The organism is Dokdonia sp. (assembly GCF_039945015.1).
In the GTDB taxonomy this organism is placed as follows: Bacteria; Bacteroidota; Bacteroidia; order Flavobacteriales; family Flavobacteriaceae; genus Dokdonia.
In genome coordinates, this window is the sequence record NZ_JBDUXP010000018.1 from 576714 (window position 1) to 634384 (window position 57671).

The window sequence follows — 57671 nt, forward strand, 5'->3', positions numbered from 1 at the left end:
CGCTTTCGCTTCACAATCGCCACCTTCCCCTCATAGGGGAAGGAGCTTTTTATAGTATATATTCTTATCTCTTCTAATTTATTCTAAATCAAAAAAACTATCTACTTCTTATTAACCTCTTTTAAAACTCCCCTCCTTGAAAGGGAGGAGTGGCATTCGCTCAAAGCGAATGACGAGGTGGGTCTTTCGGTAGGAACACTATTTCTGAATGGTTACCCAATTTCCTTTATTACGAGCATAATAGGTATTATCATACATAGCTTCTACTTGAGTTCCTGGCAGGTAATATCTTCCCAGATATGAAGCATTAAGACGTACCTTAAATGTGCGTGTACTTGTCTTATTCATTTCAAAATAGAAGTTCACACGATCATCTCGTATGTCTGTATATCTGGCGGCTCCTTCAGTACCACCGTTGTCATCTGTAAAACGTGTGTTTACAATTTCCCAACCACTTGGAAAAATCTGAGTAAGCGCAACATTATCTACAAAATCACGACTATCATTACTCACTGTGATTTGAGCAGTAAACTCTTCTCCTTGTCGTAAATTAGATACATCAATTTGCTGTCCGCTTGCTCCTAAGAAAGTCGTCGTCACTTTAAGTTTACTACTTCCTACAAGTTCTTGACCTAATGGTAACTTACCGCTTTGAACAAGGCGTACAAATACCACATTGTCTTTTGCGTTTTGCACCGTAATTGTATTTGCTCCATCAGACGTTACTAGATCTCGTAAAGCGATTGCTTGTTGTGAATCAATCGTTGCTTGTTTACCTCCTTGTGTGTAATTAAGTTTAATTGATTTTCCACCATTTTTGAGCACCATTTTTGCCATTGCAAGTAATGAATAACTTGTTTCTTGCGTACTTAACCAACGCTCTGAAGACAAGGTTTTAGCTATAGAAACGGCAAGGTCTTTTTGTTTGCTATCTCCCATTACAACCATCGTTTCTAACGCCATGGCTCTATTACGGAATACAGAGCCATAGGTATGATAATTACTTCTAGTTGATGTAAAATCAATAGTAGCATTTGCAATTAAGCCTTCGGCTACTTTCTCTTGTCCAACTAAGGCATATGCTCCCGCTAGACGCCATTTACTATCATTACTTAGGTTTCTATTTTCGCGCAAGCGGTTCATAGCAGCAAGATCTGCTTGTCCAGCAAGGGCTAGTGTGTACAAACGATATGCTTGTACCATCGTTGTATTATAAGCATGTTGTCCAGATCGCCATTCACGTGCTGCTTTCTTCTGGTAACGTAACCAATTACTCATAAAAGTTAATGGTAATGCATATCCTTTCTTTTTTGCTTCGATCATAAAATGACCTGCATAATTAGTCCCCCAATTATCGGCAGTGGTTTCTCCTTGCCAATAGCCTAGACCTCCATCTCCATTCTGGAATCTACCTAAACGTGCAATTCCTTTTTTGATATTTTCTTGAGATTCTCGCTTTTGTTCATATGTCAGATCAAAAATATCATCCATAAATAATTGTGGAAATACACTAGATGTTGTTTGCTCAACACATCCATGCGGGTATCGTATTAAATACTGCATACGCTTTGTAAAATCCATAGGTGGTAATGTAGAAAACTCTATAGCAGCGTCATTGGATCCATCAACACCAAACGTATTATAATTAATGGTTAGATTTCCTGATCCAGATAATTCATAATCGGTTGCTCTTTGTGTGATTGGATTTGGATTTTCTACATCGATCTCTACTTTATAGGTAGCGCGTTCTCCATTTCCTTCGGCAATAATTTCTATCGTTTGGATATCATTTACCGCAGTTACATCAAATTCAAAAGGAACAATTTTTTCTCCTATTGCATTAAATGTAACTGTCTTTGTGGTTCCATCAGTTGCTTTAAATGCTCCTGATGCTTTTACGGTAATTTTTGCTTGTTTTATTTTAGACTCCATCGCAAAGACGGTTACCGGTAAGGTCACGTGTTCTCCTGGAGACAATTTTCGCGGAAGCGAACCTAACACCATCAATGGTTTACGTACTGGTGTTGCTTTTTCTGAAGCTCCATAGGCAGATACCGAAGGATCTCCGGCTACAACCATCGTACGTACAGATCCTACATAATTAGGCATGTGTAACGTATGTGTTTTTGTTTCATTTTTGCTTAAAGCGAAAGGGCCTAAATATGTAACCACTGGCTTAAATCGTTCTGCTTTTCTATTTTTCCCCGCAGCAGCGGCATCACCTCCTCCTATTGCATATACATTATCTATACTTCCAGAATATGCACCAATGACATAATCAAACATATCAAAACTCTTTACTCCTAAAGCTTCTCTACTATAAAAATGTTTATGAATTGCTGGTGTTCTATAACGTGTTAAATCTAGTAATCCTTCATCTACTACAGCAATGGTATAGGTCATTGCATTTGCATTTGCCTCACTTACTTTTACCGTATACGACTCTTCAGGCTTGAGCACATCTGGCATCGTTATTTTTGGAGTAAGGATGGTATTTTGATCTTCTACCAAGATAGGAATGACTCCATATAATCGAATAGGCAAATCATTCTTGGTTTGCTCATGTGCTTGTAAAAGCGAGATATTCACATACACATTAGGCGCCATCTCTTTTGTAATAGGAATTTTAAATTGTGTCTCTCCTTTTTGAGCATCTACCCACCAGCTATCTAATACTTGTGTACCATTTTCTATGCTTACCAACGCTCTTGCTCCATTACCTGATGGGAAGCTTATCGTAGCATCATCTCCTACTTGATACTTTTCTTTATCTGCTGAAAAAATGAGCATTTTTGCGCTTTCAGAATCACTTTGCAAACCACTCCAATTACGGTAGAAATAAGCAATACGGCCGGTTGCATGTCCACTTTTTGGATCGATAACTCTAATCAAATAACGACCACTATTCCTTTCAGGAATGTTTACTTTAATACTTGTTTTTCCATGACTACCTGTGGTTACTTTAAAATCTTGCACAGGTGTATGTACAGTTCCGACTTCATAATTAGAATAGTTGTCACGTCCTCTATTCCACCACCAACGCCAGCTCATCTTAAACACTTTTACTTCTAAAGTTCTATTTCCTTGTGGTTTTCCTTGAGCATCTGTTGTAACGAGATCAAACTCTGTGTCGTCATCTGTAAAATAACTACCATACGCACGTCCTTTTGGTGATTGTAATCCTACAAAATGATCAAACGGCGCTACTTCTTTGGTCACAACATCTAATGAAAAATCACCGCCACCTTCATATGCTTTTGTTACAAATACTGCCTTAAGCATTCCTGGAGCACGTTTACTCAAATTTAATTTTTCATTAATTTGAACAACGCCTTCTTCATTTAATTGTCCATCGAGTACAGGAAGTTCTACCTCATCAAAACTACGTATAGGGTCAAAGAAATTATAATTAGGGTAGTCTTTAAAGCCACTATTTGATCTTCTAATAGTCGCGTCTGTTTTTATTTTTAAGTTACGAGCTGGTGCTCCATGCAACCAAGTAACCGTCGCCGTTCCTTCTAAGTTTCCGCTTGCATTTAGAATGTCATCTTTAAATGTTAAGTTGACTTTTAATCGATTTGGTTTTATCGTTTCTACTTTTAGCGTTTTAGAAAAACTAGCACCACCTACATGTACAGTTGCGTTCCAGTTTCCTGTAGGATCTGTAGGACTCGTAGCTATCGGAAAGTAAAAAGCGTTATTAAGTGATTTGCCATGATCTGACGAAGAGGCATGATTACTACTTAATACTTTACGATACGTAAGTTTACCTCTAGCATCGGTCACTTCTAATTTTACAGGATGATCTTTAGGTAATGGGTTATTTGCATCATTAAGTACAAACGTAAGATGAATACTATCGCCAGGACGATGCACACCGCGCTCTGCATATAAAAACCCTTTTAACCCTTTTTGTAATTCTTTTCCTGAGATATCAAACTTACTCATGGAGAGTGCATTCCCATCTTCTATTTTTAAATAAGCATAGTTTGCCCCTTTTTGAGCTACAGCAAATGCAGCATGTCCTTTTGGGGTCACTTTTGCAAGTCCTGATGCATCTGTAGTTACAGATCCTATAGGTTGTTTTTGATAATTATAAAGAGTCACCTTTGTATTTGCTTCTGGAGTTGTAGAAACAATATCTGTTGTTGCAAAATGATAGCTATTATCTTTTCCCTTCTTAACAATAAGTGCTAGATCAGAGCCTAGAATATTACTATTGATAAATTTACTTTCTTGATAATAGGCCTGATGACAAGGGTTGTCTTCTTGTCTCCAATTATATGTTTGATTACGCCAGCGATAGATTCTATTATCCCAATACTGTTCTTCGCGTTCGTCTTCATTTTGGCTTTCTGCCTCTGTGTAGTTTTCATCATAATACTCTTCATCATAATATTCATCATAATCATCTTCATCTACCTGAGTCGTATCATCGGTGCATTCATAGGCGACATATCCTTTTTTAAAGCTTATCTCAATACGATATAATGCCCCCGGATCTGCTGTAAATAAATTTGAAAGATCTATTCCATGAACTCGCCACTGACTGTCTGATCCTCCAAAACCATTTTCGTTCAGATTAATTGTTTGCTTTGTAACACGTCTTCCTACTCGTTTTAAGTTATACGTATTATTACTATTGAGATTACTTTCTTGTAAATACTCTAACACATTATCTTCAAATATCTTGATAATACGTACATCGACATGACTTAGGTTAACAGCTTCAAAGTAGAAAGGCGTACTTCCTGAATTGGGTAAAATCACACCATTTGTAATCGCTCGTACACCAGGCTTGAGTTGTTCAAAAGAAACGGTTTCTGAAAACTGATTTTTGAGTTTATACCCATCGGTACTCTTTATTCCTTGGAAAACCTCAACAAGAGAGTTTCCTACAATTCGGTTTTCTGGATATACGTGTAATACATTTCCGTCTACCTCAAAACGAAGACTTCCTCCTCGTTGTATCGTCACCAACCCTTTAAAGTTTTGATTATCTTCTAATGGATCAGAAAAATTAATAGATAACGAAGCATTTGCTCCTAATGTTTGATTTATATCTACAATTTTAAAATTATTACGTCCAGGAATAAGAACTTCATTTTCGCCTTTGGTTTCTTTGGCTCCTATCGCTTTTCCATCCCATTGTACTTGTATGTTTGTATCTTCTACATCGCGATAAATACTATCTATTTTAAAGGCATGATAGCGTGCCGCTTTTTGATCACTTACCCATGTAATAGATAGGGGCTTTCCATTTTGAGTTGCAGTTATTAATTGTTTCGCTTTCGCGAAAGCGATCACATCAGACCCTTCTATCTGACCTTCTAAGTATTGATAGCTCTTATCATAGGATTGCAATGCGCGTAAGTCTACTTTAAAATCGGCAGTAATGGTTTTAAAGCTAAATGCGAAAGAGCGTTTGTCTTTAGGAAGATCATCATAGAGTTGATCTAGACGTACGACCACCTCATACTCTGTATTTGATTCTAACGGCTCATTAGGCACAAATTTTAATACGCGTTGCCCAGAAACAGTCAAGGTTCCTGATGTTTTGGGTGTGATTTTTAAGATATCTGATGGAATTTCTTGATCGACTTCAAATTGCGTCAATGCTTTTGCCATTTGGATTGTAATAGGGTTTACCACAGACTGCCTACCACTTGTTGCATACGAGATATACTCTTTGTATTTGAACAGATTATCTGTAGGTTGATCATTACTTTTTTTATCACAAGTAATGAGAAATAGAGCTAAGATTGCGGTGAGAAAAACATGAATGTTACGCATAATGATGGTGTTAGGTCCCTTCATATAATCCTAGATAAATCTATGGAATACAGTTAAAAGGGTATTCAAAAATATGTTACTAAAGATAACAGATTTTGAACTGATTGTTACTAAATAAATTGTTGTGTTTTACAGGTTGAGATTGGTCAATCCAACATGCAAAAGAGTATAGAAATTTGTGTGTGGTTATAGTGGTAACGTATATGTTAAAATTTGTAGTATGTGAATTTTAACATTTGGGATGGATTTAACATTTTTCCTCACCTAATCTCTCTCAAAGGGAGAAGAATTATTTCTTATCAAGTTTAGAAAAAGAATATTCTCGTTCTACTTTACAAATACGAATGGTATAGTTCTGATACCAATCTGAAATTCCTTTTTGTTGTGCTACCAAGTGATCCTTTTGAGCTTTCCATCGTGCGATATCTTCTAGTGTTTTCCAATACGAAATTGTAATTCCCATCTCACTACGTGCGTGATCTATGCCTAGATATCCTGGCTGCTTACTTGCAAGTGTTTCCATATGATCTGCCGTTTCTGAGTAGCCTTCTGTTATCTCTGTTTGAGTCGAAGTAAAGATGACGGCATAATAGGGAGTTTGTCGTTCTAAAGATATTTGAGAAGTTGTATCTGATACCATATAAAATTCATTTATTTTACAAAATTACTCTTTTGTAGATGAATGAAATAAACATGATATTGATTTAATTTTTGATAAATCGTTTTGTCGTGATCGCACCAGATGCATTTTCTATTTTAACCAGATATATGCCTGCACGCCAATCTTGAATTGTTATTGGGTTTATACCAAGTGTTTCTCTTGACCTTCTTATAAGCACTCTTCCTTGCATATCAAATATAGTCATGGTGTAATCTCTTATAGATTGGTTTGTAGTTATATGCAATTGATCTTGAACAGGATTTGGGTAGATAGAAAAAGAAATTTCTGTAATATCATTTACAGAAAGTGTTAGATTATTATAAATAGCAATATCTCCATTCGGAGAAAACACTTCTAAAGACAGAGCATCATCACCTGAAAAAGTAATTTGATATTCATAGGGATCTTCTAAAAAGTTAACATAAAAGGAAAAATACGTTCCCTGAAAATTTAGGTTTTCTGAAATATCACAACCGCCTAATGTTTCTACATAGTCAAAACCCATTCTTAATGTTTCAATTGTATTTTCATGCTCAAAAATCACACTCGAAAAAAAAGTATCACATACATTTCCTGTTATTGAATATGGGGTATTTGGATTATCATTGGGAGTTTCATCAAATAAAATTCTAACGGATTCAACTTCTTCGTTAATAGGAGGGAAAATCTCTTCGTCATCTATAATTAAATGATCTAATTCCCATTCATGTATAAAAAGTTCTGGAATTTGAGCAAATATGTTTTGTGAAGTTATAAAACATATAAACAAAATTAAAAATCGATACTTTTTCATAGTCAGTTATTTAACATGCAAATTACTGTATATTCTACAGACCTTCAAGAATATATTAATTTATCGTTTCCTTCTCTGGAATATCAAATCGATACGTAATCCCTGCTTTTATAAAGAGGTTTCCGCTCATTTTTGGATTGAGTCGAGTACGACTATCTCCAAACTCAAATGCAGCTAGTCTAAAAGGAAGTTCATCTCCCACAGCATATACTTGATAATCTACACTGGAATATCCAGTTTGTAATCTGAGTAAAATATTTTTTGCGATGGCATGCTGAAAATAAGGGCCAATTTCTAAGGAATTGGTTTGGACATATAATTCTTGAGGCGCATCTGTATCCAGAACAAAAGAACTACCAGCAGCTTCAAAAGCAGCTCCTATTTTAAATCGATCATTCACTTCATAATTGACATCTCCATTAACAGGTAGATTTAATGTTGTTTCCCAATGCATTGTTTCGCTTTTATAATAACCCCCTATAATCGGTGTAACGATGGTTCCAAAAGCTTCTTCACTAACATACACGCCAAAACGGTATTGTATATGTTCATTTTTTTGAAACTTTAAAAGTGCAATTCCGCCTATAAAGAAAGCATCACCTTCTATTGCAAAATCTTCACTCGCAATTTTGGGAAGTAATACATACGTACCCGACCAACGATCACTATGTGTGAGAGACACTCCTGCTTTAAAAGTAATTCCTCCAAGTGTACGAGAAAATTGATTTGGAAAAAGATCAAGTCCTTGATGTGCAAAATCTACACCTGTAATAAAAGCTGTTTTCTCCGTAATAGGAATCGGGATTGTAAGTGATGCATTAAAAAGAGAAAGGTTCGTCTCTGCATTGCTATCTTCAAAACTCGCATTGATCACATTGCTATAGCTCACCTTTACAACATCTACATACGATTGTGCACATATTGTCGAGGCAATACTCATAAAAAGCAAGAAGAAAAGATTTCTTTGGTTCGTCATTTCCATAAATATAACTCATTTATTTGGTATACATTTCTTAATCTTAAAAGTGTCGTACTTAATACTATAGTAATATTCGTATCTTAGATTTTCAGGAACTTTGTATAAAACACTTCTTTATGAAACCACTATTCCCTACGTTGTTTTTTGTTTTTCTTTCTGTAACCCTTTTTGCGCAAGCAAACCTATTACAGTCAGGACCTATGGTAGGATATTCTGATTATAGAGAAGCCTTGATTTGGGTACAAACCAAAACTCCCGCCGATGTGAAAATTGGGTATTTCGCTCAAGGCGAAAAAGAACGATTTACAGAAACCGTTACCACTTCAAAAGAAGGAGATCATATTGCAAAATTGTTTCCTAACGAGGTGACTTATGGAACGACATATACCTATAAATTATATATCAATAATCAATATGTTCCTAGAGACTACCCTTTAGAATTCCAGACACAAACATTATGGGAGTATCGTACAGAGCCGCCAGCATTTACTTTTGCTATTGGGTCTTGTTATTATGCTAATGAAGCAAAAGATGATCGGCCTGGTAAATATGGAGGCGGTTATGAGATTTTTGAAAATATCGCACAGAAAAAACCAGATTTTATGGTCTGGCTTGGAGACAATATTTACTTACGCACACCAGATTTCCAAACAGAACGAGGGATCCGTCATCGCAACAGACAAGCTCGTGCACTTCCTGAATTACAATCTTTATTAGGAAGTGTACATCATTATGCGATCTGGGATGATCACGATTTTGGGCCTAATGATTCTGATCGCAGTTATGTACATAAACGTATTGCCGAAAAAGCATTTAATGAATACTGGGGAAACCCTGCAACCAATGCTACAGGAGAAGGCGGTATTACGAGTCAGTTTTTATGGAATGATGTGGAGTTTTTCTTGATGGATGATCGGTATCATCGCGCACCCAACCGAAGCCTTGACCCTAACAAAGACTATCTTGGAGACACACAGCTCGATTGGCTTATAGATGCCCTTACCGCGAGTAGAGCACCTTTTAAGATTGTGTGTATAGGAGGGCAAACGGTGAGTGATGCTGTTGTTTATGAAAACTACGCTACCTATCCTGGAGCCCGCAAACGTCTTTTGGATCGGCTTGCTGCCGAAAAAATAGAAGGTGTTGTTTTTATGAGTGGTGACCGTCATCATACCGAAATCTCACGTATGGAGCGACCAGATGCATACCCTCTTATTGATATTACCTGTTCTCCGCTTACTTCTGGAACGCATAATCCTCGTGACGAAGGAAACACGCATCAGGTAAAAGGCAAAACCTATTACGAGCACAATTTTGGAATTGTTAACGTCTCAGGCCCTCGTACAGATCGCACATTATTGCTCACCATTTATGATCAGAAGGGAGAGAAAGTTTGGGATTACAGTATCCAAGCAAAAGAGTTACGCTATAAAGAATAATTTTGTGGGTCCGCTTTCGCGAAAGCGTATAAAACACCTTACTCCTTTACCAAGAAATTACGTCTTGTATCTGTAACATCTAGTATCGCAGTAAACACTTTTCCTTCTCGTAAATACTGTATGTTTATTTTATTTTCATCTACGTGAGCGCCTTTAGAATTTTCTAGACAATCTGCATGGCAGGTCACTTGATTTCCAATCTGCAAGATAATATCTCCTCCAAACAAGATCTCTCTTCCAGCCACATTTGCAGAGATATATCCTCCTCTAAGTCCTGCTTTTGCCGCAGGGCTATTAACCGCCACATTCTGGATAAGCACACCTCCTGTAGGGATGTTAAGGTTAAATAATTTTGCATATTCTTCTTGAGTAAGGAAGACACTCTCTATCCCGATCCAAGGACGATCTTCAAAAGCAAGAAGGTCTTTTGCTGTATTTATGGCAACTACCATTCCTATTCCTTGGAAGCCTCCAGAAACCGTCAAAATACTTGACGCAATTCCCACGACTTCTCCTTGTGAGTTAAATAATGGACCTCCGCTATTTCCAGAGTTTATAGCTGCATCAGTTTGAATAAATTCTACATTTACAGTACCATCATACAGCATATTAAAACCTCTAAATGCAGAAATAATTCCTGATGAAAACGAATTTTCTAATCCATATGGACTTCCGATAGCATATACATTTTGACCTACTACTAGATTATCAGAATTCCCCAATTTTGCATGCGCAAGTGATGGGTCTAATACCTTTAATTGTAACAAGGCTATATCTGCTGTTTTCTCACTAAAAAGGATCGTTGCTTTACGCATTTTCCCATCTTGTGTCTTTACCAAAATCTCAGAAGCACCATCTACCACGTGAGCTGCAGTAAGGATATAACAATCGTGAGAAATCAATACTCCCGAACCTTGTCCTTGGCTTTTAATTGCCCCTTTTTCTGTAAAGTTATTTGAGGTTGTAAAAATAGTTACAACGGCTGGTAATACTTTTTTATAGATATCAGAAACCGTCGCTTCTTCTGTACTGAGATAGGTAGGTGTTGTTCTTTGTTTTGAAGTTGTTTGATGCTTTGGCGTTTGCGCTGTTAAAGTACTTGACACACTAAAAAGACTTATCAATAAAAGAAGATACGTTCTCATGACACTATTGGCTTTGGTTTACAGAATATGTTGTGAGCAAGCATAAAACAACTTGCAGCCGATTGGTCGAAAAAAATAATCAAACCTTTATTTTTTGTCTTTTTTTCCTTTAAAAAAATTGAACAATGTTTTTTCCGTAATGCAAAATAAGTATGTAAATAGAGGGTTCGGTACTATTTTCGCGAAAGCGAAACTCTTAAAAAAAATTTTGAAATAGTTCCATAAATAGCCCTTCTAAAATGACCGATCTCTTTTACCTTATTCTACTACTTCAAAAGCTTGAATCGCAGCATTAGGTTCCATAATGCTATAGCCTTGCCAGAAGTTAGGATCGTATTTTGATAAATAGGTTGCTTTTACATTTTTGTTTTCTTTGACCGCATCGTATGCTGAATCTGAGATATCTTCTGAGTTAAAAACAACCATCTCATATTTAGACAGTGAGGTTCCTTGTAAATTTAAGTCTAGTGAGAGTTCATTTTGTTTGCGACGTCCTTTGACGTGCTTATTTTTTTCAATCACTTTTAGAGGGCGATCTAATCCAAAATAATTGCCGTTTTCTAACTCCAAATAGCGCGGACTATAACTTCCGCTGGCATTCTTCTCAAACAACATTTTTCCTTTGTATACATTCTCTCTATACGTGATTCCTAATAATCCAAACTTAAATAACGGGCGCACATTTACAAATTCTAAACGTACAATCGCAAAGTCATTCGTATTGATATAAGCTGTTCCCTTAAAGTCTTTTTTCCCTTTTGGCGAAAAATTAATAATATACACAGGCTCTTCATCTATGAATGTATAGTCTTGAATATCAAATTTGTACCTGTTTGATTTTGTGAGAATATCAATTTTCGAGTCTTCATTAAAAAAGAGTTGTTCGTATAATTCGGAAATACGGTTTTTAATACTTTCCTGAAAATGGCCTTCCTCTTCGTCATTTCCTTCAACCTCAACCTGTACTTTCTTTGCATCTTCATTGTTTGCCGTGACAGAGTCCAATTGTACTTTGGTTCCAAAAAGACCTGACTTAATTTTAAGATAGGAATCTGGTTTTACATTTTCCTTAAAGATGGTTTCTAAGCGTTCACTCAATCCATCTACAGAGACATCTTTAGATTTATCATACAGCTCGGCAGCTTTATCTACATAAAACTTATGCTTATTATAATTGCCATAAAAATCTCCTACAACTTCGCGGTAATACGAAGATTCACGAGGGACTAATGTCGCAATACTATCAATCAGCTCTTTGTTAAGTTCTTCTATCGTCGATTTTTTAAATCCAAAATCAACCTTCTTCATATTATTAAAATCTGACTGTCTAAAGAAGATTTTCTTTTTTGACACATCCTGAACATCATAGTTTTTGGTCATGTTATCCTTTACCTTTTCTATCACTTCTTTTGCAGATAAGGGGTTACTGGTTAAGAACACACCTTTAAGTTCGAATGATTTTGGGGCAAGTTTCACGATACTATCTGTAAATGTAGCTATCCAGATTCCTTTGCGCTCATATCCCATAGAAGAAATGAATACAGAGTCTTGCACATATTTCATTTGATCTGGAGTAATCGTAAAAATTCCATCTTCATTACTTACTACACCTCTATTTTTTGACAACTCTATGGTCGCAAATGGAATAGATTCTTGGGACTTAGCATCGATCAATTTTGCCGAAAATGATTGAGCGCTCATTCCAGAAACTATAAGTCCCGTAAGGATGGTAATGATATATTTTATAAGTGTCGTCATGATTGTTTGTTTATATACTAGACGACTCATTTTTACAAATGGTTGTCTGTACTTCTGCTTTTATGACGATTTTAAGAGAGTTGTGTTACTGGGTTTCTAAATTTTGTGTGATTTTAACGTTTGCTAGAAGTACATATAAAAACTGCGTTTGTCTTCATATACAGGAAGATCAAAGCTCCGACATATATTACTCTACCACTTTAAAAGCCTGAATAGCCGCATTAGGTTCCATGATACTGTACCCTTGCCAGAAATTAGGATTGTAGCTTGATAAGTACGTTGCTTCTACATTTTTATTTTCCTTTACAGCATTATACATTGAATTTGAGATGTCTTCTGAGTTAAAAACAACCATCTCATATTTAGATAGTGATGTTCCTTGTAAGTTTAGACCTAGTGAGAGTTCGTTTTGTTTGCGACGTCCTTTAACGTATTTGTTTTTTTCAATCACTTTTAGAGGGCGGTCCAATCCAAAATAATTACCACTTTCTAATTCTAAATAGCGCGGACTATAACTCCCACTCGCATTCTTCTCAAACAACATTTTTCCTCTGTATACATTCTCTCTATAGGTAACTCCTAATAATCCAAACTTGAATAACGGACGTACATTTGCAAATTCTAAACGTACAATGGCAAAGTCATTCGTATTGATATAAGCTGTTCCTTTAAAGTCTTTTTTGCCTTTCGGCGAAAAATTAATAATATACACAGGCTCATCATCAATAAACGTATAATCTTCGATTTCAAACTCATATCTATTAGATTTTATGAGAATATCAATTTTTGAATCTTCATTAAAAAAGAGTTGCTCGTATAATTCTGAGATCCGTTTTTTGATTTGCTCTTGAAAACCTAGATCATCTGTATCTCCCGCCTCCATCTTTACTTTCTTAGCCTTTTCATTTGCTGCTTCAAAAGAGTCTACTTGAACCTTGGTACCAAAGAGTCCTGATTTAATTTTAAGATATGAATCTGGCTTTACGTTTTCCTTAAAAATAGCGTCCAGACGTTCACTCAATCCACCTATAGAAGCGTTTTTAGATTTGTCATACAACTCGGCTGCCTTGTTTACATAAAGCTTATATTTTTTATAGTTCCCATAAAAGTCACCTACTACTTCGCGGTAATAAGAAGATTTACGAGGCACCAATGCAGAGATACTGTCTATGAATTCTTTATTAAGCTCTTCTATCGTCGATTTTTTAAATTTAAAATCGACCTTCTTCATTGTATTAAAATTAGATTGTCTAAAGAAGACTTTCTTTTTTGATACATCCTGAACATCATAGTTTTTGGTCAAGTTATCTTTTACCTTTTCTATAACTTCTTTTGCAGATAATGGATTGCTGGTTAAGAACACCCCTTTAAGCTCAAAGGATTTTGGCACTAATCTTACAAGACTATCCGTAAATGTAGCTACCCAAATTCCTTTACGTTCATACCCCATAGAAGAAATAAACACAGAATCTTTTACATCCTTCATCTGATCTTCATTAATGGTAAAAACACCATTTTCATTACTTACGATTCCTCGATTCTTTGACAACTCAATCGTTGCAAAAGGAATAGATTCTTGAGATATATCATCGATTAGTTTTGCCGAAAATGTTTGGGCACTCATTCCAGAAACTATAAGTCCTGTAAGAATCGTAATGATGCATTTTATATGTATTGTCATGGATATCTATTCTTATAGTAGATGACTCATTTTACAAATGGTTGTCTGGCATGCTATTTCTATAACGGATTTACGAGCATTGTGTTACTTTAGACTTTGATACAATTTAATGATTATCAAAAAGGTAGTCGTAAAATCACTCTATTACCTTGCATTATAATTTTGAGACAGAGATTTTGGCACATTTACCTACAACAAAAACACTCAGTTTCCTTAGATTATGGTGCATCAGTATACAAAATGCTGACCTCTATTTTATCCTTCTCCCTTTTGAGCTTTGATCTTTTCTTTAAGAATTTTCATGCGAGCATCATGAGCGTCTTTTTTTTCTCGCTCTTTCTTTTTCTTTTGAGCCATTAACTTAGAATGCTTTGCCTTATTTTTTGTGTTTTTAGGACTTCCTGCTTTTGCCATAACTCAATATTTATAATGTTTCTTCTTTACAAATGGTTCCAGGAACAACAAAATCTTTTGCACGACCCGTTCCTACTGCTTCAAAATAGGCACAGTTTCCTTCTATTTTTTTCATAGTCACTGTAATCACCATTTTCTTATCTTCTTCGGTGCCCGGAAGGGTTGCTGGATCATTTATTTCCATATTAAATGCAACGGTATACACACAGTCACTTATCCATACAATATCAATAACAGATTCTTCTCGCTTCCCATTGATTTCAAGAATCTCCGTTTGCTGATTCCCATTACGAATGATAAATGTATCTGGAAGTCTTTCATTTCCGGGTACTATAAAAGTGCCTTCTTTAAAATCTTTACAGGTTAGTACTTCCTCTTGTGCAGATAGCGTGATGCTCATAAAGAAACATAGAAGTACGGTGTATATTATTTTTGACATTAGTATGATTTTAACGAAATATAAGTAAAAAAAACAGATTGAGAACTCGGAGCTTCGATACAATTTTCGCTTTCGCGAAAATCACTCAGCCACCTTATAATTCTTTTTTTTATACGCTTTCGCGAAAACATAAGATCACTCAACTACCATACATTGTGACAATGTTTAGGACATTGAGTGATTTCAGAGTTCTGAAAAAGAACTTTGAAATAGTACCGAAATGCCGGCTTTATAAATTAACTTCCAGTAATCACTTGTTTCAATTGTTCTTTTTGAACCACACCCGATTGTCTCCAGACTTGTTTGCCATTTTTATATAGGATCATAGTTGGAACTCCTTTTACTTGGTATTTGGCTGCTAAAGGTTGGTTTTTGTCTACGTCTATTTTGACGATTTTAACCGCATCACCTAGTTCTTCTTTAAGGTCTTTTAAAATAGGAGCAAGCATTTTACACGGCCCACACCAATCTGCATAGAAGTCGACTAAAACAGGGGTTTCTGAGTTGATGATTTGAGAAAAGGAAGATTTCATTTTTTTATGTAAAATTAGGGTATAAAAATAGTATATCAAAGGCGACTTGGGTACAATCTCGATAGTTGCAATACGGTGGCTTCGATACATTTTCTCATACTTCGAAACCACTCAGCCACCTTACGTTAGTTTTCAAATTCGGGACTTCGGTACAATTTCCACTTACGCGAAAATCACTCAGTCACCTTGTTCTAGTTTTCAATAATCATAGGACATTGGGTGATTTGCTGGAAGCAAATTGTACCGAAATGACCGAATAACTAAATAGATCAAAATGCTAAAAAGCAGTATCTTCAACATCTATAATTACAATACTATGCCCAAAGACAAATCCTGGAAACAGCTCATCTTAGATCTTGCAAAAGCCATCTCTGAAAGTTTAAGTGGCACATCGAGAAAAAGAACCTGGCATCAACATGTAGTCCCTTATGAAGATGGTTGGGCGGTACGTCGTGAAGGGAATAAACGGATTACCTCCAAGCATCGTAAACAGAGTACCGCCATTAACAAAGCCAAGGTTTTAGCTAAAAGAAAGAAAGCAGACGTCATTATCCATCGTGCGAGTGGTGGGATTCGAGAACGGATCGGGTATGGGGATTAATAATATTCTTTTATATAAGCGTAAGCCCTCTCAAACAAAATCTGATCTTTATGGAGCTTATATTTAAGCAACGCTTTTCTAAGTGATTTTTGCACTTCACGTTCACCAGAACTTGTTTTTTGCCATCCATCAAAACGAACAATTCTAACAATAGCATCGATGTCTTCAACAATACGCTCCACAACTGCTGGTGTTTTATCAGTTTTTAGTTCTATAAACAATTCAGTTAATGCTGCTTTTGGTGTTTTTTCAATTAATAATTCTTCTAGTTCTTTCTCTGCTTCAACAGTTTCTTTTGCCAATTTACAAAGCTCTTTCACAAATTCTATTGAGGTAATTAACCCCTGTTCCGCTTGATCTCGAAGTTCTTCAAGACGCTCACTTAAAGATTTAAATTTAGGATTCCCTGCATTCTTTTTGAAGCGTTTTATTAGAAGTTTTTCTAATTTTTTAGCACTTTTCGGATCTGGATTATTAAATATATCTTCAATAACATCAGCATCTAGTATAAATTCGTCCAAGTGATGTACTTCTCCCACATGTACATTTTCATGAATCAACTTCGTCGTTTCTGCTCCTAAAGAAAACCAGAGTAACTTCCCAATGTTATCAGCCGCTGGCCTCACCGATTCAAATACTTGAGACAACCATTTATAATCTTCTTGATAAAGATTTAAGATGGTGTCTGGAGATAAAGACTCCCATAGTTTGGACAGGTACTTATAATCTTTCGCGAAAGCATCTTTTTTATCATTGTTATGAATAGCATTTTGTGCCGCTTCCAAACCTTCAAAACCATCTAGAGTTCTATCAACACCTATAAAGTGAGACAAGGTTTCTTTCATAGTTTTTGGCAATTTATCTCTTAACTCTGATAAGTTAGAGATGACTGTTTGTATACTTTCTTCATCAAACTGCAATGCTTTTGCGGCATCATCAAATACACCAAAATAATCTACAATTCTACCGAAGGATTTTTCAGGATATAATCTATTGGTTCTACAAATTGCTTGAAGTAGTGTATGATCTTTGATCGATTTATCTAGATACATAGTTTGTAAAATAGGCGCATCAAAACCTGTTAAGAGTTTTGCTGTTACAATGATGAATTGTAAATCAGACAATGCATCATTAAATTCATCTACAATTTTTTCTTGCTGCCCTTTATCAATTCCCCATTTTTGTTTGAAATCTAATTTATCATTAGCTGAAGTAGAAAAAACAACACGACTTGCTTCTACAGGAAAGTACTTATCCAGTTCTTCTTTATATTGTACACATGCATACCGATCTGGAGTTACAATCATTGCTTTAAAACCATGTGGTGCCACTTTCTCTTTAAAGTGAGTAGCAATGTCTTTCCCAATTTTAGCCACACGTTCTGGTGATTTTAAAAAGGCAGCCATTTTAGCCGACTTCTTATTTAAAGCATCTGCTTCTTCATCGGTTAAAGCGGTGCTTTCTTTAAATTCTGCAAAGGCTTTATCCAGTGTTTCTTTATCTACATGTACATCTACTAGTCGTGGTTCAAAATGTAATGGCAAGGTTGCATTATCTCTAATAGAATCATGGAAGGTGTACCGTGACATATATCCTCCTTCGTCTTCTTCTGCACCAAAAGCCCAAAACGTATTTTTATCTGCTTTATTCACAGGAGTTCCTGTTAAACCAAACAGAAAGGCATTTGGTAAAGCAGCACGCATTTGACGTCCTAAATCACCTTCTTGTGTTCTATGTGCTTCATCTACCAGAACAATAATATTCTCTCGCGTATTCATATTAGGTTTGGCATCCCTAAACTTAAAAATCATAGAAATGATAATCTTCCTTGTATCATTTTCTAATAATGTTTGAAGCTGTTTAATATTATCTGTCGTCTCTACATTAGAAATATCTGCGGCGTTAAACGTGCCTGTGATTTGGGTATCTAGATCCGTTCTATCAACAAGTACAATAACCGTTGGACTTTTCAAGTCTTTCTCGCGTCTTAATTTTTGAGCAGCAAACACCATTAATAAGGATTTCCCCGATCCTTGAAAATGCCAGAGGAGTCCTTTTTTAATCTTTCCTTCTTTTACACGATCTACAATTTTATTTGCTCCTTCATATTGCTGAAATCTAGGGATTATTTTGATACGTTGTTTCTTTTTATTAGTCGTGAATAAAGAGAAGTTTTGTAGGATATCTAATACCCGTTTTGGATGTAATAAATCTGATAATTCTTTCCCTACTTCGCCAAGTCCTAAACGTTTTGCAATAGCATCTTCATCATTTTCTAATCGCCAAGGAGCCCAATAATCTAAAGGCGTTCTAATCGCCCCATAATAGAGTTCTTTGCCTTCTGTAGCAAAGGAGAACACATTGGGTACAAATAATTGTGACACAGCATTCTCATAAATATCATGGACTTCATGTGCACCATCTAACCAACTTACAGATGGACGAATGGGCGTTTTTGCCTCCCCAATAACCACAGGAATCCCATTAATGAATAATACGACATCTGGGATTTTGGTTTCTCTATGATGAATACGAAACTGTGTCGTGGCTATAAAATCATTATTCTTTAACTCTTCAAAATCTATTAATCGTACAGGCACATGACGATTATTTTCGCCGAAAGGCATGGTTTTATCACCTTGTAACCATTTGAAAAATTCTTCATTGGCACGTACTAAACCTACTTGATGCACAGAAATTAAGATGGCACGCAATTTATAAATTACCTCATCTGCCAGATCTGGATTTTTTGTAATGGCTGGATTTAAACGAATTAAAGCTGCTTTTAGATCACTCTCTATCAAAACCTCATTAGTGGAACGCTGTAATTCTTGTGGGGATTTGTACTGCCAAAAACGACCATATAGTACAGCATCTTCTGAAACCTCATTTGCATTTAAGTTAACTCCTGTGAGTTGCTTAATGATGTAGTTTTCTACACTGTTTAGTTCGTTGAAAGACATAAAAGCCTAATTTAAAGTTCTGTTATACAATAGCTATTAAACGATTTCTTATAACCAACAAAAACTGGTTTAAATTCATCAATACTACTTAAATCAAATTCAATCATATGAATTTGGTCATTCTCACCTCTGCCAAATACATGTCTGGGAATAAATTCATTTAGATTAGCATCAATATCAAATAGGCATATTAAATCTGTATTAATTATCTCTGTTTTAATTTGAAGAATTTCAATACGAATAATTAATATTTCTATGTTTCTTTCAAAACTTATTCTAAAATTCCCAATATTTTGATCCTCACTAAATTCAAACCAGATAAAATCTATCTTATCTAAATGTAATAATTTATAAACCAACCTGTAAACTGTAGTAATTGGATTTAAATCATATATAGGTGATTTATTTTGGGAATACGTTTTCTTTAATTCAATTGCTCTAATTATCGCTTGATTAACATTAATGTGGTAATCTTCAAAAGAGAAATCCTTTTTGCCTTTTAAATAATTTAAATATCCTTCTGCTACTATTCTTCCACAAACACAATTATCTCCATCACAATCTGATACATGAGTTTTATTCCCGCAAAAATGATAATCCTTTTTACCATCATTAACAGTTCTACACATTGCTCTTTCAAAAGCTATATTACTTGCTTCAAAATGCAATAAAATCCAAAACTCAAAAGCTATACAGCTAATACCAATATTAACATATTTCCCATCAATGTCTTTATAAGCTAATTCAAATGCTTCTTTATGCTTTGGGTGTCCATCCTTGTCATAAATAGCCCATGTTTCATCGAATGTAGCATCTATTAAGCCTAATTGAGCTTCTCTTACATAAGCAACTGGTTGTGCTTTATACTCATCTTCTACTAATGAGTTTTCTTTCTTTTCTTCTTCCGATAGAATTAAAGCTCTTCTTTTAGATCCTGTTCGTTTTTCATATTGATTTCCAACTTCTAATTCAGGTGGTCTAGGTTTAATTGTAATTTGAACTTCAATCCCTTTTTCAATTAATCTATCATTTAATTTTTGAAAATACTTCGGTTCAGTACCTGTTCCTTCACAAACTATTAATATGTTTTTATTAAAACTACTCATCCAATTGAAATAGAGAATCAATAGATTTAATTTTAGGAAGTCCGCCAAATTTTCCTGCTAAATACCATTTTTCAAAAGGGGAATCTTCTCTTAAACCATCGAAGTCTTGCAAAGAAAATAATTCAGAACATCCTTTCTCATTTTTTTCAGTTATCCATACTTGATCTCTACGAATCAGATCACGATCTAATAATGAAACATCATGCGTAGTAAATATTAATTGAGCATTTTTAGTGTTAATTTTTTCAGAATGAAAAATCATAACTAACATTTTGGTAATAAAAGGATGTAAACTTGTATCTAATTCGTCAACAATCAAAACACTTCCATTCTGAATTGCACTTAAAACTTTAGCCCCTAAAGTATATAAAGATTGTGTTCCTGTTGATTCTTGATCCAAAGGAATACTTTTTTCCCCTTTTAAAGATTCATCATCAAAAAAGTCATGAATTCCAAAAACTAAAAATGGATTATTTTTTAAAAATCTCAGATTAGTATCTTCGTCATTAATTTTTTCTATATCTATTCCATTAACTTTTGTATCTGCCTCTTTTATTAATTGTTGAACTTTGTTTTTTAACTCTAAGTTTTCGAATAATTCCTTGTCTACTTTTCTTCTTAAAAATTTCTTATGACCTTCACTTGTTGGGTTTATTACCTCATAAGACTTAAAATACAAATACACTTCTGTGAGTAATTCATGTGGTTCATCATCACTAAATTTAGAAAGTAAGAGTTGATTTTTAAATATTGTCATCTCCTTTTTACCAATACTATCACCTAAATATCCTTTATGAAATATACTATTTGAATTACTCTTTTTATTACGAGTAAAAAGTCTTGTGGTTTTTCCATTTGGGTAATAGTTTAACTCTTCGTGTATTATTTCATCAAACAACACACTAAAACTATAGTTATATTTTATCTGACTTGGTCCTAAAAATGTAAAATCGAAACTACATGGCTCTTCTTCACTCTTAGAATTAAAAGTAAATGGGTCAAAAATCCTTAATTCATCATCTACTTTTGGTTTATGCCATATTAAATTTAACATTTCAAATAAAGCTCTTATAGTATTAGATTTTCCAGACGCATTTGCTCCATAAATAATAGATGACTTTAATATTTTAAATTTTTGATTAGCCGAATTTTCTATCTCAAAAAAATTTTCCTTCTTTTGATCAGAAGAATTAGCCAACATTGTATGAATAGTACTTTTACGGAATGATCTAAAATTTTCAAATTTAAAATCAATTAACATAGTTTATCTTTTTGTTTTATAAGTCCAAAAATAGCTTTAAAAATCAATTAAATTTGATTTTTATTGGTTTTATCTTAATTTTTTGAAAATTTATAACATAAATATCAAATTAAACTGATTTTACAATTTTCATAAATAATCTTTTCCATATCCCATAAAGCACCTTGAACACTAGCTAAGATATACATGTGTATATCAGACTCAGAAATTTTACTTAATTCCATATTATAATCATAATACGTTTTCAAATTCTGTTGTTTATCATCTATATAAATTTTCATTGGTTTTCCTTCAAGATCGACACCTTCAATACGCTCTTTATGTATCTTAAAATCAGTAAATGTGATGATTAAAGGATCAGGATACTTATGTTCTTCATAGAGTTCTCGCACTTTTGTTGTCAATGGATTTATATAAAGTAACAGTAATTTATTATTTTCAAACTCACGGTATTTAAATGTATGGAAGCCATCTATTAATATTCTTTGATCTTGAAATTCTAATACATGTAAGCTCTTTTGAAATGCAGATAATGCAGTCTCTAATTGATTATTTTTTTGATGAAACTTTTTTAGTGTCTTTGTATCTAAAAACAATTGATTGATAATATTAATAAATAACCTCGCATTTGCGTCTGTATGCCCCATCACCCCCACAAAACCATGTCGATCAGGGTGCATTTTACTATTTCTAAGACCTCTTGCTCTATTAAAATCTGATTTTAAAAATGATAGCTCATCTATAGCACACACTTCATCAATTAACGTGCTTAAATTTTTATCACGAACAGTTCCTGTTCTATTAGGAGGTAACTTTAAATCAATATTTAGTTCTTTTGCTTTTAATTTTACCGTCATCTCCATAACCAACAGTGCTTTTGACATTGCTTCATCATACATAGGGTAATGAAAATAAGAATGCGCCATAATATGACTTATCGTCACATAAGACTTTACGATATCTTCTGGTACACCATCATGAAATTTTCCAACCACAACATACTTCGCAACAAATGCTTCTTTGGTTTTAGTTCCTAAAACTTCCCATGTTTCATCTGGCTCATAATATTCTTCCATACCCTAAAACACCTGATTAATTAAACTCTTTTGTAAAGCTTTGGAATTTGAAATTTTAGATTCAAGTTCTAATCTAGTTTTTTCATATTCTAATAATTTTCCTGTAATATTTATCATAATGTTTTTTGAAGGAATTACGACCTTAAATCTTCTTATTGAAGATTTTGAAATTTCTAAAAAAGTACTTCCACCAGCGAGTCTTGTTAACTCACTGGTTAGATGTTCTAAAAGGAAATAAAGAAAATAGTTATTTACCTTTTCATTACAAATGAAATTTGAAAAGCCTTGATTTGTAGCCATGGGAACATCATTAATAATTGCATAACCAATGGTTGCTCTTGAACAATATAGTAGTGAACCTGCTGGATAAAGTCTATTAGATATATTTTTTAAGCCACTTTCTGTAATATATTCTCTAGTTCGATCTAGTAATATTTTATTATGTTTTGTTACATCTGTTGGTGTTAACCAAGGAATACTTCCATTCCAGAACTCTGGTTCATTTCTTGAAGGTGTGGATCCCCCTGTAATATCTGCGATTTCGGAAAGACGATAAATTTTATAGTCTTTAGGTAATTTATTTTTAATTCCATTTTTATATTTAATAAGCCATTTTTTTTTAAATGCTTTTTTAGAAATACTAACTTTTCCCAAAACCTCATTCTCTCTCTCAATCACATCATCCATCGCCCAAAGTAATTTAGCAAGTTGGACTTGTTGGTCTTTTGATGGGAGTAGGAATTCGTAATTGGCAAGATCCTTAAACTTTACGCGAGGTGATAAACCACCAGCAGAGTGTTTAATAGCATAATCAAAAAACTTATCGTTATGTACTATAAATGGTAATAATTCTGGTAATAGATTTTCTTTTGCCCTAAATACGGTTATATCTCCAGAACAAATACCACTAAATTGAGCTTGAGCCGCTTTTTTTAAATAGGCTCGTCGTCTTCCAAATAATACATCATCTACATCAAACTTCTTTGTAAATGTGGTGCTTTCTTCAATACTGTTTGATTTTCGAAGATGAATATCTTCACTCGTGATATGTTCTAAACCAACAACATGCTTAATTTTATCTCCAATAGGATCTTTTGTAGATTCTTTAGGTTCAAAAACTACATCTCCAAATTTGACTTGTTGCCAATTTGATTTATCTATTTTAATTTTCTTATCCAATATTTCTTTCATTAATCTTCAAGAATTTCAAATAGTTCACTCATAGACTTTTTCAATTGCTTTGATGAATTTTCCCAATTACCGTAAACATCTTCAAACTTGTCTTTAACTTGCATACTTAAGTGTTGTGTTCTCACATACAAACTAATAGACATATTCCCATTGTTAGAAAGTACTTCTTCATTAGTCTGTAAAGCAGCAAAATTCTCTTTACTTGTAAAACCTTGATAGGCTTTAAATATCTTATCAATATGTTTTTCTTCTAAAAAACCCATTGTTTTTTCTTGCTTTACTTCTTCCACAGCATTGATAAAAAGGATTTTCCCTTTCTTCTCTTTACTTTTATTGTTTTTTGTAATTAACAAACAAGCTTCCATTGGTGAATTATAGAATAAGTTTGGCCCTAAACCAATCACACATTCTACTAAATCTTCTTCAATCATTTTCTTTCGTAACACTGCTTCTTTATCTCTAAACAACATCCCATGTGGCCACAATGAAATAGAACGCCCATTTGTAGCATTTAAACTCTTTTGGATATGTTGTTGGAAGGCATAGTCTGCACATCCTTGTGGAGGTGTTCCCCAAAGATTCCGTCCAAAAGGATCATTAGTAAATGCTTTTTGATCCCATGCTTTGATGGAATAAGGTGGGTTCGCCAGGATCACATTAAAAGTTTTTAAGGTATCGTTTTCTAAAAAAGCAGGTTGTGCTAAGGTATCGCCTCGAACAATGCTAAACTCCTCTATACCGTGCATAAACATATTCATACGTGCGATGGCAGAGGTAATGAGGTTAATTTCTTGTCCGTATAATTTAAGGGTTCTGTATTCTTTTCCTTCATCACGCAAATGTAGGGCGCAGTTTAAAAGCAACCCTCCAGAACCACAGGTTGGGTCGTACACGCTTTCTCCAGGTTGTGGGTCCATGATCATGGTCATGAGTTTTACAACGGTACGATTGGTGTAAAACTCGGCTGCGGTATGTCCAGAATCGTCTGCAAATTCTTTAATTAAATATTCGTATGCATTTCCTAGCTGGTCATCGGGGACGTTTTCTAAATTGAGTTTGTGTTGTGAGTAATGTTCTATAAGGTTGGTTAAGGTTGCATCGCTTAATCTATTTTTATTGGTCCAAGAGGCATCTCCAAAAATACCGTATAAGGTTTCTGGATTGGCTTTTTCTATAGCACGCATAGCGTCTTGTATGGCGACACCTACATTTGTTGTGGTTTCGCGTACGGTGTTCCAATGGGCATTTTCAGGTACGATAAAATGATGGTTCTCGGCAAAGGCTGCATATTCTAAATCGCCATCACTTTCTTGCAATGCTTTTTCAAACTCTTCGTCATATACATCACAAATACGTTTAAAAAACAATAACGGGAAGATGTATTGTTTGTAATCGCCTGCATCTATGGTACCACGTAAAGCGGTTGCTGCTCCCCAAAGGTATTTTTCTAGGTTTTGTTGGGTCATTTAGTTTGGAATATTATTTATAGTTTCAGTTTCAACAACCTTAACATTTAATATTTCTATTAATTTTTGTTTTAACAACTCTCTTCTTGCATCATAAAAGTTTACAAAATTTGAAAATGTAACGCTTTCATCAACGGGAAAGAAATGCATATGTTTAAAGGCTAATTGCTCTTGTTCTGACGGGTAAGCTTCTTCTAACCATACATCTAACTTCTTTGCATTCTTTTGTTTATTCTCAACAGCTTCTATTAATTGTAAATTTGGCAAAGAATTATATCTTGAGATGTAAGCTTCTCTTTCATCAAAAGTTTCAATTCCAAATTTCTCCAATTTCTTATGAGTAAAAAAGGTTTTTGGATGCATATGATCTTGATGAAATTCATAACTTCCTTTTAAAGGATAAATCAAACTAAGGACCATAAAAGCAAATGAACTACCGTAATTAGTAGTTAATAGATGCTCTATATTATCTTCATAAAATTCTAAGGACTTATTATTCCCTTTGTATCTTTCTATTAAAGCTTCTAAAGGAAAATCTCCTTCATTTTGATTTATAATGTTTCTATAAACAGGATATAAACTATCTGGCGTGCCACCAAATACTTTTTTAAGTAAAGCGCGAATTAGCCATTCTTTTATTAGTTTCCTGTTATTTTCTTGACTTGAATGGTTTAGTAAATTAGATTCTGAAATACCATGTTTTTTAATAAAGTAAGCAATGGGTATAATAGCATTATTTGCAGTTAACGCTTTATTATTGAAACCAAAATGATAGATTAGTTTTATAGTGGATGTAATCGCACTTGAAATATCATCCCATTCATCTTCAATCTTACTCATGTTTTCTGAGCTAAAATTGTCTACATGAAAACGAATATCTTTTATATTAGACAAAACAAGACAGGATTTTAATACAATATCTTTGTTAAAAGAATACCCTCCTCCAATTGCGTTTATTTTATCTACAAATTCATGTATTATTTTTCTAGCATCTTTCTTTTTCCATTGCGCTGTTGCAATAGACAATAATAAATCAGAATAACTCAACTTTGTTCCTCCACTATTAATTCTAATAAAAATTTGAAGTACTTTATCTAGTTCTTCACTTTTCTCTAAGAAGAAATTTATGGTTTCATTTTCACAAATTACTTTGAATAATTTTGAAAGCGTATTCATTGAAAAATCAATTTCATTTTGAGTCCATAATGAACTATCCATTAATTTGTTTTTCACTAAAAACTGCATTACTTCGGTTATATCTTTAAATCCAAGAACATCACCTACTTTAAGCCAAAAATACTTTTTTTCTGTTTCATGCTCATACCAATTCAAATCATCCTCTGACAAAAATTGAAAATCATATTCTCTATCTGAATCTGAAGATTTCTCTAACAAGTTTACATACAATTTCTTTGTAGGGAAAGCATAGTCACTACTCCATTGGTATTTAGGTAATTTTCTGGAATCACTTCCTTTAAGTCCAATATATAAAGAAGTTAGTCTTTGCTGTCCATCTAAAATGGCTATTCTATCTTTCTCTGAACTTATATCTGCTGGTTGATTATGTTTATTATCTCTTTGATGATAATCTTTCAGAAACCGATAAAACTTAAACTTATCAATATTTTCAGATTTTACTTTCCAAAATAAAAAAGTGCTAATTGGATAGTCTCTCATTAAAGAATCAAATAATGTTTCAATTTGATAAGTTCCCCAAACAAACTCCCTTTGTATTGACGGTAGAATAAATTCTTGATCCTGTATAGCTGTGATAGCTTCTTTTATGGTTATTGGTTTTTCGTAAGCCATACTATATAAACTCTTTTAAAATCGTTTTAAATTTCTCCTCTGCTTTTTGACTTTCGCGCCAAGCGAGCTTTAAATCAGCTAAAGCCTCCTCTACGTTAGGTAAATTATCCTCAATAATCTTTTCTACATATAAAGGGATATTCAAATTGAAATCATTTTCTATAATCTCATCGATGCTTGCCACTTTTACATAGTTTTCTACATCATCATACGTATGATACCAATCAAACAATTGGTTTACATGAGTTGTCTCTAAGTAGTTTTGTGCACGACCCACTCTTACTTGATCTGATCCATCAATAAACAGTACTTTATCTTTTTTCGAGGCTTCTTTATTTTGTTTGAACACCATCACACAAGCAGCTAATTGTGTTCCGTAAAAAATATTAGACCCCAAACCAATAACGGCTTCTAACAAATCATCTTCTAGGAGTTTCTTACGGATCTTTCCTTCTGCTCCTTTTCTAAATAAAGCGCCATGAGGTAAGACCACTGTCATACGACCATTACTATTCATTGATTTTATCATGTGTTGTACCCAAGCCATATCCCCATTTCCTTTTGGTGGGACTCCAGCGATGTTTCTACCATAAGGATCATTGACCCAATTTTCTGCTCCCCATTCTTTTAACGAAAAAGGAGGGTTTGCAATCACACAATCAAATGTTTTTAGACCATCGGCAGCAAAAAAAGCAGGGTTTTTTAAGGTATCTCCTCGGGCAATTTGAAAGTCTTCTATGCCATGCAAAAACATATTCATTCGTGCGATAGAACTAGACGTCAGGTTTTTTTCTTGACCAAACAATCTAAGCGTTCTATAATCTTCTTTATTTTCTTTTAAATGATCTACACATTCTAAGAGCATCCCTCCTGTCCCGCAGGCAGGGTCGTAAATGGTTTCGGCTTCATGCGGGTCTAGTATCAATCCTAATAAATGCACCACCGATCTAGGGGTGTAGAACTCTCCTGCTTTCTTGTTTGTTAAGTCTGCAAAGTGCTTGATTAAATATTCATAGGCATTTCCTAACATGTCTGGTTCAACCAAAGAGTTGGATAAACTATACTGCGAGAAATGCTCTATTAAATCTATTAATAATCGATCTGATAATTTGTTTTTATTACTCCATTGGGCATCTCCAAAAATGCCATATAATAATTCTTGGTTGGCTTGCTCAATACCTCTCAATGCTTTTTCAATCACGAGTCCAACATTTACTGTAGTTTCTCTTACATCTTTCCAGTGACATCCTTCTGGAATTTCAAAGCGATGAAATTCTGGCAAAGAGGCATATTCAATATCTCCATCCGATTCTTCAAATGCTTGTTGGTATTCTTCATCATACACATCTGATAATCGTTTAAAGAATAGTAATGGGAATATATATACTTTAAAATCTGAGGCATCTACGGGTCCTTTAAGAATCCAAGCTGCTTTAGATAGGTATTGTTCTAGTTGAGAGAGCGTAATCTTTTCTTGAGGCATTAATTTGTATCTATTAGGTTACTCTGTAAATATAAAAATCCCATACCACAACACATACCGTATTGCAGTACAATTTTACTTTGAATTTAGGGGGTGAAAACTTGAAACGTGAAGATACGTTTTTCTGTAAAGAATGGGGTTACGGGTTTCCGTAAAGGATTGTTTATAAAAGAGCTACAATAATTCTTCTTTACACATTCTTCCCGGCATTTGTACATACTCACCTTTAATCGTAGCAGAAGCAATAATATAGGCACAGCTATCTTCGATTTTTGTAATTTCTACATAGGTGACTGTTTCTTTAAAGGAATCACTATCTATAAAGTCTGGATCATTATGACTAGATATGTAATGGAGTTCATAGGTACAATCACTTGTCCACACCATTTTTACAGTCGCTTCTGAGACTTCCCCATTAATCTCTACAACCTCTCTTTGCTCATCACCTTGACGTATGATCAAGGTTTCAAAGGGAATATTTTCCTCCATTGGAATAATAAAAGAGCCTTCTTTAAAATCTGCACAGGTTAATACGCTTTGTTGGGCGTGTGATAGTACACAAGCATATAGGGTAAGTAAGCAGCTAAAAATGTGTTTCAAGATTGATTTTCTGTGAAGATACGGTTTTATGGATTTTCATAAATCACTTACTACAAACACATTCCAATTAAAATACTTAGTACTGGGTATGTTTTCATTAAGCTTCTCCAAATACTTTTGAGGTAACACAAATTAAATTGAAAATTATGGATGACATTAATATAGATTTTAAAGTAAGTAAACAGGAAGGGGCAATAATAGTGGGAGCTCTAATGAACTTTTATAAAAACAGTAACAATAGAACTACTAAAGAGAGTTTAGGTCGTATAATACAAGATATTGAGCGAGACCTTCGAATTAATGATTTAATTTTTGGTCGCTTGGTTACAGGTATTAGACCTGTTGTGAGAGGCCCTATAAGACGCAATAGCGATATCGCATTTGATCTTGGGTTAACAATAGGCTATAGAAATACCTCTCTCAGAGGAATAGCTAATAATATTTTGCTTCAATTATTGAATAAATTCAAACCTACTCAGAAAACAAAACAACTTACTCGAAAACAAATTGTTTCCTGTCAACAAATAAGTCATTTAATAACTCTTATAAAAAATTCATTCGATGCGGCTCGTTAGTATTTTATTCATAATGTGCTGTTTAAGTATACAAGCACAAGAATCAGAAAAGAAAAAAAAAGATCTTCCATTTAATATTACTATTGCCAATGCTCCCGATAATGTATATACACGATCATTACCTGCAACCTTTATAACAACATTTCCAGAAAATGATACCATACCTAACAGTTTTGCTATTAATGGATATATAGGGCTTTCTAGGGAGTTTAACAATTTTGAGTTTATGGCAACTGCAGAACTACACAGAAACACTCTTATTTCCAGTAAACAGTTTACGCAACAATATGGAATTGTAGGGAAATATTATACTAATTTTAACCTCTTTAGTATTCCTTGGATCATTACTCCAGAAGTCTCTATAAAGTATTCTGAAGATAAAATAAACGATAAGAAAGGTATGCAAGTTTTGGGTTATATTCCAATTGAATATGATCTAGCTAGTGGTAATAAATTTTTAAACCTCCTTGAACCAGGCGGAATATTCCCAGGTGAATCTTCTAATGTATCTAAATGGATTCAAATCAAGCATACAAATAGTTTTGGTCTAGAGTTTATAAACTATGAAGATATATTACTTTTCAATGCAAGTTTCTCTTTAGAATTATATCCTCTCAGCGGATTACTTAAAAAGCAATTTGGACAATTTAACATTCTTCAGTTACGCTATAGCATTGTTGAGCGAGCTAAATTAAATGATCAAGAAACTGATGTTTTTGTTGGTACTTTCAGATCATTTGCCGCCAACTTACAATACAAAGTTGATCCTAAAGGCAATACAGCTTTATCTCTTGGGTATGAATATAATACCGGAGGAAATCCATTAAAAGGTCTTGCAGACACTTCTTTTGGTCAACTTAAGTTATCAATTAAAGCTAATTTTAATTAAACTCTTTCAGTAAAACAAAAATAGAGTAATACTCTATTTTTGAATTGGACTACTAAGTTGGCATTTCGCGAAAGCGAAATCAATCAAAAAAATCTCTTCTCCCTCGAGGGAGAAGGTTAGGATGAGGGGAAACACATGAGGGATTACAAAGCCTCCTTAATCACTGTCTCCACCACTTCTGGATTCAGTAACGTACTAATATCCCCTAGTTGATCGCTTTCTCCACATGCAATTTTACGAAGAATACGGCGCATGATTTTTCCAGAGCGGGTTTTAGGAAGACCTGTTGTAAATTGGATTTTATCTAGTTTGGCGATTGGTCCTATCTTTTCAGTGATAATTTGATTGATCTCTTTACGAAGGTTATCATGATTACGACTTTCGCCTGTTTCTTTTAGGATTACGTATCCGTACAGTGCATTTCCTTTAATATCATGTGGGAAGCCTACGATCGCACTTTCAGCGACAGCAGGATGTTCATTGATCGCATCTTCTATAGGTGCGGTACCAAGATTATGTCCAGACACAATAATTACGTCATCTACTCGCCCAGTGATTCGGTAATATCCCGTGGCATCTCGTAAAGCACCATCACCTGTGAAGTACTTTTTCGCGTAAGCGGAAAAATACGTATCCATATATCGCTGGTGATTTCCCCAGATAGTACGCGCCATGGATGGCCATGGAAATTTGATACACAGACGACCATCTACCTGATTGCCTTCAATCTCCTTCCCTTCTGCATCCATCAATGCAGGTTGAATTCCAGGTAATGGCAAAGTCGCAAATGTAGGAATGGTAGGTGTCGAAAACGGAATCGGACTAATCATAATCCCTCCCGTTTCGGTTTGCCACCACGTATCTACAATTGGACTCTGTTTCTTTCCAATATTATCATTATACCAATGCCATGCCTCTTCATTTATGGGTTCGCCCACGGTCCCAAGAACCTTAAGCGAAGACAGGTCATACTTCTCTACAAAATCAAGGTTCTCTTTTGCGAGAGCTCGTATCGCTGTAGGTGCGGTATAAAATTGTGTGATCTTATGTTTTTCTACAATTTGCCAGAATCGTCCCCAATCTGGATACGTAGGTACACCTTCATACATCACTGTCGTAGCACCATTTGCTAGCGGTCCATACACAATATAACTATGTCCCGTAATCCACCCAATATCGGCAGTACACCAATACACATCATCCTCTTCATATTGAAACACATTCTTAAAACTATATGCACTATACACCATATATCCTCCCGTGGTATGCACCATTCCTTTCGGTTTTCCAGTCGACCCAGATGTATACAAAATAAACAAAGGATCTTCTGCATCCATCACCTCAGCTTGACATTCTGTAGAAGCAGCATCTAGTAACGGTTTCACCCAGTGATCACGCCCTTCTTTCATGGCAATGTCTGAATGAATTCTTTTAACAACCAATACATTTTCAATCGTAGGTGTACTTTGTAAAGCATCATCTACAATGCCTTTAAGATCTATAGTTTTGCTTCCGCGAAAAGAGCCATCACTCGTAATCACCATCTTGCACTCAGCATCATTAATTCGAGTGGATAAAGCCACTGCAGAAAATCCTGCAAACACTACTGAATGGATAGCACCTATTCTCGCACAGGCGAGTACTGAGATCGCCAACTCAGGGATCATAGGCAAGTAAATGCAAACGCGATCTCCTTTTTTAATGCCTTTTGACTTCAATACATTGGCAAACTGATTAACTCGCTTATGGAGTTCGTTATACGTAATATGTTCTGCTGGATCGTTAGGATCATTTGGTTCAAAAAGAATGGCTGTTTTATCTCCTCCAGTATCGAGATGTCTATCTATACAATTTTCTGTAATGTTGAGTTTTGCGCCTTCAAACCAACGTACTTCTGACGTATCAGGATTCCAATCGAGAACACGATCCCATCGTTTTTGCCAAGTAAAATTCTCGGCTGCTATCTGCTCCCAAAATGTTTCTGGTTGATCAACAGAATGACGATACACTTGAAAATACTGTTCTAAATTCTTGATTTGATATAAATTCATAGGTCAAAAGTTAGCTTTTTATGATCTCTAAAATTACTACTTTAAATGCCTACATACAACGCCCTTTCACTAACTTTCAAAACATTGCTTATCAAGAGGATAAAGTCAGATTCTTAATAAGAACATAATATCGTATCTATTTAAAAATAAAATAGTTATATTTCTAATCCCAAATTTATTACATGCTTAGGATAGTTTATATATCCATAATTTTCCTTTGTGTATTCCCATACACTCTCTTCTGTCAGGCATCTCAAAATACAGAGAGTCTTGAAGATACCACACGTACATATAATACTGAGCAACTAGACTCTATGACAAAAGTCATGCGTGATCATTTTTATGAAGCCAACTATGATAAGGTCATTGAGCAAACGCCTGCACTTATCAAAAACGCTCGAGCAATTAACGATACCGTAAGCAAAAGACGCCTTACTTCTGTACTTGGAAATGCCTTTATACAACTAGACGATATTGAGAAAGCGAGCGAACTTTTTAATGAAGTGCTTACAAATGCTATAAAAACAAAAGATACGCTCGCCATTGTAAGCTCATATATCAACCTAGGAAATACGTACATCAATGCAAATCCTAAACAAGCGATCACGCATTTTGAAGATGCATTAGATTTAGGGATGATTATGGAAAATAACATGATCATTTTTATTGCACAGAATAACCTTTCTGAACTCTATGTTGGGATTCAAGAGCCAGAAAAAGCACAATACTATGTAGATAAGGCTTTACCATTAGTACTTAACCAACTAGAAGATAATCAAGAGGAATACCTAGCAACTGTATATCACGTACAAGGAGCTATTCATTTACAACAAGAAAAGTACGATCAAGCTATCAAGTATGTTTTACAATCTATTGCACTAGGAAAGGATAATTATCAAGAAGAAACACTACTCAACAACTATAAACATCTCATAGATGCATATGATAAAACGGGACAGTACGAAGCCCTTAATGTTATCCGAAAACAATATGATTCTCTAAGAGATCGACGCTATGAAGCAGATATTATCCGCCAGCAGCAAATCGCGCGTTCCAGATTTAATCTAGATCAATATGAACAAAAGCTACGCGCATCTCAATTAGAAAATCAGCTCTCACAACAAAAGGCATCTAAGAGCAGACTCTTATCCATATTCTCACTTACCATCGGAGCCATCTTACTTCTTTTATTGAGCTTGTTACTCTATGTACGTCGCAAGCGATTTAAGCTCTTAAAGGATTTAAGAATTAAAAACCAACAGTATTTAGAAGCCAAAGAAAAATCTGAAAAACTCGCTCAAGCTAAAACAAAATTCCTATCCACAATTAGTCATGAACTCCGCACACCTTTGTATGGTATTATCGGATTGTCTTCGGTATTAATTAATAATCCAAAGCTTAAAGATCACTTAGAGAATCTTACATCTCTCAAGTTCTCGGCAGATTATCTTCTGGCACTTATTAATGATGTATTGCAATTAAATAAACTAGAATCTCAAATAGGGCAAGAGGTACAAAATTCCTACTTCAAGATAGAAAATCTAGTGTATTCTATCTTACAAACCTTTGAGTTCATTAATCAGCAAAACAACAACGCAGTACACGTTGATATAGATCCTAACATTCCTGAAGTGCTTTCTGGAGATCAAATGAAAATCTCTCAGGTACTTATGAATCTGATAAGCAATGCCAGTAAATTTACCCAAGATGGCGCCATTACAATCTCTATAAAATCGGCAGGAAAAAAGGATCAAAAAACAGCTATTGCATTCTGTATAAAAGATACTGGAATTGGAATTCCAGAAGAACAACAAAGCAAGATTTTTGATGAGTTTGCACAGATCACAAACTCCAGTGATTATGAAGGCACAGGACTTGGCCTTCCTATTGTAAATAAAATCCTAACATTATTAGGGAGTACATTAACCTTTGAAAGCAGTTATGGTAAAGGCACTACATTTCGATTTACAATCCCTTTTGACGTAGGCTTAGAGACAGATCTAGAGCGTATAAAAGAAAATACGCTTGATTATAAAAGGCTAGATCAAAAAAAGATCCTTATCGTAGATGATAATAAAATTAATCAACTGGTAACCCAAAAAGTTTTAGAACAATACGGGATACAACACCGTACCGCAAGTAATGGTCAAGAAGCACTAGATTTGGTAGAAGAAAACGCTTTTGACATCATCCTTATGGATGTCAACATGCCTGTGATGAATGGACTAGAGTCTAGTAAAGCCATGCGTGAACTAGAGGTAGAAACACCTATCATTGCACTTACTGCGATCAACTCTACAGATCCAGAAAAAGACTTTGCCTCTTTTGGAATAAATGACGCAATTATTAAACCATATAAAATAGAAAAGTTACTGGAGTTGTTATTAAAGTATCTTCATTAGGTGGTATACGCTTTCGCGAAAGCGTACTATAAACAATAGTCACTTCACATAATATCTCGCGTTAGATTAAGAACCATAAATAGATCTGTTAATCTCGCAGGTCGCGTTGTTTTTATAAAAAGATGCCCTGGCATAATTTCTACTTCTATATGTTTATGTTTATTCACTAATTGCATCATATTTTCTATCGACCTCGTTGTTTTGGTTTTTTGAATAGTAAAGCACTCATAGTTTTCGACCTTAATATCATCATCAGATTGGATTGCATCAAAAAATCGCTCTGTTTTGGTTTTTTCTTTAAAAACATAATGTCCAGAAATATTGGTCACAGGAATCCATGTAGAAATTAATGTATCTCCATGGGTACTTAATAGTATTGCTGTTATTTCATCTTGTTTAAAATGGTCATCATAACTCCAATACTCAAGTTGTTTTAAAAGTTCAAATTTCTCAATTTGTTCATATTGCTCCTCAGAAAAAGGGCCTTCAACACGCTTAAAGCCTTCTTTTACAAACTCTTTTCTAATCGTATAATCTATATAATCACTTTCTGAAAAAGTTGCTTTAACATCTTCTGCACTAATCTTATTCTTGGGGTCATATACATCCCATATTCCAGACTCTGCTTGTTCTAATGTGATATACGTATCTGTTTTTGGATCATATATTCTAGGATCTGCCATCCTTTTTTTCTCCTTTTCTTCTTCAATCTTCTGTCGCTGTTTAAGCAGCTGTTTCTTCTTCTTATATTCCTCAGGAGGAATAAGGAGGCGAAATAATATAATAATGATTGCAATGACTAAGCCACCTATTACTATGTTTACAATTTCCATCTACAAAAATTAATGGTCACTTGCTTCTCCTGCACCGCTAGGAATTCTAATATTTTCTACAATCTCTTGTACTTCTTCTGGCGGTGGTGGTGTAAACCTATTGACAACGATCGCAACGACAAAGTTCACGAGCATGGCGATACTTCCAAAGCCTTCTGGAGAGATCCCAAACCACCAATCTCCTTTGAGTCCAGCAACGGCTTCTTTACCTCCGTCAAAAATGCCAAACTTAAACTTAAGCATATAGAATAGCATCAAACTAATCCCCACAATCATTCCAGCGACAGCGCCTTCTTTATTCATCTTTTTATAGAAAATCCCCAACACAATAGCAGGGAAGAAAGAAGCGGCAGCAAGGCCAAAAGCAAGTGCAACTACAGCGGCAACAAACCCTGGCGGATCGATTCCAAAATAACCTGCAATTACCACAGCAACTGTTGCTGCACCACGTGCAATCCAAAGTTCTTGTTTGTCAGTAAGATCTGGCTTAAATGTTTTCTTCACAAGGTCATGAGATACCGACGATGAGATTACTAATAATAATCCAGCGGCTGTAGAAAGTGCCGCAGCAAGAGCACCAGCAGCAACTAGGGCAATTACCCAAGCAGGAAGGTTTGCAATTTCTGGATTTGCCAATACCATAATATCACGGTCTACCGTAAGTTCGTTTGCAGGGTGTCCATTTTCTGCTTTCGCGAAAGCGTTATACTGAATCTTCCCATCTCCATTTTTATCTTCAAAAGAAATTAATCCTGTCGTTTCCCAAGTCCTAAACCAATCTGGCATATCCTCATAGGGTTGATCACTTACCGTAGTGATCATATTAGTACGTGCAAATACCGCTACAGCAGGCGCTGTTGTATATAAAATAGCAATTAGTAGTAATGCAATTCCAGCCGATTTACGAGCGTCCTTCACACGCTTTACTGTAAAAAACCGAACAATCACATGGGGTAATCCTGCGGTCCCTACCATCAAGGCTAGTGTAATCATAAAGACATCTATCCTCGATTTTGAACCACTGGTATACTCGGCAAAACCAAGCTCTTGCGAGAGTCCGTTAAGTTTATCTAGTAAATACATTCCTGAACCATCATCTACAGTTCCTCCCATACCTATCTGCGGAATAGGATTGCCCGTCATTTGTATGGATATAAAAATAGCGGGAACCATAAAAGCAAATATGAGCACACAATACTGTGCTACTTGAGTATAAGTAATTCCTTTCATCCCGCCTAGTACTGCATAAAAAAGAACAATGATCATCCCTATGATAACACCCGTATTGATATCTACTTCTAGGAATCTTGAAAACACCAATCCTACGCCTCGCATTTGTCCTGCTACGTAGGTAAAAGAAACGAGCAACGCACAAAGTACCGCTACGATTCTTGCGGTTTTTGAGTAGTATCGATCGCCTATAAAATCGGGTACGGTAAACTTGCCAAATTTCCTAAGATAAGGCGCGAGTAATAAGGCTAAGAGGACATAACCTCCTGTCCAACCCATGAGATATACGGAGCCATCATACCCTCCAAAAGAAATAATCCCTGCCATAGAAATAAAAGAGGCAGCACTCATCCAGTCGGCAGCGGTTGCCATTCCATTTGCCCACGGAGAAACACCTCCGCCTGCTACATAAAATTCTTTGGTTGATCCGGCACGTGACCAAATCGCAATCCCTATATAAATAGTAAACGTGACGCCTACGAGTATGTATGTCCAAGTTTGTACAGTCATCTATGTAATGGTTTATAAAATGAGTTTATGTGTTTTTATGCTTTCGCGAAATCCCTCTCTGCCTTTCAGGCATCTCTCCCTGAGGGAGAGAATAACAATTTATATTACAGTGTTTTTAATCACTCATCATATCCATGTTTTTTATCCAGTCGATTCATTAATCGTACATAGACAAAAATGAGAATCACAAAGACATAAATAGATCCTTGTTGTGCAAACCAGAATCCAAGCGGGAATCCGCCTATTTTAATGGTGTCTAAAGCGTCTTTAAAAAGAATGCCTGCACCATAGGAAACAAGAAACCAAATCACTAATAGTATAAGTAGATAGCGCAGGTTTTTTTTCCAATAGGCTTTTGAGTTTGTGCGTGATGATTCCATATGAAGATACGTAGTATACTGAGCTTGTTTATAGCTCAAATTATGATACGTAAATTAGCAAATTAAATCGTAACCCATATGGATAGGCGTCACTCCTTTTAAAATGCACCTTTTTTAACGAGTTTATGGATGATTTTTAAACATTTTATCAAAATCGTTTAGACCAACTGTTGCTCCAAAGCAATAATTTTCTTCGAATCGAAAATTCTCAACTTTAGCTCCTTTAAACATTGTAGACTCCACTAAACAATTTTTTATTAGTCCATTTGTTAGATTTGCTTCTCTAAAATCGGCAGTTTTTATATTGCAACTAATGAATTTGGAGTTGGTCAGGTTTGTATTTTTGAAATCTAAAAAAAGAAAGCAATTCTTAAATTCTACTCCTGTGAGATCTTTCCCTGCAACAGACTCATCTTCATGAAAATTCCAATTTTCAAATTGACGTTGACCATTATCAAAAGCCAAAAAAAATTCTTGAATTGTTTTATCCACATTAAAAATCAATTAATCTTTGTCCACTTACCATCAACTAATAGTTCTAATTCCCCATACTGAGAGTTTCCATTTTTTCTTCCTATAATCCTAACTGGTTGAATCCAATCATCTTGACAATATTCAAGTGGATCGGATATTTCCACCCAATCATCTTTTTGAATACCATATTCAGTTCCCATTTCATATGCATCTACTAAATTGCTATAATGACAATCCCAAAAACAAGATGAATCTTCTTCTGTATTGTAACCAAACACAAACACTCCATCTTTTCCTTTGTCAAAAAGCATAAGACGAACAGCGTTTGTATTTATTTTTTTAACAGTTGCGATTTTTCTCATTCCCCCAATTCTTACATCATACGTTTTAATCTACTCTACAGCCTTAAGACGTTCCAAGGATGTTGGAATGAGTTCTGATACGGTAGGATGTAATACGACAGAATCTTTGATCAGGTCATAAGTTTTGCCTGCATACATCACATTAAGAATGCTAGTCACAATCTCATCACCTCCGGTTCCTAAAATAGTGGCGCCAATAATTTTATGGGTATCGGCATCTACTAGGATACTCATAAATCCATAGGTTTCTCCTTTTTCTTTGGCACGTGCAATTCTAGACATCTCACGTCTTCCTTCTAGTACATTAATTCCTTTCTGTAGTGCTTCTGCTTTGGTCATGCCACAGCGTCCTAATGGTGGGTCTACAAAAAGACCATATGTTTGAATACGATCTGATATTTTTCGCTTCTTATCACCGAATAAATAATCTTCTACAATCTGATAATCATTGTAAGCGGTATGGGTAAATGCGCCCTTGCCATTACAATCTCCCAATGCAAAAATCCCCTCTACATTGGTACGACAATAATCGTCTACTTCTATAAAACCTCTTTGTGTTGTTGTAATTGAGGTGTTTTCTATGTGTAATACATCTGTATTAGGCACTCTACCTATGGCTAGTAATAGATGTGATCCCTTTATGATTGTATCATCATTTATAGTTAATGTCACCTCATCATTCTGATAAGAAGGTTCAATCTTCTTAGCATTAAACACAAAATTGATTCCTTCTTCTTTTAAGAAGGTATGAATCTCTGCACTTACTTCTTCATCTTCTCTTTTGATGATTCGGTCTCCTCGTTCTATAATAGTTACCTCGCTTCCAAAGCGTCTAAAAATTTGTCCAAATTCTAACCCAATATAGCTTCCTCCAATGATCACTAAGTGTTTTGGTAACTCTGTAAGATCAAGTATTGATTGATTGGTAAGATGTGGAATGTCTTTATACTCTGCAGGTACAAAAGGTCTTCCTCCTACATTGATGGCTATTTTTGGCGCTGTGATATGCTCACCATTTATGGCAACAGTGGTGTCGTTTACAAAATGAGCCGTTCCTTTATAATAGGTAATGTTCTTATGATTTTCTACACCATTTGTAATTCCTTTTACAGATTTTGCAATGAGTGCATCCTTTCGTTCTTTAATCTTAGGGATGTTACTTTTAAAACTTCCTGAAAAATCAACACCTAATGCTTCACTCTGTGAGATATCCCACATTCTTCTTGCACTGGCAACATAGGTTTTTGTAGGGGTACAACCTACGTTTAAACAGGTTCCTCCGAGATGTTCCTTTTCTATAAATGCGACTTTTTGGCCTTTACTTGCCATCGAAAATACTAGCGGGGTTCCTGCTTGGCCTGAACCTATAATTATACTGTCAAATTGCTTCATCGGTATTGAATTTATAAAATATTGTATTAAATCTCTTTGTTGAGTACGCTCCTGCCTGCCGGCGAGGCAGGTTCGCGAAAGCGTATATCATTCTTTCCCACTTAAAAAAGTAACCTTTGCGATTTTACCATCTTGTATTTCATAAATGGCGATTACATCAGAATATTGATCTCCAAAACGAACATGTTCTCTATCTACCACTTTGTTTCCAAGAACTATACGGTTTTTGATCTCACAATAAAGATTAGGAACACGATCAAACATGGTGGAAAATTGACTTCTTAATGCTTCTTTCCCTTTCATTCCAGGTTTGTTGGGAAAGTCAAAAATCTCAATATTATCTGCATACGTATCTACAAAAGCATCTATATCTCTCGCATTATATGCATTTACTTGACGTTGTACGATTTGCTCAGGTGTTTCTTTAATAATATCAGAAGCGTATAAAATTGTCCCGTCTTTAATAACAGATTCTATCGTATTAAGATGTTGAATATCTGTTATCGGATTCTTTTCTAATACTATGATATCGGCAATTTTTCCTTCTGTAATACTTCCTAATGTAGCATCTAGACCAAAGCCTTGAGCTGCGTTTATAGTTGCTGCTTTTAATAATTGTGCATTGGTAAGTCCTCCTCTTTCCATGGCTTCTACTTCTTGAATATAGGAAGAAGCATGCATGGTTCCTATATTTCCTGCATCGGTTCCTGTGGCGATATTGACGCCTCGATCTTGAAGGAACTTAAGGTTCTTTTCCATAAGAGCCGTATTAGTGTCGTAATACGCTAGAAAAGCTTCTGTATTTCCTTGAAAACGTTGTAAAACTGCTGGCATCGTTTCTTTTGTGTATCGTTGTACATCTGTAAGAGAACGATATGTTGTAGGGTTGGCAAAGTTCAAATCTTGAGGATGGTTACTTGGCGTTCCTGCAAAAGTGGTAAAGTAATTTTTTGAAACAATTAATGTTGGTATATACGTGACATTATTATTTTTGAGTAATTGGGCAAATTCTTCTGTAACTTCCTTATCATCAACACTGTGCACAAGAATATCTGCTCCTGCTTTTATCGCTAGCGTTGCCGTATTGAGTTGCGTCGCATGTACCGCAAGTTTAAGGTTATTATCATGTGCGAGTTGTGCAATATGTTGTACAATAGGATATGTTTTCTCAGCAGGTATCGCTGGACTCGCAATGTACCAGATTTTAATAAAATCTGGTTTATAAGGTAACATCTTATTAAACAATGCTGTTGCATCATCTATCGATGTGATTTTTTCTATAGGGACATCATCTATCTTTGCAAGGGCTTCTGGTTGATATGGAGAAAACAATGGGCCTGTCACATATACATTAGGCGACATATTTGCTGTAGCCATAGCATCGCGAACTTTAAAATTAGAAAAGGGTCCGCCTACATCCATCACCGTCGTAATCCCTAAACGTAAGTAGCGTTTAAAACTATCGTTGACGAGTTCTTCTGCAAATGCTAATTCATCTTCATATGCTACAACATCCGTCATATCCATCGCATCTGGGCGTGTATATAGACTTCCTGTTTGAAAAAAATGAATATGCGTATCGATCATTCCAGGCATTAAATATTTTCCAGAAGCGTCAATAACTTGGTACTCATTTTTATTTTTTACAGTCTTCCTACTCATCGTAGTAATGATGCCATTTTCTATAAGGAGATTTTGTTTTTCTATCAATTTTCCTGTATGTACATCTACAATGGTAGCATTAGTAATCACAAGGTTTTGCGCAGTTAAACAATAGGATAGCAAAGCCATGCAAAGAAGTAAGCTGTATTTCATAATCAATCTATTTTTGGAATTACAAGGTAAGAAAACTGTTCAAAGTATCATGGTACTTTTTCTGTTGTAATTGAGTTTGTCGCATCGTCAAGATACTCTTAATGTACTATTGTTTTAAAGCTCCCTGGCAAAGCGACTTCAAGGAGTTCTAAATCTTCGGATACATGTGTAAATTGATATTTCATATCTGGTGGAATCACAAAGGCATCACCTGCTGTGAGTGATTGTAATTCTTGCATCTCTGCGTCTAGTGTCATCGTTCCCGAAAGAACAAAACTAAACAGAATATCTGTCGTATGACTCATCATAGGGGTTGCCTCTATCGTTTTCACTGGTTTAGCAACTTGTACAGAAGCATCGCCTTGGGTGGCGTTGTAAATGCCGCTTTCGCGAAAGCGGAAACCAGGAACTCTCCAATCTTCCCATGTAGCATCTTTTAATTGATGATGACAGAACTGTTGTCCTTGAAAAAGGCGTTCTGGACGATAGGTTTCTGTTGGTAATTCAAGCTCATGATCTATGGTTGTCATATGCTCGGCAGGGACACCAATCTCAATCACTTCTAGGTTATCTGAAGATTCTAATACTCTGTGTCTTATTTCTGGAGGTTGTGTCACACAATCACCTGCTCTTAAAATAAAAGGTGGGCCTTGATCTTCATATACCAGTTTTACCCAACCGCTTTTACAAAAGATTAATTGAAATCCTACGGTGTGGTAATGTACCATATCGGGTACGGGTCCTCCATTAGGAATTCGGATATGGGAAGCAATAATACTTCCTCCTAATCGATCTGGTATAAGATCTCGATACAGCATTCCTGCGCGACCAATCACCCATGATTCTCCTCCTGTTAATTTACGGACTTCAAAGTGATGTTGGGTACTTGGTGTTACAAGAGTTTGTGTTCTTGGTAAGACATGAAAAACAGCACCGTTAGGTGCTGTTACTTCTGTTTTTCCTTGTGCAATAGTCTCCGGGTAATCTGTAATAATATTGATAATAGCTGGCGGACTGGTCACACGTTTATCTAAAACGAGATGCATACCAAATCCAGAGAGCATCGCTACGGCAGGATTATCTGCTGGGAAGATTTTATCTAGTCGATAGCCTAATTGAATTAAAAAATCCATGTCGGCTGGAAGGTCTTCCGAAGGTAATCGTACCTGTGCGTATGATTGGTCTGGATGATATGTGCTCATTCTATGTAAATAGTATCGATAAAAAATTAAAGGTTCTTTCTTTTTTCATTGCCGAAAAAAGAAAGAAAAGAATTCTTATTTAATCTTATAATTACTCAATATTAGGTTGTGGTGTCATACGAAGATATGGTTTTACTTCTGTATGTCCTTTTGGGAATAACTCTGGAATTTGCTCATTAGTCACTGATGGTACGATCACACAATCATCTCCTTGATTCCAATTTGCTGGTGTTGCTACTTTATGATATGCTGTTAATTGTAACGAATCTACCACACGGAGTAATTCATCAAAATTTCTTCCTGTTGCTGCTGGATACGTAAGAGTTAGTTTTACTTTTTTATCTGGTCCAACTAGGAATACAGAGCGTACTGTTAAGGTACTGTCTGCATTAGGGTGAATCATATCATATAAATCTGCTACTTTACGATCTTCGTCTCCTATGATTGGGAAATTTACAGTCGTATTTTGAGTCTCATTGATATCTTTAATCCATCCGTGATGTGAATCTACTCCATCTACACTAAGAGCAGCCACTTTTACATTACGTTTATTGAATTCTTCTGTATATTTTGCTACCGTACCTAATTCGGTTGTACAAACGGGTGTATAGTCTGCTGGATGTGAAAATAAAATTCCCCAACTATCGCCTAGCCATTGGTGAAAATTGATCTCTCCTTCGGTAGAAGCTGCTGTAAAATCGGGGGCGGTATCCCCTAGTCTGATTGTGCTCATTTTTTAAGTTTTAGTTTCTTTTTTAGCTTAGTGCTTTGTCGAAGAAATCTACAAAAGTTATCAGAGATATGCTATTTATTTTCGCGAAAGCGGTGTTAAAAAAAAGCTTAGAGTCCGTAGTCTAATGGTAGTGCGTCTCCCAGACGTTGTCGTCCCATAACACCACTAAAAATCAGCGCATCAGGTGGATAGAAATTTCCAAAACCATCTATGGTGTAATGGGTATATTTTGCGCGTACATCAGATCGTTTTTTCTTATCATATAAGATAGCAACAGGATCTGTTAATTGTACTTTCTTAATACCAAGGGTATCACTTACTACAAAATGTGTTTTTGGGTATACAGGAAATCCTTTTTTATAGATGGTAAAATCTTCTTGATCCCATTGTTCTGTAGCAACGGTACGCATAAAGTGTAAGGAGGATCCTTCATACACTTCTTGTCGTCTTTTCTTATATTTTCTGACATCTTTTTTTTCGTCTATAAAAAAACTTGTGCCTGCATAAAATGACTGTTGTACGTCAAAGGGAGCAATAGATTTTGAAAAATAGGAGATCTTACATTCGTATAGCCGAAAACGAATCTCGTAGCCTAGATAGGGATTCTTGACTCTAAGGATCTCCCCTGAGCTTGCTATTAATTGTTTTTGGGATGCATTGTAATGCAACTTGAGGGCATCTTCATTAAGAATCTCACAGGACATTCCCGCTTTTGTAGTTCCTAAAAACTGTGCTCGAAATGCTATTAATAATTGTTCTCTTGTAAATAAGGGTTTTGCGGTTACGATCACTTCATCTAGCGATTCTTCTTTAGCGATTAAAAAAACTGTTATTGGTTTTTCACCAGAAGGGGTACGAATGGCATCTTTATATCCTAAATAGCTAACGACAAGTTGAGAGGTACTACTTTTTTCTGTGTAGAGGGTAAAATTTCCATCTTCGTCTGTAATACCACCTATGGTCGTGCCTTCAAAATAGACAGAAGCGCCTAGTAAGGGTTCTTTGGTCTTACTATCATATACAGTCCCACGTATAGTTTGGGCACATACAGCACCGTATAAAAACAAAAAACAGATTCCTAGGAGTTGCTTCATCTATAAAAAATATCAGGATTACTCTTTAAGTTTTATCACAATGACACCATTTTTTCCGTCTTTACCATACTGTGCCGTGGCTGCTTTTCCTTTTAGTACAGTTACAGTTTCAATGTTGTTTGGGTCTATATCTTTCATTTGTACTTCTGCTTTCCCAGAAGGGTATTTTGGTTTTCCGTTTTTATTTAAAATAATATACATAGGACTTTTCCCATCTTTTGATGCACTCCCGCGTATCACAATACGTGGGTCTTCACTAATAGATGTTGTTAATTTATGTACAGAAAGATCAGTATCCTGTCGTAATTCTTTTAGCTTTTCTTGCTGTGTAGCCGTGAGTTCATTTTTTATTTTGATGAGCATTTTAAGACGCTGATTTTTCAACTGTTGTTCAAGTTTTGTAATCTCATCCATTTTTGACAATGCTGCCGTTTCATCTATCTTGCTTTTTGCCACGAGCTTATTAAGATATACTTGCATGGCATCTAAGTCCCATTTTGTTGAGTTAAATGCTGTAATGTTATCGTTATAAATCTTTTTGATAGTACGTACTTGTTCTTTTGAAAGCTCTAATTCAGAACGGTATTTTAAGACGGTTTCGGCAGAAAACAATTCGTTTTGAAATGTATCTTGAGCAGAGATTGTTCCATACCCTGCGATGAATAATAATAGTATAATTGCTTTTTTCATTTGTAAAATATTAATCGTTAAAATCGTTTATTAATGATGCTGTTGGGGATTCCCAAGAGAAGACAGAAAGATCATCAGAGAGTAATGTTTCTGTTCCCGTCTCTTCTTCTAAAGAAATAAAGAGTGTATCGTCAGGAATGGTTCTTGTTTCTGTAGTATCTGTCCATACTCCAAAACCTACAATCAAGGAAGCTGCAATTCCTATAGGAATGATATAGCGTATTTTTGATGTCCTTTTTTTAGGAAGTAGGTCTTCAAACTTAGGAATCGTATGTTGTGTATCTTCTTTGCGCATATCGGCAAAAAAGGCTTTGATATCATCGTCTTCTGTATTCATACTTTCTCTTTTAAAATTAAGGTTCGCATCGCTTCTTTTCCTCGTTCATAATGGGTACGTACGGTTCCAATATGTAAATTAGTTACTATCGCTATTTGAGCTAAAGTCATCTCATGATAAAAAGCAAGTAACAATACTTGATGTTGTCTTTCTGGCAATCTTTCTAAGAGCTTTTTATAATTAATTGTTGAGATCTCAAAAGGAGCGTCTTCGACTCCTATCTTAAGATTTTCTAATCCCTCAAATGGTTTTTTCTTCTTTAAATAATCTATGGCTGTATATCGAATGACCGAAAACAGCCACGTCTTAAAAGCAGATTGCTCATTAAATTTTGCTTTCTTCTCTAATACTTTTATGTAGGTGAGTTGCAATACTTCCTGTCCGTCTTCTTGATTGTGATGACAACAATGGCTTGCCCATAAAAAGGCATCAGTATGGTGCGTTTGTAATAACTCTGTTAACCTACTTTTATCCATCGTTGTTTATTAGTCTAGAGAATAGACTTTCTATATGACATGAAATGTACTTTTTTTTAAATAAACTATGGTACTGAGAAGTAAATGGGTAAAAAAATTAATTTCCCATATGATTATTTGTTTTACAAAACATTGTTTATCAGTTATATATTCAATTACAAACGACTACAAACGTTTGTAAACGAAAGTAAGTATTTATTTACCGAATCATAGTTGCCTCTCGTTATATGTTTGCAGTGTTCAATATCAACAATAGTATTTGATACGAACAATGAGCTCTTCAGGACGAGTCTGAAGATGTAGACACATAACAAATTTCTTGGGCTTACCTCAAGAAGAAAACACACACATTATGAACTTAAGAAACAAAGTACAGTTAATTGGAAATTTAGGAAATGATCCAGAAATCATCACATTAGATTCTGGAAAGAAATTAGCAAAATTCTCCATCGCAACTAATGAAACGTATAAAAACGCTCAAGGCGAAAAAGTAACTGATACGCAATGGCACAACGTCGTAGCTTGGAATAAAACAGCTGATATTATTGAGCAGTATGTAACCAAAGGAAAAGAAATTGCTATAGAAGGGAAATTAACCTCTCGTAGTTATGAGGATACAGAAGGGATAAAGCGATATGTAACAGAAGTGGTTTGTAATGAATTGTTGCTGTTGGGGAGTAAATGATATTAAATAAACAGAGGCGATCTTGTTAGATCGTCTCTGTTTTGTTTGAAATAGCTTAGATCTCATTAATCGGTTGTGACATTAAATTTGAAACGAGCCTTACCATGCTTTTCAGCAGTAGTGATGAGTTCCATGCTTTCAAAACAATAATCTACTTCCAACATAAATTCTCCAGAAAGATCTTTACAGTTTCGAGTAATCATTGTGAATTCTCGAGAGACACAACTACACGGTTCTAGGCAATCTATACAGATAAAGCTATCTGGCACAATCTTAATTTGATCACCTTGATTAGGTGTAATACTCAGTTTGGTAATCTTCAATCCTTTATACCTAATATCATTAAATGGATTACATACAGTTATATAAACGACCTCTGTATCATGTTCTTCAATAGAATCTGAAGCACCGTCTCCCCATTCAAAATAGAAACAAGGACTCAAATCTTTTATATTTGGATTTGCTATTTGAAAGTCGCAGTTACCATCACTTGGTAATTTTCCACAATTTTTATTTGTTGTTGAAGGTTCGGTAAACTCTTTATCTAACGCTCTATATCTAAGTGTTACATTTTGTTCATCTGCCTGCTTATTACAACCATCACAATCATTACAATCACAATCACATTTGGAACAAGGACAATCATGGCATATATCTCCAAATAAATCCCTCAATGGAAGTCTGAATATTAAAAACTCATTGTGATTAAACCCCTTAAATGGAACTCTTATGGAGGAGGATGCAGAAGTATCTAATCTTGAATCAAACCAGATATACCTAGCATTACTATTTATTTGTGGTATACGTGGCAAGTTTTTTTCTTTACCATTTGTATTTCCAACAAATGGTTTGGTCCAGTTTTCACAATTAGCTATCTTAATCTGGCTTTCAACTAGTTTTTTATTTGGTCTTCCAGATGAATTATCAAAATCGATTCCAGTCGCAAATACTTCCCAGTTTGCATTATCTCCAGTTAATACTTTATTAGATCCATAAGTCAAGTCTGCAAGAAATCCGTTTGCCCCTCTATCATTACTCCAGCACACAAAATAGATATAATCACAGCATTTTCCTACTGCTTCAAATGATTCAGGTTCAGGATGATTTTGTTGTTTTATAGGTTTTTCCGTATTTAGTTTTTTACAGTTTCCTATCCAAACATCTGTATGATCATCGCACCAAATAGTTGAATAAAATGGTAGAGGCTCTGTACATCGTGTTGATGGCTTCTTAATTTTTTTGTTAGTTTTCATATGTTCTAAAATTTAAATTTCGCCTACTCTATTCTACAGTTTTCAGCTTTCCCAGTTTTTACAATACAAATCTCATAACATATTCATTATCAATGAATGGTGCCTCAACGTGAAATTGAAAGTATGATCGGCGGAATTTAATTAGGTGATTTAACCCTACAATTTTAGGTTTCGTAACTTCAGAAACTATAAATAGCTAGTTGTTACTTTGTTATCAATAAAAAACAACTTTAATCAACTAAACTAAATATTATGAATTCAACAAGAACATTAAAGAGTATTATTGCCATCTTACTCGTAGGCTTATCAATATCTGTTATCTTGAATATCCAAAATCAAATTGGCGAAGACCTATGTGTAGATTATAGTCAATATAATCCAAGTACATTAGAGACAGGGTTAATTGGAGATATGGTTTCTACCTATAAAAACAACCAATTAAATGCAATGAATGCTTCCATGGGACATAGTGAGACAAACTCTCTTACTTTTGATCTAGAGACAATTGACAAGTTTCTTTTCCATATAAAAAAGGGAGTCGAAGCCAATTCCAAAGATTTTAAGAATGAAAAATTAGGGCTACGGATTTATTATGCCGCTTATCCTCAAGACATGTCACAATACACAGATTTAAATGATCTTATGAATAACACAACAACGCAACAATATGCAAAAAAACTCACCATGGTTATGATTCCAATTAGGGAAAATGATAAAAACGAAATTGTAGATTTTAATCCATTTGAATTTGACACATATGAAGATGGTTTACCTAAGTATCAAAAACCTGAAGATTTAACGGGTACTAATTCTAAAGACACTAGTCCAGAAGCATTAAAACCAGTCATGTCAATTACCGTAAGTAATACTCAAAATAAAGTGGCTCAAAATCACGGAAATTTATTTCCACCTTACCCTGATACTGGAGCAGCATTTTAAGTTGTTATACATGGAAGAATATCAATCTATATTACGCAGCATTCTGGTTGGGGTAGAATCTTTTTCTGCCCTAATTGGTATTATTTACCTTTCAAGACTAAGAACTAGTTATTGGAAATGGTTCTCTATATTTTTGATAATTATTTTTATCCAAGAATATTTTTGGTTAGAGAATACTTCAGAGTACTTTATCTCTAGTCAAACATACTATATCTTTTTTGGAGTTCCAATACAATATATATTTCTATACTGGCTATATGCTGTTAAATCGCTTAATAATATAAAATTATTTATATTTTGTTCTTTCACTTATTTTATTACTCTGTTAACTATAGGTCTTACCATGGGACTAAATGAAGTGTATTCCAAAAGTTCTAATGTAGGTACTATTATACTTACTGTATTGATCGTTTGTGAGTTTATAAAGCAAATTAAAAATGATGATATTCTAAAGTTTTGGGAAAATAAAATGTTTTATATAAACACTGCAGTAGTGCTATGTCATATAGGTTCCTATCCTTATAATGTCTATGGCAAACTACTATATTATAAGTATCCTCAAATCTGGGATATTTATAATGCCTATTTTTATATAGCTAGTTATATTATGTATTTATTATTTGCAGCATCATTTATATGGGGGAAGAAGGAATCATAATATCTATAATATTATTTCAAATTATTTTTATTGCGTTTGTTAGTGCGATCATCATTTTTGTACGACAATATCGCATTAAAAAAAAGGCACATCTGTCTGAAATTCAAAATATAGATGAAATCCATAAAAAAGATCTTTTAGAAACTGAAATGGAGATTCAAACACAAACGATGAAACATATTGGGAGAGAGATTCATGATAACATTGGACAAAAATTAACGCTTGCTAGTTTGTATACCCAACAATTGGCTTTTGAAAACAAGGCGCCTCAGATTAATAAAAACATTGAAAATATAGGAGACATTATCAATCAATCCTTAACAGAGTTGCGTGAACTCTCCAAATCCCTTACAGATAATACGATTGAAACCTCTACCCTTTCAGTATTGATTGAGAAGGAGTGTGAAAAGATAAACAACTTAAAGAAATGTAATGTTACGTTTATAAACGATACTCGGTTTGATATTAAATCCTATCAAATTAAAAGCATCTTGTTTAGAATTACACAAGAGTTTTTACAAAACAGTATTAAACATTCTCAATGTAAAAACATTGTGGTATCGCTAAGTAAAGACTCATCAAGTATCGTATTATCATTACAAGATGACGGTAAAGGTTTTGATATTAAAAAATCAAGATCTAACGGAATAGGTCTTAAAAATATAGAAAAAAGAACCGAACTCATTGGTGGAAAATACACCATAGAAAGTCAACCTCAATTGGGAACAATTGTAACCATACAAATTCCAGTGTAAATGAAACACACCATTGTTATCATAGATGATCATATCTTAATTGCGCAAGCCTTGCGTAGTATTATATCCAATTTCTTGCAGTTTGAAGTATTATACACCTGTGAAAATGGGTTAGACTTTCAAGAAAAGTTAAAAACAAAAAAAGTCCCTGATGTAGTATTATTAGACATCAGTATGCCTATCATGGATGGCTTTGAAACTGCAAAATGGATAAGAGACATGCATCCAGATGTTTTAATTATGACATTGAGTATGCAGGAAGATGAACAGAGTCTCATTAAAATGATCAAGAATGGATCTAAAGGATACATGCTTAAAAATGTGCATCCTTTGGAATTAGAAAATGCATTAAATGGTCTTGTGAAAAATGGCCAGTTTTTTCCAGAATGGGCTGCGAGTAAAGTATTTACAAGCATTCGTGAAGATACTATTGATGCATGTTCAAAATTAAATTTATCTGATCGCGAAAAAGAATTTCTAAAGTATACTGTGACTGAAATGACCTATAAGGAAATCTCTGAAAAAATGTTTTGTAGCCCAAGAACTATTGAAAATTATCGGGATAGTCTATTTGAAAAACTAGAACTTAAAACAAGGGTTGGACTTGCTGTGTTTGCGTTAAAGAATGGCTATGCAGCATAGTATATCCTCTTAGAGAGTACATCTCTGTTACAATTATACTCACAAACAGAATTATATTAAAACAAACTCAATAGATGTGGTCATTCTAGAACTCACAGGTTTTTCATCCTTTAACGCTGGAGTAAACTTTAACAACGCTACACTATAAATAAGGTTATCCAAAATAGGTTGATTGATTTTTAGCTCTTCTTTATCTTTTATTCGTCTGCGAGCTATAGCAGACTCTGCAGGTTCATTTGTTGTTCTTACAAATGCCTCTACATCTTTTACAGTTCCTTCTTTGGTCACTATCCAGGATAAATCTACAATACCAACTCTATTGACATCACTTTCGCTTTTAGGGTAAATCATATAATGATTAATAAGCCATCCTAAATCATACTCTATATCTACTACTGCAACTACATCTGGAGCTTCTTCTATGACATCAGATTGGCAAGATAATACCAAGATAGATAGGAGTATAAAAAGGGGGGTTTTAACTTTTTGACTGTTCATGACTGTTGTTTTGTGATTGAATGGTAGCGAGTACTACAAAAGACTTACTTTATTGATTAGTCTCTAAAACAACGATACTATATGACAAGGATTTGCATTTTTTATACGCTTTCGCGAAAGCGTATTAATCATTCACATCTGTTTCCAACATTTCTGAAAATTCCTTGCCGAGGTTAATAAATTCTTCTATCAGTAAAAATTTATTTTTCTCTTTTAGGAGCTCCGAATCTACATTTTTTGAAATGCAGAAATCTATAAACAGAGGTTTGAATTCTAAAGGGATTTTTACAGTTTCTATCAAGAATCGATCATTAATAGTTTTGTCCTCTTTAAAAAGGCCGATGTATTCTTCTAGTTTTATAGGAACAAAAGGAGGTATTTTACGCTTTTCTTTTGTAATGAGTTTCCAGAGGCGTTTCCCAATATTTACAAAATTAAGATTTGCATTAGGGTTTGAATTAAACTCATATTGTTCTGGATATAATTCCTGATGAGTTTTGACTTGATTTTCAAAGGTATCTGCAAATTCCTTTTTTTCAAATTCGAACTTGGCTTCTTTTTTTATAATGACCTCATCGAGTTGATTCACTTTTCGCGTAAGCTCAACTACAAAATTTTTATAATCAACTCCATCTTTTAAAACAATCGTTTTTTCTAAGTGAGTAAACACATAAAAAGAAATAGAATCCTGGGCTCTTGCATCTACTATAAACCGTCCTTCATCATCTGCAATCGTTGTTATTTTGGTTCTTAAATTTTTTACTATAACTCCTGGAACAATCGTTTTATCATCATATACAGTACCTGTGATGGTTTGCCCATAGATACATTGTGATACAAATATGAAAGAAAAAAGAAGGAGTAATTTATACAATGATAACGTTAGGTTGGTTAGAAGAATCAATATAGATCATATCTTAAAACTAAAACTTGAAGGAAAGGTTAAAACATGATAAGGTTTTCTTAAATAGTAACTATTTATTCTATCACGAATAGCACATAGTTTTTATTTCGGATAAATTTGTCCGAAATAAAATAAATATTTATATTTGCACTCTATTTATAACAACAAATGTTTTCTAAAACTTGTAAATACGGTATTAAAGCAACACTTTTCATTGCTCAGAAATCACAATTTGATGAGCGTGTGAGTTTAAAAGAGATCGCTGCGGCGATAGATTCTCCAGTGGCTTTTACTGCCAAGATTTTACAGTTACTTGCAAAAGAGCATATCATAAATTCTATAAAAGGTCCCAAAGGAGGTTTTGAAATAGACAAAGTACAATTGCCTAAAATTACAATAAAACAAGTGGTAAGAGCCATAGATGGAAATTCTCTATTTATTGGTTGTGCACTAGGTCTCAATGAGTGTAACGAGAAGGAACCTTGTCCTATGCATGATAACTTTGTAAGTATTAGAGATCAGTTAAATGAAACACTGGCATCATCAAATCTGCTAGATGTAGCTGTTGACCTCAACTTAGGGCTTACGGTATTAAAACGATAAAAAAAATTATAATAATAAAGGATAAAAAGGTATTAATATCTTATATAAATGAAAGACATCACAAACAGAAAAGACATTGAGCTTATGGTTAACACCTTCTATACATCTGTACGAGAAGACACTGTTTTAGGTCCCATTTTTAATGATGTGATTAAAGACAATTGGGTTACTCATCTAGATACTATGTATCGGTTTTGGCAAACCATTCTTTTACACGAGTTTGCTTATAAAGGCAGTCCTTTTAGTCCGCATCGTACGCTTCCTATAGAAGAGCACCATTTTGATCGGTGGCTCTTTCACTTTAATACTTCTATGGATAAAAATTTTACTGGAAAAAAAGCAGATGAAGCCAAATGGCGTGCCTCAAAAATGGCTCAAATGTTTATGTATAAATTAAGTAATAACAACATATAAAAAAGATACATTATGAAAATTGCATCACTCACCCAAGATCTTGTTTACAATGACAAGAAACCTTCTATTCAGGTTTTATTAGAAACAGAGACCTCCAAAGAAATACGCATTGTATTTAAAAAAGGGCAACACATGAAGGAACACAAAACACCTTTCCCTATTGTTGTTCACGTTTTTAAAGGCGCTATAGATTTTGGAGTACACGGTACGAAGCAACAACTCGAAGCAGGAAGTCTTATCGCTCTTGATGGTCATGTTCCTCATGACCTTACAGCTACAGAAGATAGTATTATACGATTGTCACTCTCTATAAAAGACAAGATAGAACGTGTTCAAAATATCATCACTAATTAAAAAGACTATTACACGCTATTATGCCTATTGGCAAGCTGGCACAAAAACAAAAAAACACCACAACACTTTATTAAATACACAAATCATGGAACTTTATAAAAACTTGCTAAAAGAATACAATTCAGGAATTATAGGATATGCAACTATAGGTATTATTGGACAAAGCTGTATAGGCTCTGCTGCTGTGATGCTTATTTTTATGAATAACGACATTTCAAGAGGTCTCCAAATGATAGAGCTTTTTCTAGTTACAATCCTTTGTATGGGATTTAATGGAGCTGTTTTAGCACAACAAAAAGGGAAAATTCAATTTAATATACTTGTCCTAAGTGTGTTTACAAGCATCCTTTTTATTATCACAAATATGATTTAAAGCAGTCGTAAACGTTCAACCTCTAAACACGTCTTAGAGGTCTCTTAAAAACAATAATTATAAATACTAAAAAAACATAAAAAAATAGCCATTTGCCATAGGGATACTTATATTTATATCATCATAATTAGATACGATGAATAATAATTATAAAGCCACCGTAAATCAAGAGTTTGAGTTTACTATTTCTCAAGAAGAACTCTCACAATTAGATGCGGTTCAGACCACTACAGGATATCATATCCTTCATAATAACACTTCTTTTAAAGCAGAAATAGACGCTTCTAATTTTGCTCAAAAAACCTATCAAGTCCAGATAAATAATAACATCTATAATGTTACTATTGCAGATAAAATTGACCTTCTCATTAAAGACATGGGCTTTTCTATAGGTACAACCAAACAACTTAATGCTTTGACAGCTCCTATGCCGGGACTCATTCTTGATGTTCAGGTAGTTGCTGGCCAAGAAGTAAAAGAAGGAGACACTCTTGTCATCTTAAGTGCTATGAAAATGGAGAACAGTTTTGTCTCTCACATGGATGGTACTATAAAAGCGGTACACGTTGTAAAAGACGATGCTGTAGATAAAGGACAACTTTTAGTAGAATTTGAAGAAACAAACTAGTCATAGATAGAGACACTACCTTATGGATATTAAAAAAATACTAGTTGCAAACCGTGGAGAAATCGCTATCAGAGTGATGACCACAGCAAAAAGAATGGGCATTAAAACCGTTGCTATTTACTCTACAGTAGATCGTAATGCACCCCATGTACGCTATGCAGACGAAGCTGTTTGTGTAGGAGAAGCCCCCTCTAATCAATCGTACTTATTAGGAGATAAAATCATCGCTTTTGCAAAAGAGTTAAACGTTGATGCTATCCATCCTGGTTATGGATTCTTAAGTGAAAATGCCGCTTTCGCGAAAGCAGTTACAGAAAGCAATATCATTTTTATAGGACCAGAACCTAAGGCAATTGAAGTCATGGGAAGTAAACTTGCAGCCAAAGAAGCTGTAAAAGCATATGATATCCCAATGGTTCCTGGAATAGATGAAGCCATAACCGATGTAGACAAAGCAAAAGCTATTGCAAACGACATAGGCTTTCCTATTCTTATCAAAGCCTCTGCTGGAGGTGGAGGGAAAGGAATGCGCGTCGTAAATGAAGAAGCCGAGCTAGCATCACAAATGAAACTAGCCATTAGTGAAGCAACGGCTGCATTTGGCGATGGATCTGTATTTATAGAAAAGTACGTATCATCTCCTAGACATATAGAAATACAAGTCATGGCAGATAACTATGGTACCGTCCTTCATCTTTTTGAAAGAGAATGTAGTATCCAGCGTCGCCATCAAAAAGTAGTAGAAGAAGCTCCTTCTAGCGTACTCACTCCAGCATTACGAGAAGCTATGGGAAATGCTGCTGTACAAGTCGCAAAAGCGTGTAATTATCGCGGTGCCGGAACAGTGGAGTTTTTACTAGATGATCAGCATAATTTCTACTTTTTAGAAATGAATACACGCCTTCAGGTAGAACATCCTGTTACAGAACTTATCACAGGAGTAGATCTGGTTGAGTTACAAATACGTGTCGCTCGAGGCGAGGTACTTCCTATCCTACAAGAAGATTTAAAAATACAAGGACATGCCCTAGAATTACGGGTATATGCAGAAGACCCTCTAAATGATTTCTTACCAAGTGTTGGACATTTATCTACTTACACACTTCCAGAAGGTGATGGCATACGCGTAGATAATGGTTTTGAAGAAGGCATGGACATTCCTATTTATTACGATCCTATGTTATCAAAACTTATCGTGTATGGTAAGACACGAGAAGAAGCTATTGAGATGCTTTCTAAAGCAATAGACGATTATAAAATTGAAGGTGTACAAACGACATTGCCTTTTGGTAAGTTTGTCTGTGAGCATGAAGCGTTCCGTTCTGGAAACTTTGATACTCATTTTGTAAAAAACTATTACTCCCCAGAAGCATTAAAAAAACGATTTGAAGAAGAAGCAAGAATCGCTGCTCTTATTGCGGTAAAGCAACACATACAAGAACAACGCATCTTACGCTTACCAACGACATAAATTATGGATTCAAAAATAAAAACACTCAACGAAAAAATTGAACTCGCTCATTTAGGCGGAGGAAAGCATCGCATTGAGAAGCAACACCAAAAGAAAAAATTAACAGCAAGAGAACGTGTACATTATTTACTAGATGATGGTTCTTTTGAAGAAATTGGAATTCTAGTAACACACCGTACTACAGATTTTGGCATGGAAAAAGAGATCTATTATGGAGATGGTGTTGTCACTGGATATGGTACCGTAAATGGTCGATTAATTTATCTTTTTGCACAAGATTTTACGGTTTTTGGAGGAGCACTCTCAGAAACACACGCAGAAAAAATATGCAAGATCATGGATCTTGCTATGAAAGTCGGTGCTCCCTTAATAGGGCTTAATGACTCTGGAGGTGCACGGATACAAGAAGGGGTACGTTCTCTTGGGGGATATGCCGATATCTTTTATAGAAATGTACAAGCCTCTGGAGTAATCCCTCAGATCTCAGCAATTATGGGACCTTGTGCTGGTGGAGCTGTATATTCTCCTGCAATGACAGATTTTACAATGATGGTAGAGGATACCAGTTACATGTTTGTTACAGGACCTAACGTAGTAAAAACAGTTACTAATGAAGAAGTAACCTCAGAAGAGTTAGGAGGAGCTAGCACACATTCGGCTAAGTCTGGAGTGGCTCATATCACCTCTGCAAATGATGCACAATGTCTGGAAGATCTTAAATCTTTACTAAGTTATTTACCCCAAAATAATACAGAAACACCAAAAAAATTACCTTTTACGTTACAAGATGAGGTCCGTGAACAACTTGCTACTATTATTCCAGATAGTGCAAACAAGCCCTATGATATGCATGAGGTT

At 34.9% G+C, this 57671-nt stretch carries 53 protein-coding genes (1 of these 53 only partly in view); 17 read left to right on the forward strand and 36 right to left on the reverse strand.

Translation table 11 applies throughout. From position 1 onward, the window contains the following. Positions 1–198 precede the first annotated feature (198 nt). The 4 genes from ABJD27_RS14090 to ABJD27_RS14105 all read right to left on the reverse strand — a co-directional run bounded on the left by ABJD27_RS14090 (position 199) and on the right by ABJD27_RS14105 (position 8223). The gene (locus ABJD27_RS14090; RefSeq protein ID WP_348168746.1) at positions 199–5793 is read right to left on the reverse strand and encodes an MG2 domain-containing protein; all 5595 of its coding nucleotides are present in this window, start codon (positions 5791–5793) and stop codon (positions 199–201) included. Between the two features lie 289 nt (positions 5794–6082). Further along, the gene (locus ABJD27_RS14095; RefSeq protein ID WP_348168743.1) at positions 6083–6433 is read right to left on the reverse strand and encodes an antibiotic biosynthesis monooxygenase; all 351 of its coding nucleotides are present in this window, start codon (positions 6431–6433) and stop codon (positions 6083–6085) included. A gap of 64 nt (positions 6434–6497) precedes the next feature. Continuing rightward, positions 6498–7247, reverse strand: coding sequence for a T9SS type A sorting domain-containing protein (locus tag ABJD27_RS14100; protein WP_348168740.1), 750 nt, complete (start codon positions 7245–7247; stop codon positions 6498–6500). Positions 7248–7302: 55 nt separating this feature from the next. Further along, positions 7303–8223, reverse strand: a complete 921-nt coding sequence (locus tag ABJD27_RS14105; protein WP_348168737.1) for a DUF6268 family outer membrane beta-barrel protein — start codon at positions 8221–8223, stop codon at positions 7303–7305. A gap of 119 nt (positions 8224–8342) precedes the next feature. On the opposite strand from ABJD27_RS14105, the gene ABJD27_RS14110 reads away from it, so the two are divergent. Beyond that, complete coding sequence (locus ABJD27_RS14110) at positions 8343–9665, forward strand: alkaline phosphatase D family protein (protein WP_348168734.1); 1323 nt, start codon at positions 8343–8345, stop codon at positions 9663–9665. A 38-nt stretch (positions 9666–9703) separates the two neighbouring features. Here the strand turns inward: ABJD27_RS14110 and ABJD27_RS14115 are convergent, their stop codons facing one another. The 6 genes from ABJD27_RS14115 to trxA all read right to left on the reverse strand — a co-directional run bounded on the left by ABJD27_RS14115 (position 9704) and on the right by trxA (position 15635). After that, complete coding sequence (locus tag ABJD27_RS14115) at positions 9704–10810, reverse strand: trypsin-like peptidase domain-containing protein (RefSeq protein ID WP_348168731.1); 1107 nt, start codon at positions 10808–10810, stop codon at positions 9704–9706. 258 nt (positions 10811–11068) lie between these two features. Beyond that, complete coding sequence (locus ABJD27_RS14120; protein WP_348168728.1) at positions 11069–12598, reverse strand: carboxypeptidase-like regulatory domain-containing protein; 1530 nt, start codon at positions 12596–12598, stop codon at positions 11069–11071. Positions 12599–12755: 157 nt separating this feature from the next. Next, positions 12756–14249, reverse strand: a complete 1494-nt coding sequence (locus tag ABJD27_RS14125) for a carboxypeptidase-like regulatory domain-containing protein (RefSeq protein ID WP_348168726.1) — start codon at positions 14247–14249, stop codon at positions 12756–12758. 255 nt (positions 14250–14504) lie between these two features. Continuing rightward, a complete protein-coding gene (locus tag ABJD27_RS14130; protein ID WP_348168723.1) occupies positions 14505–14663 on the reverse strand; it encodes a hypothetical protein in 159 nt (52 codons plus the stop codon). Positions 14664–14673: 10 nt separating this feature from the next. Further along, positions 14674–15102 carry a hypothetical protein gene (locus tag ABJD27_RS14135; RefSeq protein ID WP_348168720.1) on the reverse strand — a complete coding sequence of 143 codons (429 nt, stop codon included), beginning with the start codon at positions 15100–15102 and terminating at the stop codon, positions 14674–14676. A gap of 236 nt (positions 15103–15338) precedes the next feature. Next, entirely contained in the window at positions 15339–15635 is a 297-nt protein-coding gene (trxA, locus tag ABJD27_RS14140) for a thioredoxin (RefSeq protein ID WP_348168717.1), read from the reverse strand. 316 nt (positions 15636–15951) lie between these two features. On the opposite strand from trxA, the gene ABJD27_RS14145 reads away from it, so the two are divergent. Next, a complete protein-coding gene (locus tag ABJD27_RS14145; RefSeq protein ID WP_348168714.1) occupies positions 15952–16236 on the forward strand; it encodes a DUF2188 domain-containing protein in 285 nt (94 codons plus the stop codon). Here the strand turns inward: ABJD27_RS14145 and ABJD27_RS14150 are convergent. From ABJD27_RS14150 to ABJD27_RS14190, 9 genes are all read right to left on the reverse strand, one after another. Beyond that, the gene (locus ABJD27_RS14150) at positions 16233–19199 is read right to left on the reverse strand and encodes an HsdR family type I site-specific deoxyribonuclease (protein ID WP_348168711.1); all 2967 of its coding nucleotides are present in this window, start codon (positions 19197–19199) and stop codon (positions 16233–16235) included. The genes ABJD27_RS14145 and ABJD27_RS14150 overlap by 4 nt on opposite strands. An 11-nt stretch (positions 19200–19210) precedes the next feature. Continuing rightward, on the reverse strand, positions 19211–20305 hold the full coding sequence (locus ABJD27_RS14155; protein ID WP_348168708.1) for an RloB family protein: 1095 nt from the start codon (positions 20303–20305) through the stop codon (positions 19211–19213). Further along, positions 20298–21566: an ATP-binding protein gene (locus ABJD27_RS14160; protein WP_348168705.1), complete on the reverse strand. Its 1269-nt coding sequence runs from the start codon at positions 21564–21566 to the stop codon at positions 20298–20300. Before ABJD27_RS14160 ends, ABJD27_RS14155 begins: the two co-directional genes overlap by 8 nt. Before the next feature lie 104 nt (positions 21567–21670). Beyond that, positions 21671–22642 (reverse strand): hypothetical protein, encoded by a 972-nt coding sequence (locus ABJD27_RS14165; protein WP_348168702.1) that lies wholly within the window; start codon positions 22640–22642, stop codon positions 21671–21673. 3 nt (positions 22643–22645) lie between these two features. Beyond that, on the reverse strand, positions 22646–23833 hold the full coding sequence (locus ABJD27_RS14170; RefSeq protein WP_348168699.1) for a restriction endonuclease subunit S: 1188 nt from the start codon (positions 23831–23833) through the stop codon (positions 22646–22648). Next, on the reverse strand, positions 23833–25299 hold the full coding sequence (locus ABJD27_RS14175) for a class I SAM-dependent DNA methyltransferase (RefSeq protein ID WP_348168696.1): 1467 nt from the start codon (positions 25297–25299) through the stop codon (positions 23833–23835). Before ABJD27_RS14175 ends, ABJD27_RS14170 begins: the two co-directional genes overlap by 1 nt. Then, a complete protein-coding gene (locus ABJD27_RS14180; protein WP_348168693.1) occupies positions 25300–27108 on the reverse strand; it encodes a DUF262 domain-containing protein in 1809 nt (602 codons plus the stop codon). It lies immediately after the preceding gene. A gap of 1 nt (position 27109) precedes the next feature. Then, positions 27110–28591, reverse strand: a complete 1482-nt coding sequence (locus ABJD27_RS14185) for a class I SAM-dependent DNA methyltransferase (RefSeq protein WP_348168691.1) — start codon at positions 28589–28591, stop codon at positions 27110–27112. Between the two features lie 174 nt (positions 28592–28765). Continuing rightward, positions 28766–29191, reverse strand: coding sequence for a hypothetical protein (locus ABJD27_RS14190; RefSeq protein ID WP_348168688.1), 426 nt, complete (start codon positions 29189–29191; stop codon positions 28766–28768). Between the two features lie 146 nt (positions 29192–29337). Between ABJD27_RS14190 and ABJD27_RS14195 the strand changes: the two genes are divergently transcribed. Together ABJD27_RS14195 and ABJD27_RS14200 are read left to right on the forward strand one after the other, a co-directional pair. Next, positions 29338–29766: a hypothetical protein gene (locus ABJD27_RS14195; RefSeq protein ID WP_348168685.1), complete on the forward strand. Its 429-nt coding sequence runs from the start codon at positions 29338–29340 to the stop codon at positions 29764–29766. Then, the gene (locus ABJD27_RS14200) at positions 29753–30655 is read left to right on the forward strand and encodes a hypothetical protein (RefSeq protein WP_348168682.1); all 903 of its coding nucleotides are present in this window, start codon (positions 29753–29755) and stop codon (positions 30653–30655) included. The genes ABJD27_RS14195 and ABJD27_RS14200 overlap by 14 nt, the downstream gene beginning before the upstream one ends. Before the next feature lie 143 nt (positions 30656–30798). Here ABJD27_RS14200 and acs read toward each other — a convergent pair whose 3' ends face one another. Further along, complete coding sequence (acs, locus tag ABJD27_RS14205) at positions 30799–32706, reverse strand: acetate--CoA ligase (RefSeq protein ID WP_348168679.1); 1908 nt, start codon at positions 32704–32706, stop codon at positions 30799–30801. 182 nt (positions 32707–32888) lie between these two features. On the opposite strand from acs, the gene ABJD27_RS14210 reads away from it, so the two are divergent. Next, positions 32889–35108 carry an ATP-binding protein gene (locus ABJD27_RS14210; protein WP_348168676.1) on the forward strand — a complete coding sequence of 740 codons (2220 nt, stop codon included), beginning with the start codon at positions 32889–32891 and terminating at the stop codon, positions 35106–35108. Positions 35109–35152: 44 nt separating this feature from the next. Here ABJD27_RS14210 and ABJD27_RS14215 read toward each other — a convergent pair whose 3' ends face one another. The 13 genes from ABJD27_RS14215 to ABJD27_RS14275 form a co-directional block, all read right to left on the reverse strand. Continuing rightward, the gene (locus ABJD27_RS14215) at positions 35153–35941 is read right to left on the reverse strand and encodes a hypothetical protein (RefSeq protein ID WP_348168673.1); all 789 of its coding nucleotides are present in this window, start codon (positions 35939–35941) and stop codon (positions 35153–35155) included. Between the two features lie 9 nt (positions 35942–35950). Next, on the reverse strand, positions 35951–37681 hold the full coding sequence (locus ABJD27_RS14220) for a sodium:solute symporter family protein (protein WP_348168670.1): 1731 nt from the start codon (positions 37679–37681) through the stop codon (positions 35951–35953). A 119-nt stretch (positions 37682–37800) separates the two neighbouring features. Next, positions 37801–38061, reverse strand: a complete 261-nt coding sequence (locus ABJD27_RS14225; protein WP_348168667.1) for a DUF4212 domain-containing protein — start codon at positions 38059–38061, stop codon at positions 37801–37803. 123 nt (positions 38062–38184) lie between these two features. Then, positions 38185–38553, reverse strand: coding sequence for a pentapeptide repeat-containing protein (locus ABJD27_RS14230; RefSeq protein WP_348168665.1), 369 nt, complete (start codon positions 38551–38553; stop codon positions 38185–38187). Between the two features lie 8 nt (positions 38554–38561). Continuing rightward, positions 38562–38897, reverse strand: coding sequence for a hypothetical protein (locus ABJD27_RS14235; RefSeq protein ID WP_348168662.1), 336 nt, complete (start codon positions 38895–38897; stop codon positions 38562–38564). 30 nt (positions 38898–38927) lie between these two features. Continuing rightward, positions 38928–40289, reverse strand: coding sequence for a mercuric reductase (locus tag ABJD27_RS14240; protein ID WP_348168659.1), 1362 nt, complete (start codon positions 40287–40289; stop codon positions 38928–38930). A gap of 87 nt (positions 40290–40376) precedes the next feature. Beyond that, complete coding sequence (locus ABJD27_RS14245; RefSeq protein ID WP_348168656.1) at positions 40377–42104, reverse strand: amidohydrolase family protein; 1728 nt, start codon at positions 42102–42104, stop codon at positions 40377–40379. Positions 42105–42202: 98 nt separating this feature from the next. Next, complete coding sequence (locus ABJD27_RS14250; RefSeq protein WP_348168653.1) at positions 42203–43306, reverse strand: cupin domain-containing protein; 1104 nt, start codon at positions 43304–43306, stop codon at positions 42203–42205. Between the two features lie 91 nt (positions 43307–43397). Then, positions 43398–44039 carry a peroxiredoxin gene (locus ABJD27_RS14255; RefSeq protein ID WP_348168650.1) on the reverse strand — a complete coding sequence of 214 codons (642 nt, stop codon included), beginning with the start codon at positions 44037–44039 and terminating at the stop codon, positions 43398–43400. Between the two features lie 107 nt (positions 44040–44146). Then, positions 44147–45133, reverse strand: coding sequence for a carboxypeptidase-like regulatory domain-containing protein (locus ABJD27_RS14260; protein WP_348168647.1), 987 nt, complete (start codon positions 45131–45133; stop codon positions 44147–44149). An 18-nt stretch (positions 45134–45151) separates the two neighbouring features. Further along, a complete protein-coding gene (locus ABJD27_RS14265; protein ID WP_348168644.1) occupies positions 45152–45823 on the reverse strand; it encodes a TonB-dependent receptor plug domain-containing protein in 672 nt (223 codons plus the stop codon). Between the two features lie 10 nt (positions 45824–45833). Continuing rightward, positions 45834–46160, reverse strand: a complete 327-nt coding sequence (locus ABJD27_RS14270; protein WP_348168641.1) for a hypothetical protein — start codon at positions 46158–46160, stop codon at positions 45834–45836. Next, entirely contained in the window at positions 46157–46636 is a 480-nt protein-coding gene (locus ABJD27_RS14275; protein ID WP_348168638.1) for a sigma-70 family RNA polymerase sigma factor, read from the reverse strand. Before ABJD27_RS14275 ends, ABJD27_RS14270 begins: the two co-directional genes overlap by 4 nt. A gap of 352 nt (positions 46637–46988) precedes the next feature. Between ABJD27_RS14275 and ssb the strand changes: the two genes are divergently transcribed. Beyond that, positions 46989–47321, forward strand: coding sequence for a single-stranded DNA-binding protein (ssb, locus tag ABJD27_RS14280; RefSeq protein ID WP_089369990.1), 333 nt, complete (start codon positions 46989–46991; stop codon positions 47319–47321). A gap of 65 nt (positions 47322–47386) precedes the next feature. On the opposite strand, the gene ABJD27_RS14285 is transcribed toward ssb, so the two are convergent. Further along, on the reverse strand, positions 47387–48574 hold the full coding sequence (locus tag ABJD27_RS14285; protein WP_348168634.1) for a hypothetical protein: 1188 nt from the start codon (positions 48572–48574) through the stop codon (positions 47387–47389). Between the two features lie 252 nt (positions 48575–48826). On the opposite strand from ABJD27_RS14285, the gene ABJD27_RS14290 reads away from it, so the two are divergent. The 4 genes from ABJD27_RS14290 to ABJD27_RS14305 all read left to right on the forward strand — a co-directional run bounded on the left by ABJD27_RS14290 (position 48827) and on the right by ABJD27_RS14305 (position 51568). After that, positions 48827–49513, forward strand: a complete 687-nt coding sequence (locus ABJD27_RS14290) for a hypothetical protein (RefSeq protein WP_348168631.1) — start codon at positions 48827–48829, stop codon at positions 49511–49513. 343 nt (positions 49514–49856) lie between these two features. Next, entirely contained in the window at positions 49857–50171 is a 315-nt protein-coding gene (locus tag ABJD27_RS14295) for a hypothetical protein (protein ID WP_348168628.1), read from the forward strand. Continuing rightward, positions 50150–50926, forward strand: a complete 777-nt coding sequence (locus tag ABJD27_RS14300; protein WP_348168625.1) for an ATP-binding protein — start codon at positions 50150–50152, stop codon at positions 50924–50926. The genes ABJD27_RS14295 and ABJD27_RS14300 overlap by 22 nt, the downstream gene beginning before the upstream one ends. Further along, on the forward strand, positions 50927–51568 hold the full coding sequence (locus tag ABJD27_RS14305) for a response regulator transcription factor (RefSeq protein WP_348168622.1): 642 nt from the start codon (positions 50927–50929) through the stop codon (positions 51566–51568). Between the two features lie 51 nt (positions 51569–51619). Here ABJD27_RS14305 and ABJD27_RS14310 read toward each other — a convergent pair whose 3' ends face one another. Continuing rightward, positions 51620–52066, reverse strand: coding sequence for a hypothetical protein (locus tag ABJD27_RS14310; RefSeq protein WP_348168619.1), 447 nt, complete (start codon positions 52064–52066; stop codon positions 51620–51622). Between the two features lie 124 nt (positions 52067–52190). Then, positions 52191–52940, reverse strand: coding sequence for a hypothetical protein (locus ABJD27_RS14315; RefSeq protein ID WP_348168616.1), 750 nt, complete (start codon positions 52938–52940; stop codon positions 52191–52193). A gap of 198 nt (positions 52941–53138) precedes the next feature. Between ABJD27_RS14315 and ABJD27_RS14320 the strand changes: the two genes are divergently transcribed. From ABJD27_RS14320 to ABJD27_RS14350, 7 genes are all read left to right on the forward strand, one after another. Continuing rightward, positions 53139–53573 (forward strand): Rrf2 family transcriptional regulator, encoded by a 435-nt coding sequence (locus ABJD27_RS14320; protein ID WP_348168613.1) that lies wholly within the window; start codon positions 53139–53141, stop codon positions 53571–53573. 48 nt (positions 53574–53621) lie between these two features. Beyond that, positions 53622–53987 carry a group III truncated hemoglobin gene (locus tag ABJD27_RS14325; RefSeq protein WP_348168610.1) on the forward strand — a complete coding sequence of 122 codons (366 nt, stop codon included), beginning with the start codon at positions 53622–53624 and terminating at the stop codon, positions 53985–53987. A 12-nt stretch (positions 53988–53999) separates the two neighbouring features. Continuing rightward, on the forward strand, positions 54000–54341 hold the full coding sequence (locus ABJD27_RS14330) for a cupin (RefSeq protein ID WP_348168607.1): 342 nt from the start codon (positions 54000–54002) through the stop codon (positions 54339–54341). A gap of 85 nt (positions 54342–54426) precedes the next feature. Next, the gene (locus tag ABJD27_RS14335) at positions 54427–54714 is read left to right on the forward strand and encodes a hypothetical protein (protein WP_348168604.1); all 288 of its coding nucleotides are present in this window, start codon (positions 54427–54429) and stop codon (positions 54712–54714) included. A gap of 136 nt (positions 54715–54850) precedes the next feature. Continuing rightward, complete coding sequence (locus ABJD27_RS14340; RefSeq protein WP_348168601.1) at positions 54851–55342, forward strand: biotin/lipoyl-containing protein; 492 nt, start codon at positions 54851–54853, stop codon at positions 55340–55342. Positions 55343–55370: 28 nt separating this feature from the next. Further along, complete coding sequence (gene accC, locus ABJD27_RS14345) at positions 55371–56813, forward strand: acetyl-CoA carboxylase biotin carboxylase subunit (RefSeq protein WP_348168857.1); 1443 nt, start codon at positions 55371–55373, stop codon at positions 56811–56813. 3 nt (positions 56814–56816) lie between these two features. Further along, a protein-coding gene (locus ABJD27_RS14350; protein ID WP_348168599.1) for an acyl-CoA carboxylase subunit beta crosses the window boundary here: on the forward strand, positions 56817–57671 show its 5' portion. The gene runs 687 nt beyond the window's last position; 855 of the gene's 1542 nt are visible here — the first part of the coding sequence; the start codon lies at positions 56817–56819; its stop codon lies beyond the right edge, outside the window.

What these genes read in the sequence shown, in the direction of transcription:
- ABJD27_RS14090 (WP_348168746.1), bottom strand. Translation starts at nt 5,793, where the DNA reads ATGCGTAACATTCATGTTTTTCTCACCGCAATCTTAGCTCTATTTCTC.
- ABJD27_RS14095 (WP_348168743.1), bottom strand. Translation starts at nt 6,433, where the DNA reads ATGGTATCAGATACAACTTCTCAAATATCTTTAGAACGACAAACTCCC.
- ABJD27_RS14100 (WP_348168740.1), bottom strand. Translation starts at nt 7,247, where the DNA reads ATGAAAAAGTATCGATTTTTAATTTTGTTTATATGTTTTATAACTTCA.
- ABJD27_RS14105 (WP_348168737.1), bottom strand. Translation starts at nt 8,223, where the DNA reads ATGACGAACCAAAGAAATCTTTTCTTCTTGCTTTTTATGAGTATTGCC.
- ABJD27_RS14110 (WP_348168734.1), top strand. Translation starts at nt 8,343, where the DNA reads ATGAAACCACTATTCCCTACGTTGTTTTTTGTTTTTCTTTCTGTAACC.
- ABJD27_RS14115 (WP_348168731.1), bottom strand. Translation starts at nt 10,810, where the DNA reads ATGAGAACGTATCTTCTTTTATTGATAAGTCTTTTTAGTGTGTCAAGT.
- ABJD27_RS14120 (WP_348168728.1), bottom strand. Translation starts at nt 12,598, where the DNA reads ATGAGTCGTCTAGTATATAAACAAACAATCATGACGACACTTATAAAA.
- ABJD27_RS14125 (WP_348168726.1), bottom strand. Translation starts at nt 14,249, where the DNA reads ATGACAATACATATAAAATGCATCATTACGATTCTTACAGGACTTATA.
- ABJD27_RS14130 (WP_348168723.1), bottom strand. Translation starts at nt 14,663, where the DNA reads ATGGCAAAAGCAGGAAGTCCTAAAAACACAAAAAATAAGGCAAAGCAT.
- ABJD27_RS14135 (WP_348168720.1), bottom strand. Translation starts at nt 15,102, where the DNA reads ATGTCAAAAATAATATACACCGTACTTCTATGTTTCTTTATGAGCATC.
- trxA (WP_348168717.1), bottom strand. Translation starts at nt 15,635, where the DNA reads ATGAAATCTTCCTTTTCTCAAATCATCAACTCAGAAACCCCTGTTTTA.
- ABJD27_RS14145 (WP_348168714.1), top strand. Translation starts at nt 15,952, where the DNA reads ATGCCCAAAGACAAATCCTGGAAACAGCTCATCTTAGATCTTGCAAAA.
- ABJD27_RS14150 (WP_348168711.1), bottom strand. Translation starts at nt 19,199, where the DNA reads ATGTCTTTCAACGAACTAAACAGTGTAGAAAACTACATCATTAAGCAA.
- ABJD27_RS14155 (WP_348168708.1), bottom strand. Translation starts at nt 20,305, where the DNA reads ATGAGTAGTTTTAATAAAAACATATTAATAGTTTGTGAAGGAACAGGT.
- ABJD27_RS14160 (WP_348168705.1), bottom strand. Translation starts at nt 21,566, where the DNA reads ATGTTAATTGATTTTAAATTTGAAAATTTTAGATCATTCCGTAAAAGT.
- ABJD27_RS14165 (WP_348168702.1), bottom strand. Translation starts at nt 22,642, where the DNA reads ATGGAAGAATATTATGAGCCAGATGAAACATGGGAAGTTTTAGGAACT.
- ABJD27_RS14170 (WP_348168699.1), bottom strand. Translation starts at nt 23,833, where the DNA reads ATGAAAGAAATATTGGATAAGAAAATTAAAATAGATAAATCAAATTGG.
- ABJD27_RS14175 (WP_348168696.1), bottom strand. Translation starts at nt 25,299, where the DNA reads ATGACCCAACAAAACCTAGAAAAATACCTTTGGGGAGCAGCAACCGCT.
- ABJD27_RS14180 (WP_348168693.1), bottom strand. Translation starts at nt 27,108, where the DNA reads ATGGCTTACGAAAAACCAATAACCATAAAAGAAGCTATCACAGCTATA.
- ABJD27_RS14185 (WP_348168691.1), bottom strand. Translation starts at nt 28,591, where the DNA reads ATGCCTCAAGAAAAGATTACGCTCTCTCAACTAGAACAATACCTATCT.
- ABJD27_RS14195 (WP_348168685.1), top strand. Translation starts at nt 29,338, where the DNA reads ATGGATGACATTAATATAGATTTTAAAGTAAGTAAACAGGAAGGGGCA.
- ABJD27_RS14200 (WP_348168682.1), top strand. Translation starts at nt 29,753, where the DNA reads ATGCGGCTCGTTAGTATTTTATTCATAATGTGCTGTTTAAGTATACAA.
- acs (WP_348168679.1), bottom strand. Translation starts at nt 32,706, where the DNA reads ATGAATTTATATCAAATCAAGAATTTAGAACAGTATTTTCAAGTGTAT.
- ABJD27_RS14210 (WP_348168676.1), top strand. Translation starts at nt 32,889, where the DNA reads ATGCTTAGGATAGTTTATATATCCATAATTTTCCTTTGTGTATTCCCA.
- ABJD27_RS14215 (WP_348168673.1), bottom strand. Translation starts at nt 35,941, where the DNA reads ATGGAAATTGTAAACATAGTAATAGGTGGCTTAGTCATTGCAATCATT.
- ABJD27_RS14220 (WP_348168670.1), bottom strand. Translation starts at nt 37,681, where the DNA reads ATGACTGTACAAACTTGGACATACATACTCGTAGGCGTCACGTTTACT.
- ABJD27_RS14225 (WP_348168667.1), bottom strand. Translation starts at nt 38,061, where the DNA reads ATGGAATCATCACGCACAAACTCAAAAGCCTATTGGAAAAAAAACCTG.
- ABJD27_RS14235 (WP_348168662.1), bottom strand. Translation starts at nt 38,897, where the DNA reads ATGAGAAAAATCGCAACTGTTAAAAAAATAAATACAAACGCTGTTCGT.
- ABJD27_RS14240 (WP_348168659.1), bottom strand. Translation starts at nt 40,289, where the DNA reads ATGAAGCAATTTGACAGTATAATTATAGGTTCAGGCCAAGCAGGAACC.
- ABJD27_RS14245 (WP_348168656.1), bottom strand. Translation starts at nt 42,104, where the DNA reads ATGAAATACAGCTTACTTCTTTGCATGGCTTTGCTATCCTATTGTTTA.
- ABJD27_RS14250 (WP_348168653.1), bottom strand. Translation starts at nt 43,306, where the DNA reads ATGAGCACATATCATCCAGACCAATCATACGCACAGGTACGATTACCT.
- ABJD27_RS14255 (WP_348168650.1), bottom strand. Translation starts at nt 44,039, where the DNA reads ATGAGCACAATCAGACTAGGGGATACCGCCCCCGATTTTACAGCAGCT.
- ABJD27_RS14260 (WP_348168647.1), bottom strand. Translation starts at nt 45,133, where the DNA reads ATGAAGCAACTCCTAGGAATCTGTTTTTTGTTTTTATACGGTGCTGTA.
- ABJD27_RS14265 (WP_348168644.1), bottom strand. Translation starts at nt 45,823, where the DNA reads ATGAAAAAAGCAATTATACTATTATTATTCATCGCAGGGTATGGAACA.
- ABJD27_RS14270 (WP_348168641.1), bottom strand. Translation starts at nt 46,160, where the DNA reads ATGAATACAGAAGACGATGATATCAAAGCCTTTTTTGCCGATATGCGC.
- ABJD27_RS14275 (WP_348168638.1), bottom strand. Translation starts at nt 46,636, where the DNA reads ATGGATAAAAGTAGGTTAACAGAGTTATTACAAACGCACCATACTGAT.
- ssb (WP_089369990.1), top strand. Translation starts at nt 46,989, where the DNA reads ATGAACTTAAGAAACAAAGTACAGTTAATTGGAAATTTAGGAAATGAT.
- ABJD27_RS14285 (WP_348168634.1), bottom strand. Translation starts at nt 48,574, where the DNA reads ATGAAAACTAACAAAAAAATTAAGAAGCCATCAACACGATGTACAGAG.
- ABJD27_RS14290 (WP_348168631.1), top strand. Translation starts at nt 48,827, where the DNA reads ATGAATTCAACAAGAACATTAAAGAGTATTATTGCCATCTTACTCGTA.
- ABJD27_RS14295 (WP_348168628.1), top strand. Translation starts at nt 49,857, where the DNA reads ATGGGACTAAATGAAGTGTATTCCAAAAGTTCTAATGTAGGTACTATT.
- ABJD27_RS14300 (WP_348168625.1), top strand. Translation starts at nt 50,150, where the DNA reads ATGGGGGAAGAAGGAATCATAATATCTATAATATTATTTCAAATTATT.
- ABJD27_RS14305 (WP_348168622.1), top strand. Translation starts at nt 50,927, where the DNA reads ATGAAACACACCATTGTTATCATAGATGATCATATCTTAATTGCGCAA.
- ABJD27_RS14310 (WP_348168619.1), bottom strand. Translation starts at nt 52,066, where the DNA reads ATGAACAGTCAAAAAGTTAAAACCCCCCTTTTTATACTCCTATCTATC.
- ABJD27_RS14320 (WP_348168613.1), top strand. Translation starts at nt 53,139, where the DNA reads ATGTTTTCTAAAACTTGTAAATACGGTATTAAAGCAACACTTTTCATT.
- ABJD27_RS14325 (WP_348168610.1), top strand. Translation starts at nt 53,622, where the DNA reads ATGAAAGACATCACAAACAGAAAAGACATTGAGCTTATGGTTAACACC.
- ABJD27_RS14330 (WP_348168607.1), top strand. Translation starts at nt 54,000, where the DNA reads ATGAAAATTGCATCACTCACCCAAGATCTTGTTTACAATGACAAGAAA.
- ABJD27_RS14335 (WP_348168604.1), top strand. Translation starts at nt 54,427, where the DNA reads ATGGAACTTTATAAAAACTTGCTAAAAGAATACAATTCAGGAATTATA.
- ABJD27_RS14340 (WP_348168601.1), top strand. Translation starts at nt 54,851, where the DNA reads ATGAATAATAATTATAAAGCCACCGTAAATCAAGAGTTTGAGTTTACT.